Here is a 52,387-nt window from a genome sequence, read left to right on the forward strand (position 1 = left end):
GGACAAAAGATTGTCATTTCGAACGAGGAACGAGGAGAAATCTTAGACGATATGAAATGGCGCTTTGCATCCCGCAGAAGATTTCTCTTTCGCGCCGCGCTATTACCCACGCCTGCTCTATCGAAATGACAACCTTTTATAAATTAGTAAATTAAATCTTCCGAACACACACATAACGGCGGCAAGGATATTTTTTATCTGCACATCTGAAATTTGAAATCTGCACATCTATAACCTGCACATCAAAAATCTAAACCATCAGCACCATCATGGCCTCCAAAACCCTCTCTTCATCCAGCAGTTGTTTGGCTTTCAGGTGTAGTTGCAGCTCGCGGGTTTGATTGTCGCCGATGGTGGCATCCAGCAGGTCTTTTATTTCGGGTAGTTGGGCGTAAGTTTCTACGTCATCATCATCCGGAAAGGCCTCCAGGTTACCCAGCTGACCTAAATTATTACCCGTTAGCACCTTTGAATTACGGATGGCAAACGGCAGGGCATCCACCCCAATTCCTATTTTCATGTTGGGTTTGGCAACTTTAAACAGGTTATCTTCTGTTATACGGCAATACCAATCGCCGCCGAGGCGGGCCACCAGGTCTATCCTGGCCTGGTCTATTTTGCCATCGGCGCCTAAAATATTTTCGTTTATGTGAATGATCTTTATTTCGGCAATAACCAGGTTTCCGGCGCCGGGCGTATCACCCAAACTTATCACCTCATTTATAACACACTCAAACTGTACCGGCGATTCGGCAACACGGGGCGGTTTTACCAGCGTTGATGCAACCGATGTTAAGCCCGATTTAATGAACTCATTTACACCCTTTCCATATTCCACGCTCGACAGCGAAACCTGCTGTACAATATTGTAGTTAACAATATTTATCACGCATTCGGGCACCTCTTTAATGTTTTCCAGCGTGTGTTTGGTGGTATTGTCCCTCACCCTTCGCGATGGCGAAAACACACATATCGGCGGGTTTACGCTAAACACATTAAAAAAACTAAACGGACTAAGGTTCACGTTCCCCTTTCCATCCACGGTCGAAGCCAGACAAATTGGCCTCGGCGCAACAGCGTGGTTAAGGTAATATTGAATTTCTAAGGGCGAAAGATCGGCGATGTTTATTGATGGCATTTGCTTTTTAAAAAAACTTGTCATGCTGAACGTAGTGAAGCATCTATTCTACACGATACATATCGTCTATCAGATCCTTCGTACCTCAGGATGACAAATTTTGAATTTCTATTTATTTCTTTAATCCCAGTATCGAAAAATCACTATCGGCTTTGGTAATAACGTTGCCAAGCATTCCAAGGCCGGTTATCTCCATTTCCACAAGGTCGCCATCCTGCAGCCATTGCGGTTGGTAGTTAGGGTCGTTCAGTAAACCTGTGCCGTTAAGCTCCAGGAAACAGCCGGTACCTACCGTACCAGATCCTATTACATCACCGGGCAGCACATCGCAACCGTAGGCGCAGCGCTCAATGATCTCGGCAAACGTCCAGTCCATATCGGCCATGTTACCTGCCGATACCTGTTTGCCGTTCACCACGCATTTCATTTCCAGGTTGTAGCTGTTGCCTGTATGACCCGGTTTGGCAGCAACCTTATATCGCTCCAGTTCATCGGGCGTAACCAGCCATGGCCCAATCACCGTTGAAAAGTCCTTCCCCTTAGCCGGACCAAGATTCAGCAGCATTTCTTCCATTTGCAGGGTGCGGGCGCTCATATCATTCATGATCATGTAGCCGGCTATAAAGCTATCGGCATCGGCAGCTTTAATGTTGCGGCCTTTTTTGTTGAGCACAATGGCCACCTCCAGCTCAAAATCGAGCTTGTTAAAATGGTCTGGCATACATTCAATTTCGCCGGGACCTTGTATGGCGTTATGGTTGGTAAAATAAAATATAGGGTATTGATCAAATTCGGCAATCATATCAACCTTGCGGTTGCGGCGAGCGGCCGCCACATGTTGCCTGAAAGCGTAACCATCCCGGCATGATGTTGGGTGCGGTACAGGGGCCGTAAGCTCAAAAAACAACTCCTCCTTAGCTTCGAGCTTTCCCGAACTTATCTCGGCGTGTACGCGCCTTGCATGGTGCATCAGTTCATCGCCTCCCCATAAAAACTCGTTCATGTTATCGGGAATAAGTTTATCACAGGAGTTGAGGTTGTAAATGTGGCCGTTTATAAAAACACCAAGGTGCTCACGATCTTCGGTTTTGTAGGATACTAATTTCATGAATAGTATAGTTTGGTTGAATCAAAGCTAATGAATGTAATTTGAAGATTTGAGAATTTGAAGATTTGAAAATGCAGCTCTTTGATATAATGTACTGGATCGTTTAAAAAAATATGGAAATCATTTTCAAATCTTCAAATTCTCAAATCCTCAAATCAAGAATTCTTCAAATTAAAACCCTATCTTCGTATTAACCAATATGAGCATACAAAAGCACTTTTACTTTTTCCTGGGGCTTACCTCAATGAGTGATGCATCATCGTTCAGGGATGCTATGCTTGCAAAAATTGTATTGGCTCAATACTAATTACCCCTTCCTCTTCTTACTTCTGAATATTGTCCGGCATTTTTTAACCTGCCTGGTCAATTTGTTTTAAGGCTTTTTAGAAGCTTTTAAAACTATCCGGATACTTTAAACGTTTTATTTTCAACCAATTAAAACACCATGCCTGTATATCATTCATTAGGAGCTATTCCGCCTAAACGGCATACGCAGTTCCGTAAGCCCGATGGTACATTATATGCCGAAGAACTGGTTTCTACCGAAGGTTTTTCGAGCCTTTATTCGCTGGTTTACCATGCATACCCGCCCACTATTGTAAAAACACTGGGCGAGCCATACAGCGTTGAACCAAAAATTGCCCGCGAAAAACACCTGAAACATACCAGTCTGATAGGTTTTAATGTAGCACCCGAAGATGATTACCTGCAAAGCCGCAAACCGGTACTGGTAAACAGCGATCTGCATATTTCATTAGCCGCGCCACGCAACAGCATGACCGACTATTTTTACAAGAATAGCCAGGCCGATGAAGTGGTGTTTATACATGAAGGCACGGGCACGTTAAAAACAGGCTTCGGCAATATAAAATTCCAGTATGGCGATTACCTGGTGATTCCGAGAGGTACCATTTACCAGATGGAGTTTGATACCACAGCTAACCGGCTGTTCATAATAGAAAGCTTTAGTCCTATCCGTGCGCCAAAACGTTACCGCAACCAATATGGTCAGCTAATGGAACATTCGCCCTATTGCGAGCGCGATATCAAACGTCCGCAAGATTTGGAAACGCATGATGAGCATGGCGATTTTAAGATCCTCATTAAAAAACAGGGCCTTATTTATCCGTACATCTACGGGACACACCCGTTCGATTTTATTGGCTGGGATGGATTCCATTATCCCTGGGCGTTATCCATCCATGATTTTGAGCCCATAACTGGTCGCCTGCACCAACCGCCGCCAGTACACCAAACGTTTGAAGGCAACAATTTTGTGATCTGCTCGTTTGTGCCCCGCAAGTTTGATTATCACCCGCTCTCTATCCCTGCCCCGTACAACCACAGCAATGTAGATAGCGACGAGGTTTTGTACTATGTAGATGGTGATTTCATGAGCCGTAAAAGCGTAGTAAAAGGGCAGATAACGTTACATCCCGGCGGTATCCCGCATGGACCGCACCCCGGTTCGGTAGAAAAATCAATAGGCAAGGAATCAACCGATGAACTGGCGGTGATGATAGACCCCTTCCGCCCGCTGATGCTAACCGAAGATGCTATTAAAATTGAGGACGAAAATTATTATAAAAGCTGGCAGATGTAAGAGGGAGCCTCACCTAAATCCTCTCCAAAGGAGAGGACTTGAAGAAATTAACAGAATAAATCAACGCCAATTCCATTATAACTCCCTCTCCTTTGGAGAGGGCAGGGGTGAGGCTAAATCAAAATTAAAAATGCAAACGCAAACCATAGATAAACCAACAACTGCAACAGATTTTTTGCCCCTTAACGGTACAGATTATGTTGAATTTTATGTGGGTAACGCCAAACAGGCGGCTCATTATTATAAAACCGCTTTCGGCTTTCAAGATCTGGCCTATGCCGGACCCGAAACAGGTGTGCGCGACAGGGCATCGTACGTGTTACAGCAAGGCAAGATCAGAATCGTGCTCACTACTCCCCTGCACTCAGACCATATTATTGCCGAGCACATTAAAAAACATGGCGACGGCGTAAAAATACTGGCCCTTTGGGTTGATGACGCCTACGATGCCTTTGAACAAACGGTTAGTCGCGGTGCCGAGCCTTACCAGCAACCCACCACCCTTACCGACGAGTATGGCGAAGTACGTACCAGCGGCATCAAACTTTATGGCGAAACCGTACACCTTTTTGTGGAGCGCAAAAACTATAAAGGTTTGTTTTTACCCGGCTACCAACAACACCAGAGCAGTTATAACCCAACCAATACCGGGCTGCTTTATGTAGATCATTGCGTAGGCAACGTAGGCTGGCATAAAATGAACCAATGGGTTAATTTTTATGAGGATATTATGGGCTTCAGGAACATTTTAACGTTTGACGATAAAATGATCAGCACCGAGTATTCGGCACTCATGAGTAAGGTGATGAGCAATGGCAATGGCTTTGTTAAATTCCCGATAAATGAACCAGCCGAAGGCAAAAAGAAATCGCAGATTGAAGAATACCTTGAATTTTACGAGGGCGAAGGCGTACAGCACATGGCCCTGGCCACTGCCGATATTGTTGCCACGGTTACCGATCTGCAAAGCCGCGGCGTTGAATTTTTAACCGTGCCTACCTCCTACTACGATGAACTTACCGATCGCGTTGGCCATATTGATGAAGACCTGGAACCCCTGAAAAAACTGGGCATCCTTGTTGACAGGGACGATGAAGGTTACTTATTGCAGATCTTCACCAAACCTGTAGAAGACAGGCCTACCCTTTTCTTCGAGATCATCCAGCGCAAGGGTGCAAAATCATTCGGGGCCGGCAACTTTAAAGCCCTGTTTGAAGCTATTGAGCGTGAACAGGAAATAAGGGGAAACCTGTAAACAGATTTCAGATTTCAGATTTCAGATTTCAGATTTCAGATTTCAGATTTCAGCCGGGCTTCGCCCGGCTTTTTTTGTGCAATAGAGAGAATTTTGTAACTTAAATTACTTATTAATGCCTTTCATATGAAAAAGATCATCCTACTTATCGCATTCATTGCCTGTTGTTTCACTTGCTTTTCCCAGGAACAATCCAAACCCGTTTACGATGCTGCGTTAGCTCAAAAATTAGGTGCTGATAACTACGGCATGAAAAAATATGTAATGGCCTTTTTAAAGGCGGGACCTACGCACCTGAAAGATTCTGCGGCGCGCATGCAATTGCAAATAGCCCATTTAAAAAACATTACCCGCCTGGCCGATGAAGGTAAACTGGTGGTGGCCGGTCCGTTTTTAGATGATCAGCCCATTCGGGGAATATTTATTTTTAATGTGGAGAGCATCGACGAGGCTAAAAAACTTACAGAAACAGATCCTGCTATAAAAGCCGGCACCCTAATAATGGAACTGCATCCTTTTTATTGCTCGGCGGCATTAATGGAGGTTACCAAAATTCACAAGGTGCTGCAAAAAAATAGCATAACAGATTAATCCCCTATGCAAGTTGACGATATTATTGAAGCGTTAAAGCTCCAGGCCAACCCAGCCTATCTTGCGGGTATGAGCCGTTTTGGGATCGATACCACTCACGCCCTCGGTGTTAAAATCCCTGAAATGCGAAAGATTGGCAGGATGATTAAAAAAGACCATCAACTTGCACAACAGCTTTGGGATACCGGCATTCATGAGGCGCGTATACTGGCATCAATAGTAGATGTTGCTGCAATGGTTACCGAACAACAGATAGACAGCTGGACCAGTAATTTTTATTCATGGGATCTGTGCGACCAGGTATGCGGTAACCTTTTCGATCGTACGCCATTTGCCATTAGCAAAGCACTTGAGTTTAGCGCTCGCAGCGAAGAATTTGTGAAACGTACCGGCTTTGTTTTAATGGCCGAATATGCCATTCACAACAAAAAAGCCAACGACCAGATATTTATACAGTTACTGCCCATAATTGAGCGCGAAGCCTGGGATAATCGCAATTTTGTGAAAAAAGCGGTGAACTGGGCATTAAGGCAAATAGGCAAGCGTAATCCTGTACTAAAACAGGAAGCCATAAGCTGTGCAAAAAATATTATCCTGCAGGAACATCGCGCAGCAAAGTGGATTGCCGTAAATGCTTTAAAAGAATTAGATATTTAACCATTTCTGATCAAAACCATCAAAGACGCCTGAAAAATAGGACATTAATGGCACTTATAAACCATTTATCATAGTTTCATATCCAATATCCTTCGCTTTTATTCTATAAGCCGTTTAAAACATTCAAAACCCTATATAATTAGAGCTTTTTATGGTTTAAATGTAAAAATAGTTTAAAAAATAACTTCCAGATAATCTTTATATAACTGCATATCAGGCTGTATACCTAAAAGTTGTGGATAATTATTTTTTGTAATTGTCAGTATCAGAGTAGTTTATATGATATCAAATATTATATTTGATGTCCCGAAATTAATTTTTCGAAGCTAAAGGGCCAGTCAACGCATACAACTAATAGTTGTAAATTTTTATTATTGAAAATAATGGCACATTATTTACGTATAGGCGGGTGTCATTTAAAGATTAAGGTGAAAAGGTTTTTTAACGTATGAGTTTTTCTGAAGGCCACAAATTTTCTGAAGATAGCAAGCAACATCTTGCTCAAATAATTGATAATATAAACGCAGGCATCTGGGAATATAATATCAATACTAAAGAAACCAAGTGGTCGTCTGGCTTTTATAACGTTTTGGGTTATATGTTTGGCGATATAGAATGTTCCAACCATGTATTTTTTGAACACCTGCTTTACCACCAGGATAAGCCCACATTTTTAAGCGCCTTAAATAACAATCAATACAATCCATCAAATTCGGTACAAATAAGGCTGCTTACCAAAACAGCCGGCTACCAATGGTTTGAAAGTACCATTAAACGCTATAATGACGAAAGCGGCCAGGTTATTTACGGCTCCATCATCAGCATCCATCAATACAAACAGGCCGAATTACAGGCGGCCCATAATGATCGTGTTTACAGCGAAGCCATAAGCATTGCCAAATTTGGCAGCTGGGAACTTGATGCACGCAACATGGATCTATGGCTATCAAAACAGCTTTACGATATTTTTGAACTCCAAAACCAGGTTAAGCTGTCACTTGATGAAGCTATCAGCTTTTTTGAACCAAATTATCGTGCTACCATACAGGGCGCTGTAAATAACGCCATTACCTATTGCCAGCCTTACGAGCTTGAATTGAAGTTACGTACCGCCAAAAATAATTTAATATGGGTAAGGGTTAAGGGCATCCCCATTATTGATGATTTCGGAAAGTGTGTTACCGTAAGAGGTATTTTGCAGGATATTGATCATAGCAAACGCAAAACGTTAACGCTGGAATCGTCCCTCAATTTACTGACCGATCAAAACCGGCGGCTGCAGAATTTTGCTTACATCGTATCGCACAACCTGCGGTCGCATACAGGCAATTTGCAGTTTATGGTTAGTTTACATGAACAAACCGAAACACCGGAAGAACGGACAGAGATCTTCGGGCATATAAAATCAATCAGCGACAGCCTTAATGCTACTATTGAGCACCTGAACGAGATTGTTAAAATTCAAACCGAAATTACTAACGAGCGCAAGCTTATTGATATTGAAAAGCTGTTTAACAATATACAATTGGCCCTTAAGAGCAATATAGAAGCCCTTAACGCGCATATTGAACATGACTTTAGCAAGTGCCAGCATATAAACTATATCCCTGCTTACATGGAGAGCATTTTGCAAAACCTGCTAACCAACTCTCTGAAATATGCCCATCCCGACAGGAGCCCCGAGATCAAGTGCTACACCCTGAAAGAAAGAAATCATATTTACATGATTTTTGAAGATAACGGGATTGGAATTGACCTGGAACGCTACGGCGATAAGATTTTTGGAATGTATAAAACCTTTCATCAAAACCCCGATGCCAAGGGTATAGGCCTGTTTATTACCCGTAACCAGATAGAAGCGCTGGGTGGTACTATTAAGGTTGAAAGCACTGTAAATATTGGCACAAAATTTACTATTAAGCTGGTATAATACAATACCAATAAATGATTGTGACGAAAAGTGATGTGAGTGCCTGCATAATTGATGATGACCCAATTTATGTGTACGGCTTTAAAAAACTAATCAAATTAAGGGGGCTCCATAGCCAAATAACCAGTTTCAGCAATGGCAGCCAAGCCATTACCTGGTTAAAAAATCCTTTTAATATACCCAATTTACCCGATGTAATTTTCCTGGATGTTAATATGCCTGGAATGGACGGATGGGAATTTTTGCAGGAATTTGCGGAAATAAAATCGCAGCTGGGTAAAAAAATCTCAATTTATATGCTCAGTTCATCCATCAATTTAAATGATGTGTACCGGGCTAAAAATAATGTTGATGTGGTTGATTATATTTTTAAACCCATAAGCGGGCACCAGTTAACAGAGCTATTGGGGATGATGCAGGAAACTGAAGAAACAAAAATTCAGAAGTATAAATCCTGATTTAAGCAGAATTTATACTTCTGAAATATTTACTGGTTATTCAATAAAGCTTTCCAGAATTTTAAAGCCACCGGCTGTTTCCAGCTCAACTTTATCTATGCTTTTTGGCAACAGGATGCACTCGCCCATTTTAACCGGGTAGGCTTCGCCGTTGTATTTTACGGTATAGGCACCTTCAACACAAACGTGTACCACAAATGAATCAAGCGCCGAGTAGTCTTTTGAGGTACTGTGCGTAAAATCAAGCACGTTGGTGGTAAAGTATGGACAGCTTACCAGTTTAACGGTTTCATCCTTTTTAGGTTGATAGTTGGTTTTATATTCAGGATAGTGTTTATAGTCAATAGCGGCAAGGGCCTCCTCGGTATGCAGTTCGCGTTTGTTGCCTTTATCATCAACCCTATCGAAATCATAAATACGGTAGGTGATATCTGATGTTTGCTGAATTTCGGCAATTAACAGGCCTTTACCAATGGTATGTACACGGCCTGCCGGTAAAAAGAATACGTCGCCGGCGGTAACATCTTCTTTATTCAAAATATCCATGATATGGCCGCTGTTTAAAGCATCCACATATTTTTGCTCGGTCATTTCCTGGTTAAAGCCCGCAATAAGGGTCGATTCCGGGTCGGCTTCAATAACGTACCACATTTCGGTTTTACCGAATGAATTGTGGCGTTTTTTAGCCAGTTCATCATTGGGGTGTACCTGAACGGATAGATCGTCATTGGCATCAATGAATTTTATCAGCAGCGGAAAGATGTTGCCAAAATGATCATACACCTTTTTACCTACCAGTTCATCTTTGTATTGCTCCAGCAAATCGGCCAGCGATTCGCCATTAAGCGCGCCGCCTTCAACTACAGATACATCAGATTTTACGCCTGATATTTCCCAGGTTTCGCCGCAATTTGGTAACGATCCAAAATCTTTATGCAGATAGGTATTGATCTTTTGACCACCCCAGATCTTGTCTTTAAAAATGGTTTTAAATTTTAACGGATATAATGCCGACATGATAGTTTTGTATTAAACCGCTAAGTTAATAAAATATGAAAAGCCATATGCGGTTTTATTAGGCTTAGCTATTTTTTAATAACAAAATACCGGCTTTTTAATGAATCGGTGTATGCTTTACCATTGTAGGTGAATGATGTAAGATCAAAATAGGTGCAGCAATCTTTGCTTACCGGTTTCATTTGTGCATATATGGTAGCATCATCGGCGGCAGCATCAGAAAGATGTAGTTTGGTAGGTGCATCCTCAAAATCCGGCCCAAGCACCAGTTTAATACGGTCGGGGTTACTGGCGTAAGGATAGCCTATGGGCAGCACCAATATTTGGCTACCGTTTAACGCCTTTATTTTAGTGGTATCATAATGGTTGGGGGTAGCCGGGTTCAGCAAATCGCGATCCTGGCTGTCGCGCAGCTCAATTAAAACCGGGCCCTGCGGTGCATCACAAACCTTATCGCTGCACTTTTTGCCGCATGAAAAGGTAAATAAAACACCCAAAACAAACAGACCGAAAATGATTTTGCTGGTAGAAAATTGGTTCATAACGCAGATAAGTTTAATTTAAAAGTAACAAAAAACCCTTGTTTTGCAACAAGGGTTGGTATTTATAAAGTGTTAAATATTTACCGGTATTATTTACCAAGCTTAGCTTTAAGGTTTTCGTCAATAGCTGCTAAAAACTCTTCGGTATATAAATAATCTGTACCGTGTTCAACCTTTGGTTTAATGGTAATGGCCAAATCTTTTGTCATTTTGCCGCTTTCAACGGTTTCAATACAAACTTCTTCTAAAGCTTTACAAAAGTCGATAAGCTCCTGGTTGTTATCCAGGATACCACGAAACTCTAAACCCCTTGTCCATGCAAAAATAGATGCGATTGGATTTGTTGAAGTTGGTTTACCTGCCTGGTGCTCGCGGTAGTGGCGGGTTACTGTACCGTGTGCCGCTTCGGCCTCCATTACAGTACCATCTGGTGTAACCAGGGTTGATGTCATTAAACCTAATGAACCAAAACCTTGGGCTACTGTGTCGCTTTGTACGTCGCCATCGTAGTTTTTACAAGCCCATACAAAGTTACCGTTCCATTTAAGGGCCGATGCAACCATGTCATCAATTAAACGGTGCTCGTAGGTGATGCCTGCTTCGGCAAATTTGGTTTTGTAATCGTTTTGATAGATCTCCTCAAAAATATCTTTAAAACGACCGTCGTATTTTTTCAGGATAGTGTTTTTGGTTGACAGGTATAAAGGCCAGCCTTTCATTAACGCCTGGTTAAAGCAAGCGTGTGCAAATCCTTTAATCGATTCGTCGGTATTGTACATAGCCAGTGCTACGCCATCGCCTTTAAAGTTAAATACCTCAAATGACTGCTCGGCACCCTCATCTTCTGGTGTAAAGGTTATGGTAAGTTTACCTTTGCCTTTAGTTACAAAATCTGTAGCGCGGTACTGATCGCCAAAAGCATGACGGCCGATGCAGATAGGTGCTGTCCAGTTTGGTACTAAACGGGGTACGTTTGCCATTACAATAGGCTCGCGAAACACAGTACCATCCAGTATATTACGGATAGTCCCGTTTGGCGAACGCCACATTTGTTTTAAGCCAAACTCTTCTACACGCTGCTCATCGGGTGTAATGGTGGCACATTTTATACCTACACCATATTTTAAAATAGCATTCGCAGCATCAATAGTAACCTGATCGTTAGTTTCATCGCGATACTCGATACCTAAGTCGTAATATTTAATATCCAGATCCAGATAAGGAATTATCAATTTATCTTTGATGAACTTCCAGATGATCCGGGTCATTTCGTCGCCATCCAGCTCAACTACCGGATTTTCTACTTTAATTTTTGACATGCCTGATGTTGTTTTTATATTTCAATGGCTCCAAATATATTAAAATGACTTTATCAATTCAGCTAAATATTGTACGAAAAAAAATTTGATAAGCCAATGACGCACGATTTATTGAAACACTTTGTTGTTTTTATAAACTTTGATGCTATTTTTATGAAATTTTCGTTTATGACGATAATTACATGCTTTACCAAAGGTTAAAGCCACCTGCTTAATTATGATAAAACGTATAGTAAAAACCATTCTCACCATAATACTTTGTTCAACTGCATTTTTGGCAAAAGCCCAGTTAGGCTATGATTATGCACAGTACGATGTGGGCGTGGCCGTTGGCGCAAGCAGCGGGGTTAGCACGGATGTGGCAAGCGTAAGAAATGCACCATCATTACATTTCAACTTTAACTATAACTCCACACCCTTTGTAAACTACGTTTTTGAAATGCAGGTTGGCCGGCTTAAAGGCGGCGACTCAACCAAAACCGCAGGCGGCGGCCGCGAGTTTGAAAATCACTTCACGGCATTTTTATTCAGGGCGCAGCTACAGGCCGGCGAACTGTTTGATTATTCGCAAGGCGGCGTTGGCAATGCTTTTAAAAACTTTTACGTATCAACTGGTATTGGCTACATTGTGAATCATATTGTGGCCAAAAGTGCTGATATACGTGTTGCGCCCGGCAGCACCATCCCTGGCGACAACAACAGTCAGGTGCCTTTTATTCCGGCCAGAATAGGTTACGAGTTTAAAATATTTAACGATTACAACCAACCGAGTGTAAAAGTTGATATTGGCTATCAATACAATTTTATGTTTGACGATAACCTGGACGGCTATAGCCGTGTAGGGTCCAAAAAAGACGTTATGGGCCAGCTTACCCTGGGCGTAAAATTTGCTATTGGCGGGGTAACATCGTATCGTAAGCAAATCAATTACTAAATAAACTTTTGTTGTAATTTTAATTGCCGGTTTTTATTTTTTGGCAGGGTTTTTACTGTACATTTAATATAAAATACAAAACCCATGAACAATCAAAACATTAACCCTGCTTACGACGATGACGATTCATTAAGTGACAACCCTAATGATAGGGACAGGACATTGAAAGATGAACTGGGCGAAACCATTGATAAAGAAGACCTGAATTATAACGCCGAGGAAGACAGCTTTGAATACGACGTAAAAAGCGACGACCCGGATTATGACCATCCCGATCCCTACAAAACTTCGGTAAAAAATGGCGAAGATATGAACTCCACTTATGACGAGGCCAATCCTTATGATACAGCCGATGGCGAATACTCGGGCAAACGGTCCCTTGAAACAGATGTGGATGATTTAGGAATGCATATTGACGACGGCGACATCATTGAGGTTGACCCCGCAGATGCCGCCCTTGCCCATACCCCCGAGGACGACCGCGACGACCTTGACGAAGAAGGATATCCTAAAAACGATACAGAATTTTTGAAGTAAGATTTTTTATATAACAAAACGCGTTATTGCTTTATACCACGCAATGACGCGTTTTTTGTAAAAGAGTTAGAGAAACGAAAAATACGGCTGGCTCGACTCACCCCGGCTACGCTTCGCTGGCCGACCCTCTCTTCGCCTTTGGCGGAAAGAGGGTGAAGACGTTTTTTTTCTTTTGTTTGTTGTTTTTAGCCCCCGCCCATTTTAATATTATCAAACCTATCCCTCCCTCTTTCCGCCGCAGGCGAAGAGAGGGTGCCCGAGCGTAGCGATGGGCGGGTGAGTAACTCTACGATTAGTTTACAACCCTAAAGAAAAACCCTAATCAAAATCAAGGTTGAACCTGTTTTTCAGGTCCATAAGCTGAGGGTTGCGTGCGGCCATGTGCTGGAATTTTTCAATGGCGGTGTAGGGCTTTCTTACCACTTCCTGCTCATCTACCCTTACATTAACCTCGATATCATAATTGCGTAAGGTGCTGCGTAAAAAGTTAAGCATATTTGGCCGCTCTTCCCTGAAATGGGTTTCCTGTACTTTGTTGCCCACTAATATTTCAAACACGTAAGGCTTGATCATCCTGGGCGCATTCGAAATAAAAATGGTTACCAGGTTCTTTTTACCTTCGGATTTTACACGGGCAGCGAAATCACTCCAGCATCGTAAAAAGTCGTCCATGGTAAAATCTTCGCGGTCGTTACCCTTTAAATAGGGGTCTTCTTCCTCCAGGATCTCCTCTTCGGTTTTACCCGTATCTGTTAGCGATGGTATAGACAATCCCCCTAATCTGGGAGTCGGCAAAAATATTTTTGGTTTTTCGGCCGGAGCTGCCGCAGGTGCGGCTTCCTTTACAGGCCCAGGTTCCACCGCCCGGGCAGCTTGTGCAGGCGCTGCGGCGGGTTGCTGCGGAGGTGTACGGTTATAAGTTAGGGGCGTATCGCTTAAAACACCCGTTTCATTAATGATTTTTGGTGCCGATGCGGGCGCTATTGCTGGGGAATCAGGTTTTTTTTTTAATGACCCGTCGTTATCGGATGTTGCAGCGAGAGGGGTGGTTGCCATATTAAATGCCGATGGCAGGTGGCACATTTTGAGCAGTGCCAGCTCAACCTGCAATCGCTGATTTTTACTTAGCTTGTAACTGATATCGCACTGGTTGGCAATATTCATGGCCGAGAGCAGAAATGATACCGAAGCCGCCTGCGATTGCTGCAGGTACTTGTTTTTAATACCCTCGCTTACTTCCAGCAGTTTCAGGGTTGATTGATCTTTACTCACCAGCAGGTTGCGAAAATGCTCGGTAAGGCCGGCTATAAAGTGCGCGCCATCAAAGCCGCGGGCCAGTATCTCGTCAAAAAACAATAATCCCTTAGCCGTATTTTCGGCCAGCAAACTATCGGTTATATTAAAATAGTAATCGTAATCAAGTATGTTAAGGTTATCAATAACAGAACGATAGGTAACCTTACCGCCCGAAAAGCTAACAATCTGGTCAAACATCGACAGCGCATCCCGCAAACCGCCATCAGCTTTTTGGGCTATAATGTGCAGGCCATCCGGCTCGTAGCTAATATTTTCCTTACCGGCAATAGATGCCAGGTGAGTGGCCATATCATCAACGCGGATGCGGTTAAAATCAAAGATCTGGCAGCGCGAAAGTATAGTAGGCAGTATTTTATGCTTCTCGGTAGTGGCCAGTATAAATATGGCGTAATGAGGCGGTTCTTCCAGCGTTTTCAGGAAAGCGTTAAACGCCGCCTGCGACAGCATGTGCACCTCATCAATAATATAAACCTTGTAACGGGCGGCTTGTGGTGGTATGCGCACCTGCTCAATTAAGCTGCGAATATCATCAACAGAATTGTTTGAGGCCGCATCAAGCTCGTGAACGTTAAACGAATTACCGTTTTCAAAAGCTTTACATGACGGGCACTCGCCGCAGGCCTCGCCATTGGGCTGCAAACTCGTACAGTTTATGGTTTTTGCAAGGATACGCGCGCACGTAGTTTTACCCACACCCCGCGGACCACAGAACAAAAATGCCTGTGCCAACTGGTTATTTTTTATGGCATTTTTGAGCGTATTGGTTATATGTTGCTGACCAACAACGGTTTCAAAAGTAGCCGGGCGATACTTACGGGCCGAAACAATGAAATTATCCACAGCACGAAGTTAACAAGAAAATGCTTTAAGTTAAAGTAGCATTAACACGATTGTTGAAAGATATTCGCCGGCTTTTATTGCAGGTCATCATCGGGCAGGTGATCATCATCTTCCGGGTCGGGTTCGTTTACGTCATCGCCTACCTGTACCTCGTGCAAATCGTCCTCGGCATCAAGGCGGTCGTCAAAATCCTCGTCGTCCTCATCGTTCCAATCGCCTTCAATAGCATCGTCGTCGTCATCTTCTTCTCCAGGGTAAAACGAGGTTACGTTATCAAATTCCAAATCGTGGTATTGCTGATCGTTAAGCTGCATAATCAATGTTTTTTATACGTACAGCCAAGTAAAGCATTTGTTTGAATATACCTGCAGGCATTTTTAAAACTTGCGTGGATATTACATAAACACCGGTTATCTATAATATATCTATGCCGGTTATCTCCTTAACTTTATAGTATCCTTTTGCCTTGGGCAAATAAACTTCAATATCCTGGTAATTAATATCGAGTTTTTTACCGGCGAGTTTTAAAGCGGCACCTTCCATAAATTTATCCGACCCGGGAAATTCTCTCAGCCACAAAAACGATTTCTCGCTGCCGTTTTTATCGGCAATAACTATATAATTAAAGTCTTTGGAATCAATGCGCTTAAACGTTCCGGATAAAGATAAAGCAACGGGAGCGTCTTCATCGTCCTTCGCCATTTTTATAGCAATTTTCATAAAAGCCGGGCATTTATGTACCAGCAGGTTTTTTCCTACAGCAATTCCAAGTTCATGCATTGCGGGTTTATCGGTAAAGTCTACATTTTCTTCCTTTGCAACTTCAATCAGTAGGTCTGAATGCTCAGCAAAGCAATTCATAAATGCATCGTAAGCTGCTTTTTTGGTTTTTATTTTCGACAAATCAATCCTGGTAAGGCCATCACAAAGTGAATCAAGCAGCTTTTGTTGTGCCGGCCCGGGCGTTGTTTGGGCGCTGGCATGGTTACAAATGGTTAAAAAACAAACAGCAATAAGGAGCAGGTATTTTTTCATATTATATATTTGCGCCAAATATAAGTTTTGACCCGGGCATTTACAGTTAAAACAATTTGATTTTCAAGCTAAAAATATTTGATTACTAAAAATAATCTCACTACATTTGCAGCCCCGTAATAGCGGGATAAATAATTAAAAATCAAAGTATAATAATGCAACAGTACGAAATCGTGATCGTTCTAACCCCGTTGTTATCAGAAGAAACAGCTAAAGAAGGCATTGCCAAATTTAGCAAGATCTTAACTGATGGCGGAGCCGAAATTGTCCAGGAGGATAATTGGGGTTTGAGAAAATTAGCGTACCCTATTCAAAAGAAAACTACAGGGTACTATCACTTAACTGAATTTAAGGCTCCGGGTGATTTAATTAACAAATTGGAGATTGAATTAAGGCGCGATGAGCGTGTTTTGCGTTTCCTGACCATTGCTTTGGATAAACATGCCATTGCTTACAATGACAAAAAACGCAGTGGTGCTTTTAACAAAAAACCTAAAGCAACTGAGGAGGCATCAAACTAATGGCAAACGAACAAATTAAATACGTTACCGCTCCAAAAGTGGAGGATAACCGTAAAAAATACTGCCGTTTCAAAAAGAATGGTATTAAGTATATCGATTACAAAGACGCTAACTTTTTATTAAAGTTCATTAACGATCAGGGTAAAGTATTACCACGCCGTTTAACTGGTACTTCATTAAAATTTCAGCGTAAAGTGGCTCAAGCCGTTAAACGTGCGCGCCACATTGGTTTATTACCTTACGTTACAGATTCATTAAAATAATAGGAGATTTAAGAAATGGAAGTTATTTTAAAACAAGATGTAAAAAACCTGGGTGATAAAGACGATGTTGTAAACGTTAAACCAGGTTATGGCCGTAACTACCTTTTACCTAAAGGCTACGCCATATTAGCTACTGTAAGTGCCCGTAAAGTTTTAGCTGAAAACTTGAAACAAGCTCAGTTTAAACAAGAAAAAATACGCAAGGATGCTGACGCGATAGCTGCCCGTTTAGAAGGTGTGAAACTTAACATTGGCGCTAAAGCCGGTGAAAGCGGAAAGATCTTTGGTGCTATCAACACAATTCAAATTGCCGATGCTTTGAAAAAAGAAGGCTTTGAGGTTGACCGTCGCCGTATCACTTTTGATCAGGAGCCTAAGTTTGTTGGTGATTACATCGCAAACGTAAACCTGCATAAAGAAGTTAAGGTACAGGTACCTTTCTCAGTAGTAGCTGAGTAATTATATTTCGAAATACGGGATTTCGATTTCGGATTTTGAGTTTAATTTTAGAATTTTAGAGGGTGTTTTGCTAAAGCAAAGCACCCTTTGTTTTTTATAGATAATTATTAGTTTTCGTGAAGCGAACTCCACCACCCTCCAAAAATTCGAAATCTAAACCCAGAAATCAGCAATCAAAATTTGGTGGCATCCTAAAGCTTGTATTGCGCGTAGTTAAGCTTGCCTTTGTACTTTTTGTGGGCCTAAGCCTGTTTGGGGTGCTCCTGTTCCGTTTTGTGAACCCGCCCTTTACCTGGCTGATGATTGAGCGCGGCTTCCAGCGCAAAGCCGCCGGCAAGGATTGGAAGATTGACAAGCAGTGGAAAAGCTTCGACGAGATCTCAGACAATATGAAACGCGCCGCCGTAGCCGCCGAAGACCAAACTTTTCTTGAACATCATGGGTTCGATTTTCAGGCTATTGAAAAGGCTATAGAAAAAAACAAGCATAGCAAAAAGTTAATTGGCGGCAGCACCATATCACAGCAAACGGCCAAAAACGTTTTCCTTTGGGAAGGACGCTCGCTACTCAGAAAAGGTATAGAAGCTTGGTTTACCACCCTTATTGAGGTTTTTTGGAGCAAGAAACGCATCATGGAAGTTTACCTGAACGAAATTGAAATGGGTGATGGCATATACGGCATCGAAGCCGCATCGCAAGCTTACTTTCACAAATCAGCCGCCGATTTAACCAAGCATGAGGCAGCTGCCATAGCGGTAATATTCCCAAGTCCGCTAAAATGGTCGGCCACCAACCCTACCCGGTATTTAAGGCACAGGCAGTACCTCATTATGAAAAACATGCGCAGGTTAGGGCCGCTGGAGTTTTAATAACTTATATTGCACAAAAAGCCTATGCTTATCAATAACAACTTCGACATCCAAGACGAGTTACAACATGAACTTATTCCCGGCGAAAGATTGCTATGGTCGGGTCGCCCAAAAACTGGCATAATTTTCCATTCATCAGATATCTTTTTGATTCCATTTAGCCTTATGTGGGGCGGCTTTGCTTTATATTGGGAATCAAGCGTAATTGCGAGCGATGCGCCTTTAATTGCCTGTTTTTTGGGTATGCCATTTGTTTTTGCCGGATTATACGTTATCGTAGGCAGGTTTTTTTATGACAAGCAACTAAGAGCCAAAACAATTTATGGCATTACCTCAAACAGAATAATTATTAAATCGGGGGTGATTAAAAAAACAGTTAATGTGCTTAATATAAAAACTTTACCAAATTTAACAATTAGCGAAAAGGCAGATGGAAGCGGAAATATAAAGCTGGCGGTCAACAATAATCCCTTTTCAGGATTTACTGTTTATGGGTGGCCCGGAATTAAAGAAGTACCAGAACTTAGACTAATACCCGATGTAAGAAGCGTGTTTAATTTGATACTGAAACAACAAAACAATAATATAACTTAATCAAACACTCCCCATCTACTTATACTTCCAATGCCTTGATTTACCTTCGGCTATCCATTCTGCGGCTGTTTCCAGGCGTTTTTGGCGGGTGGCCTCGGTTTTGGCTTCTAAAATCCATTCCACATATTCCTTTTTTTGTGAGTAGCTGAACCTGTCGAAATTAAGGTTAGCATTAGGGAACGCGGTTAAAAACCGGATAAAATATTCGGGAACAACCAATTCAGTTTTAGGTGTCGGAACTTTTTTAACAGCTTCGGTCTTTTTTTTGCCGCTTTCATTTAGCGCCATAGCCTGCTTTATAAAACCCTGTAAAATCTCTTTAGCTGGCAGATCTTCAATTTTAGTTATCCGGCCGAAATTACCGGCAGCACCATCTCCAATAATTAAAGCACCATCGGGATTATTCAATAAAGAGGCCTTCCAGAAACCAAACGAACAATGTTCTTTGAAAGCACCCATCTGACAAACCACACCTTTGTAATCAAAAAATGGAAAGCCCCACTTTATGGTTTCTGTTAACAGCGGCGATGTTTCGTGTATGATCTCGCGTAAATATTCAAGAATAGGTTTGGCAAAATCGGGAGCCTTATTAATAAACACATCTACCTTGTTATCGTATTGTTCCATAAACTAATTTAAGTACAAAAATTAGTTTAGCAAACTTTTAAGGTTGGGTGATGTGCAGGAGTTAATAATGAATATAATATTTTCTGGCATCATTCCATTGCAGTCGCTCGGCTCCTGCCCACAGGTGTTGGGAAGACTGAATTTTATAAAAAGTTTGTCATTTCGATAGAGCCCGGGCGGGTAAAAGCGTGGCGCGAAGGAGAAATCTTCTGCGGAATGCAAAGCTCCAATAGCATAGCGCATAAGATTTCTCACTCGTTCCTCGTATCGAAATGACAACATTTTACTCTTCCCAACACCTGTGGGCTCCTGCCGAGCGACTACGGGAAAGCTTATCAAATGGCGTATTTTAAACATCAATCCACCATGACTTAATGACCAATGACCCAATGACTAATGTTTATTGAACAACCAAATCCCTGAACAACTGAATATGCCAGCTATTTTTAAAGGGTACTTCCCATTTGGTTTCCAGTTCGGTTAGGTTTTGTACCATATTATTGTAAACGATGGTATCAGTGGTGATTTTTCCTTGTTTCAACAGATCCTCAAACGCATGGCGCGGTAACGACAAAATTTCTTCCCCATCACGGTAGGCCAGGTTAAACCTATCGAACAGGTTGATATTAAACTGCTGTTCCAGATCTTTCATAAACCTTACCGATTTATCGATAGAGCAGCCGCTTGCGCCCGCCTGGCTTTCGTCAACAATCAATATCAGGAAGCGGTTATAACGCACCTCGCCTTTAGCTTTTAGCTGGTTATTGTGGGCCGTCCATCTGGTGGTAAAATTATTAAGCTCGTGCTGTATGTTTTGCACTTCGGTATCGCTTAATTTTTTGTCGGCCTGGTATATCCAAACTCTTGAGTGTTGAGAAAATTCCATTTGCAAAAATATCAATTTATTAACTTCGGGTTACATTTTGTTGTCATGAAAACATCACTTATGTCGCCAATTAAAAAAACTTTAGTAATTACGGCAATATTAGCCCTAAGCTGTTTAATTTACGGTTTTAAAGCTGGTATAGATGAACTGCAATGGCTTAACTGGAGCAATAAATGCCTGTCGGAATCTTACGCCCCTGTTGTTGACGCCAAGTTAAAAAAGTGGGAGATCAACCTCACCAACGATCATTTTTTACGTTTGAGGAAAACTTATCAACATGGCCGACAGGAGTATTTTTCGTTCAATTTACACCGCCTTAACGACATTGAATACATGGGTAATGACACCACCGGAACTCTTGAATTTACCACCCTGGCCGACGATATTATCGTACAAACCTACGAGGATCCCAAAGGCGATATCGACTCCATGTCGACCGTGCTTGAACTACCGGTAAAAAACATGAGCCAGCCCCGGTTGGATAGTTTGAAAAGCGCGCTGAAATATTTTAAAGAGAAGGAATTATAAACCATTTGCCCTCACGGTGATCTCGGCAATATCCAATACTTGTATCTCCTGCTCTTTATCCTGGTGTTTTACGCCATCAGTAAGCATCGTCATACAAAAAGGACAACCAGCTGCCACTATCTCGGCTTTAGCCTCAATAACATCGCCTATACGCTCCATGTTGATATCTTTTTTACCGGGCTCAGGCTCCTTGAACATCTGGGCACCGCCCGCACCGCAGCATAAGCCGTTTGATTTGCAGCGTTTCATTTCAACCAACTCGGCATCCAGAATTTCCAGTGCGGCGCGTGGCGCTTCGTAAACACCGTTGCCCCTACCCAGGTAACAGGGATCATGAAAGGTGATTTTTTTTCCTTTAAAACTTTCACCACCCTCGGCCTTTAATTTACCTTCATCTATCAATTGCTGAATAAGCTGCGAGTGATGGATCACCTCGTAGTTACCGCCTAAGCCGGGATATTCGTTTTTGATGGTATTGAAACAATGCGGGCAGCCGGTAACTATCTTTTTAACGTTATACCCATCCAACACGGCAATATTGGTCATGGCCATCATCTGGAACAGGAACTCATTACCAGCACGTTTGGCAGGGTCGCCGGTACAACTTTCTTCTGTACCTAAAACCGCGAAGCTGATACCTACATGATCCAGGATCTTACAAATATCACGCGTTATTTTTTGCGCCCGCTCATCAAAACTGCCCGCACAACCAACCCAAAACAATATTTCGGGTTGCTGATCTTGAGCAGCCATTTGAGCCATGGTAGGTATCTGGAGGTTCATTATTTAAGTTTTAGCTTATTTAATCGTTTGATTCGCTGATATCGGCTATAAATTCATCTATACTGCCGTAATTTTTAAACGCAATTGCCGAATTGATGGCCTTTAAACGATTGAGCATATCAAGCGCTACGTTTAGCGCTTCGGCTTCTTTTCCAACCATCTTGGCATCCCAGTTGATACCCGCCAACATTTCATTTTCGGCCATATCAACGCACCAGCTTTCTAAAAACTCAACCAGCGGAATTTCAACCGGCAGGTAACCGCGCCAGTCGTCCTTAGCACATACTTTGGCAAGCGCCCTGTCTGACCAAAATGGAATCACCACCACATCTTCACTATCGGCAGCGTGTGAGTTGGCCCATCCATTTTTTCCCTTCAGCACCCAAACAAGTTTGGATGCTACTGTTTTTTCAATAAATAGCGTGTATTTCCCTTCTATAGCTTCCGTATCTTGTAACATATTATTAGCTGTCATAAATCAATCTTTAATCGTTTTGCGCCCAGTTCAACCTGTCGGCCTGGCTGTATTTCCAGGGGGCACCATTATTCTCTACATTGCCAAACATATTATTAAGACTGGCTGGTGCCTGCGACTCTTCCATCACCACATAACGCCGCATTTCGGTAATGATCTCCAGCGGGTTGATATTCACCGGGCAGGCATCCACACAAGCGTTACAGGTGGTGCAGGCCCATAATTCTTCACGGGTGATGTAGTTATCCAGCAAAGCCTTGCCATCGTCGTGATCCTTACCATGTTTATCTATATTGTTACCCACTTCGGTAAGCCGGTCGCGGGTATCCATCATAATTTTGCGGGGCGATAACAACTTACCCGTAATATTTGCCGGACAAACCGATGTACATCTACCACATTCGGTACAGGTATAGGCTTCCATCAAGTTTTTCCAGGTAAGATCGGTCACATCCTTAACACCAAAGCGCGCGGGCTCGCCAGTATTTTCGGGCACGAAAGAGGAATCAAGCATGGCCTTAACCTCATTTGTAACCGAAGCCATATTGGTAAACTTTCCTTTTTCATTAAGGTTTGAGTAATACACATTTGGAAAAGCCAGCAGGATATGGAAATGCTTGGAATAAGGGAGGTAATTTAAAAACGCCAGGATGCCTATGATATGAAACCACCAGCATCCCCGCTCCAGCATTACCAATGCTCCGGAGCCATTTGGCAGCAAGGGCGCAATAACCGAACTTACCGGGAAGCTGCCCGCCGTAACGTAATGCCCAAAATGTAATAGCTGCAATTTATAGTCGGCCGCGTTCATGGTTAAAAACGCGGTCATGAGCAGTATTTCTATAATGAGGATGTAATTGGCATCAGATTTTGGCCATTCGGTCATCTCAATGCCTGAAAAGCGCTTTAAACGCACAACATTACGCCTGCACAAGAACACAACACATGCCGTGAGCACCAACAATGCCAATACCTCGAAACCACCGATCAACAGGTTATACAAGCCACCCAGCGGGTGCGAGAAGATGCGATGCGAACCAAAAATACCATCAATCATGATCTCCAGCACTTCCAGGTTGATGATGATAAAGCCTACGTAGATAAAGAAGTGCATAACCGCCGCCACCGGTCTTTTTACCATTTTGGTTTGTCCCAGGGCCACTTTAGCCATCACTTTCCAGCGCAGGGCAGGCTGATCAGAACGATCGGCATCCTTCCCCAGCAGTATATTGCGCCTTATTTTACCCGCGTTTTTGGCAAACAGGTAAATAGCCGCCCCTAAAATGATAATAAATATAGCCTGTGCAATCATTATGCGTGCATAGTAATTTTATCAAAGTTACTTGAAATGTTGAAACAGAAAAATGTTTTAGAAGCGAAAAAAAATGAGACAGCTAAGTAATTGATTTGTTGGCAGATTGTTTAAAAACACTGTATCCGCCTTTACAAAGTTGAACTTTTTTTGAAAAATAATTTCCATACTTAAAAAAGAAAGCTACATTTGCACTCCCGAAAAGACGGTATCATAGCTCAGTCGGTAGAGCAAAGGACTGAAAATCCTTGTGTCGCTGGTTCGATCCCAGCTGATACCACACTTTCAAAGCTTCTTAGTTAACGCTAAGAGGCTTTTTTTTATTTAGGTTAGAGACTACCAGCATATTTTCACCGTCTCACGTGAAACAAAATGCAACATAACATGGTGTTTTTTCGGCTGAAAAAGCGTATCTTTAAGTCAAGAATCCATGAAACAACGCCTATTCAATGAGTACAATTACGGGCGCAGGGTAGTTAGCTTGGCTGTCCTTGTTGTCTTTTTGGCGCTGGGTTTTTGTCCGTTGCGGAATACCTTGACGAATCTGGCGCAACCAGCCCCGGCTACCAGGGGGCCAAAAGTCCCAGAATATAGCAAAATCATTGCGCATACTGATTGCAGCTTCGCCCTTGTAGTTAAAACAGGGTCAGCCATAGGGCGTTTATTTACAGTGATGCCGCCATTGGCCGCGGTTATTAACCACGGGAGTTATTTCCTTAACCCGCTGCGAATAGGAAAGCTGCTTTCAAACCATATGCTGCGGCTTCCTTTCCATGCAACTGCTTGTCCCATTTACCTTCGCAACTGTGTCTTACTGATCTGATCTTTGTTCTCTGCCCATAGTAAGAACAATATTTATTTAATCAGAAAAGACGATCATGAAATTCGATTTTTTTGCGTGCGCTGGTAAGGACTACCGGCAGTACGCCCCTATATTTTTACGCTTGGCCATTGGCTTTGGCTTTACTGCCCATAGCTGGGCCAAACTCACCAAAGGCCCCGAACACTTTGCTCAATTACTTGAAACGCTCCATGTACCTTTCCCGCAAATCACTGCCTGGGTATCTATCCTGACCGAATTGCTGGGTGGCATGGCGCTTCTGGCCGGGCTTTTTGTCAGTTTGTGGAGTATCCCGCTCATAGCTACTATGCTGGTGGCGATGTTCACTATTCATATTCATTATGGCTATAGCTCGGTAAAAACTATAGGATTGACACCACACGGGCCCGTTTTCGGTCCGCCCGGCTACGAAATCAACCTATTGTATATCGCAGGCCTAATTTCCTTAATGATCACCGGCGCCGGCAGGTACTCGCTCGATGCGTACATGACCTCTGGCAAACAACACTGATTCACAACCAGGCTGCTGTGGAAATACCACGGCAGTTTTTTTAATATTTTCTATGACCACCATCTTCATTGCTGTGTTTTTCATCAGCTTCGTGGCTACCCTCGTACGCTCGACCTTTGGGTTTGGCGAATCACTCGTGGCTGTTCCTTTGTTTAGCTTTTTTATTCCGATCAGTGTGGCGGTGCCGCTGTCCGTTCTTATCTCTGTGCTCGTCGCCCTGGTGGTGGTGGTACAGGATCATCAGCGGATAGCGTTTCGGAGCGCCAAATGGTTGATATTGTCTGCCGTTCCCGGTATACCACTTGGTGTGCTGCTACTGGCTTATGGCAATCCATTGATCATTAAAACCGTTTTAGGGTTGATCATCGTTGCTTACGCATTATATTCATTGCTGGCGAAAAACACTTTTCGCCTGGAAAAAGATAGCAGGCCATGGCTGCTTATCTGCGGATTCCTGTCTGGCATCTTCGGCGGTGCATGCGGGATCAACGGGCCGCCGCTTGCTGTTTATGGCAACCTGCGCAGTTGGGACGCGGGCACCTTTCGGGCCACGCTGCAGGGTTATTTCCTGCCAGCCAGCTTACTGGGGCTGGTCGGCTACGTATTTAAAGGGTTAATTACCCGGGAGGTAGGGTTGGATTTTTTGGTGTCGCTGCCGGCAGTCGTCCCGGCAATCTTTATCGGACGGTACCTCAACCAGCGGCTCAAAGGTCAGGCATTCGTTCGTTACGTTTATGCCGGGTTGTTAATGATCGGTTTACTGTTGATGTTAACTCCTTAAACCATTTTTATTTAAAATCCAAATCGACGATTAAACGCAAATCAGACAGGAAATAGTTCCAGATTTGTATAGTCGCCAACACAAAAATTTCAAAAAACTCGATCCTAAACCGGAACCTCGTGTTTTTTTTGCAATCGATTGTATTAAATGATAATTTCTTCGTTTTTTTGTTTAATAGCCAATTAATACCTTTTTATTCCATTAATAAATGAGAAACGAATTATGCCGGAACTGCACCAAAATGGTGAACCAGCCTTTTAAGAACCTAATAAATATCAGTGCTACAAAAGTAATCTATAGCGTTTTATCGCTTGTGCTATTCATGACAGGCACTGCCTATTGTCAAAATCTTTCAAATATCAAATTTGATATTTCAAGGGTGCCTTTTAGTCGTTTCGGTTCTTACATGGCATTATCTACGGCCGATCGTGATCATAATGATCCTGGGAAAATACGTTTAAATGATTTGTCTGGTGCAAAATTCTCTGCAAATAATACTGTCCTTACCATAGAGCCCTGGCATGAGCAACAAGCTGTTCCGGTAAAATATGAAGCAACACCTTTACAGGTGCAGGGGAAAACCACGCTGGGTACACTAACCTTCTATTTCGAAAGTCCGGAAAGGTTACATATCATGAGCGACGGGCCTGGGGTGTATTTAAAGGGCAATATCGACGGGAGCAATACACTTAGGGTTCCAGGAAATAAAAACACCTGGAAATTAAGAGATGAGCGGATGGCACTGACCATTAAGGAGGGAGTTGGAGAATTTAAAACTGAAGCAAACAAAACCGGTTTCTGGGTAGAGCCGGAGCAAGGTCATCTTGATATTGTAATAGAACAATATCATAGCGATTGGCTGCCGGTAAAATATAGCACATCCTATGCAGAGAGCATAACGGCACTAAAACAACAGCTTTTACAATGGGAAAATGGTACTGCTTCAGTTCCTGCTGCTTATGAACCCGGCCGGGATTTGGCAGCCTATATCAATTGGTCATGTATAGTAAAACCCAATGGAATTATTACCAGGTATGGTATGCTGATGTCTAAAAATTGGATGTTCAACATCTGGAGCTGGGATAACTGTTTCAATGCCATCAGCCTGAGTTATCATCAGCCCAAACTATCCTGGGATCAATTTATGGTTGTGTTTGACCACCAGGATTCCACCGGTGCCCTGCCCGACTATATAAACCCTCACCATATGGTATGGGAGTTCCGAAAACCTCCTATCCATGGTTGGACGCTGGGACAATTAATGGAACATTTTCAACCTACTCAAAAACAATTGGCCGAAGTTTATCCCAAGCTTGTAAAATGGACCAACTATTGGTTTACCTACCGTGATGGCAATAATAATGGCCTGCCCGAATATTATCATGGGAATGATTCTGGCTGGGATAACGGTTCGGCGCTTGATGTTGAGTTCCCGGTTGAGGGGCCCGATCTTGCTGCATTTTTAATAAAGCAAATGGAAGTACTTGCTAAAGTAGCCACAAAATTGGGAAAGCCGAAGGATGCTGCATACTGGAACAAAAAAGCCGGTGCCACGCTAAATAAAATGATCGCAAATTTCTGGGACGGAGAGAAATTTGTAAGTAAAAACGCTTTAACAGGCAAGGTTAATAAAGATAGTAAGAGCCTGATGGCCTATCTCCCGCTATTGATAGGCGATCGTTTACCAAAGAAGATCAGGGATAAAATGGTTGAAGATTTAAAGAAGCCAGGGAATTTTTTAACGGAACATGGCCTTGCTACTGAAAGCCCTCAAAGCAAACTTTACGGTGCCGATAGTTATTGGCGCGGCCCAATTTGGGCACCACCTACCTTGTTAATTATTGATGGGTTAAACAGATCAGGAGAAAAGGATTTTGCGCATCAACTGGCTGAACGCTTCAGTAATATGTGTGAGGCAGGCGGGTTTGCCGAGAATTTTGATGCCGTAACCGGGCAGCCCCTACGTGACCCAGCCTACACCTGGACATCCAGTACGTTCTTAATTTTAGCACACCAATTACTGGAAAAGTAATTCGGATTTGATATTGGTTGATAAAACACTTTTTAAAGGCTTTTAGTTAATCTAAGAGGCTTTTTTGTGCTTAAAATATATTTTTTAGAACATAAAGTCCGGTTTAACATGATAACATATGGCTATATTTATACTGATTTATTTACCATGCTATGCCACGCCTCCTCAGCGTTTTTTTATCCGCATTAATTTGTTTAACCGGCTGTGCGCCGCACGATCAAAATATTGTTAACGAAAAAAATATTTATCGGGACACAAGTGATCATGGCAATTATAACGTCAGGATAAAAGTATCGAACAGATGGATTGAAAAAATACGCCGGTTTGATTATAGCCGGAATACTAAAGGCTTATTACATGAATTTGAAGGCTTTATAAAGCCAGATACGATGATCAACCCGGGAGGACATCATATTGATGAGGACTACGGCCGGGTGCTTAACCCCATGTTTATTAACCTTGATGGCGAGCCCGGAGAAGAACTGATATGTTTATTAGCCTGGGATGTGGGGTCGCCTTACCTGGGGCTGTTTAAACAACTTAAAGGCCAATGGTATTTGTTATATCTCGAAGATATTTGGATGTTTAATGAAGGGACAGAGCTATCTGTTGCCAATAATTTTTCAAAGAACAAGGTTTTTTATTGCAGGCATCTGTATGGTAGAGGTACGTGCACTTATGCCGATGGTTATGCTTTTTATAAGTTAATCAACAATAAAGTTTACCGCTGCCTTGAACTGGTAAACGAAGCCAATACATGCGGGTGGTCGCCGTTTTTGAATCAGAGTATAAAAATGAATTTCAAGTTTAATGGTGATAACAGCGACGGACTTATGGTTAACTATGTTTATGATTTCTTTTATACACCCAAAGATCAAAGCGCGATGTCCGAGTCTTCTGACATCTCTTTGATAAAGGGAGATGCCAATGTATGGTACGCATGGGATACTAAAACATCGACGTACAAATTAACTATTCCATCTTATAAAAAAAACATAGAAGATTTAACTGCAGAAAAGATCGCCTGCTTTGGAGATTTTAAAAATGATAGCCTGTTTGTATATGCATTTCGCGGACAAATTGACCAGACACTAAAAAAGGGAACAAGCCAACAAAAAAAGATACTAAAGGAAATTTGTACCAGGGCAAAAGACAGAAAAGCATTAAAGGGAGGTGAACATTAGAAAAAAGAAAGTACGTGAAATTCAGCTAAAATCAATTGATTGACTATCGTGATAGTCAGCCAATTGATTCATTTAATAAGCATATCTTGATGGAACCAATTATTCCCACCCATTCTTCAGCACAACAGAACCTCCCGGTTTAAAATCCAAACCAACGAAACCTGTTTCTGATCTGTTTATCACTACATCTTTTTGGGTACCTGCAAGCCATGTTTTAAATGGTAGTTTCAATTTTGTTTTGCCGCCTTTTTCTGATACAATTTTAACCTCGGTAATTTGTCCGTCGGCTTTTTTAACGCTTACCAGGAAAGCGCCTTCTGTACGCAGGTTTTCAAATACTGCGTCTTTCCAATCGGCAGGTATGGCAGGCATTATTTCTATGAAGCCGGCATAACTTTGAATCAGCATTTCCTGCAGGCCCGATGCAAATGCGAAGTTACCCTCCAGCGTAAAGGGGCGGTATTGAAATTTAGAATAGCCGGATTTGGTTTGATCGCCATTTAAATGGAAGCTATTAATGGAGCAGAACGCCTTTGCGAAAATACGGAGGTCTTTTGCTGCACCTTCGCCATCCTTTGCCCTTGTTTTCATATTGGCCAGCCAGGAATAAGAGTATCCGCACCAGTAAGCCGGACCAATACTATCAAGCAAATGAATGGAGTTTTTAATGATGGATTGTGCCCGTGGACCATCTTCCCATTTTATAAGCCCCAGCGGATAGATCCCCATCATATTTGAAAAGTGCCGGTGCGATTGATTATAGGCCATACCCGGCGCAAACATCAGTTCGTTATTGGGCGTTAGCGCAAAATCGCCGTAGCTTGCTGCTATCTTTGCCCAGTGCGTGGCTTCATTTTTCAAACCCAGTTCACCAGCCATTTCTGCAGCTGCCTTAAAGGTAAATTTCATGAGCGACAGGTCGTAATTTGTATTTTGATGAAACCAGGCCGTAATATCGTTATCATTAATTTCGGGACTGGAACTGATAGGCAATTTACGGTGACCGGCACTATCCAAAACGGTAATATGCTCAAGAAACGTTGCCGCATCTTTTACCCAGGGATAAGCGCGCTTCTTCAAAAACTCCTTATCCATACTGTAGCGCCATTGCAAATAATAGTGCTGGCCCAACCAGGATGACACCGTTGGCGACAATGCATATTGGATCCATCCACCCATTTCTGTACCATCAAGCGTGGTTACACCCGGTACTGCCAAGCCATCGGTACCAAAGTACAGCTTGGTATACCGCTTATAATTACTTTTATTGGCATCAAGGTTATCGAGATAGGCCATCCCCTCTTTTAAGTGGTTTGCACTGTAGCTTGGCCAGTAACTTAGCTGTGTATTAAGGTCATGATGAAAATCGCCTTTCCAGGGCGGTAAACGACCGTTATCGGCAGTCCATACCGCTTGCAACGAAATTGGCGGTGCGCCGGGCCTTGATGCCGAGCCAAATTTATATTGCTCCAGGTACCATTGTTTTTCCAGCAAGGTATCAGGCACATGAATGGCAGATTTGGACCAGAAATTCGTCCACCATATTTTGTGCGAAAGGTAATCTTTTGCATAGCCATGCTGTAAAGCATTTTTAGCAACAACAGCCGCAACCACATTTATCTTTTTACCCGCATGCTGCGACGATACGCTCCACACCCCTTCAATAGTAGTTGCATTGGTGTTATGCCAGCTTACATTAATCTGATAGGTAAAACCACCCCAGCCCTTTTGTATATAGGTAATGCTGTTGCCTTGCTGCTTAATAGATCCCTGCTCGTAACCAAGTCTTGAAAGATCATCGCCGCCAACCGGATCGCCGGAGATTTTTACAGCGCCCTGGTATTTTGGGGCGATGAGCTGCGGCAGCATGCCCGTTTTGATATGCTCGAACCGGAACCAGCCCACCGGAGCCGTTGCATGTACAAATGTTTTAAGCGTTACACCATTTGCCCAGTTAACCTGGCACTGCGCATCTGCCAAGTGCAAATTAACCGATGTTACATCGCCCCACCCTTTGGTATCAAACTCCAGCGCTCCACCGGGAATTTTTGATGGTGCAGGCTCATTGTCATAAGGTTCGTCAAAATACTTTTGTACAGGCGAGTAATCCTTTTTATTTACCTGGTTAACTACCCATTGGTAACTGAACTCGGCACGGTGCAGCCCCTTCATCGGGCGCATATCCCAAAGGTCGGCCCTATCCAGCGAAAAGCGTAAATGATCTGCCTTTTGCCATATTAGTGCGCCCACCATACCATTACCAAGGGGTACGGCTTCGTCCCATTGTTTTGCCAATTTTTCAAAGTGCATATCATGTTTACCGGGTTGCGCAAAGGCCGCGGCATAAAACAAAACACAGTAAACGATCAATACATATCTTTTCATGAGCATAATTATTGGGCAACGAATTATAATTTTTTTATCAGCCTTAAACCGGCTGTTTCTCCCGCCAAAAGCAGGATATCTCTTTTAAATCCCTTTAAATGGCTTTATCGAAAAATACAGCTGATAATCCTTGATACGCCCGTTAGCATTATCCTGCCTCGGCAATAGTTTTAACCCACCCACTTTATAGGTTTTACCAAGATCTATCACAATCTGGTGGGGTTGTTTCGGCGAATCATCCTGCCATTCGGTATGCCATACGCTGGTATATTGCAGGTCGAAAACGTTTGCGGCATTTCCGTCGTCGCCGTTAAGTTCTTCGCTATCGGCATAGGCAATTTTCCAGTTTGTTCTTGGAATCTCCTTGCCCTGGGCGTCAAGCAATACAATTTCGGCTACAGAAGTATAGGGCTGACCGCGTTGTTCTGATAAGGCTTCCAGGCAAAAGAACCTTGCATCAACCGGTGCAAACTTTGTGGATTGCCAATTGGCGTTATTTTCAAAAGTGCCTTTGCTGTTGGGCTGCTGGGCACCATCTACCCATTTTTGTCCGGCTTTTTTATGTACCTGCGGTTGTGCTTCGTTTACTTTATCCAATATAGGTTTATCGGTAAAAGTTATGGCTGGCGATGCGGTACCAAAAAGATCAAAAACAACAATCTCATTTTTACCTTTTTTAAGCCAGCTTCCCGGTACCAGCATAGTTTGCGTTGGGCCGATGTTCCAGTAACGGCCAAGGCAGGTTCCGTTTATCCAAACCAGGCCCTTGTTCCATTTGCTCATATCTATATACGTATCAAGCAAGTTGGCAGCGGTAAAAATGCCTTTGTAAAAACCGGCAGTTGGTTTTTGATTCACTATAGGTTGATAACGTACCGGCAGGTTATGTTCGCCGAGTTGGATTGAGTAATTCTTCCAGTTTTTAAGTTCGGTTTTGGTATCGCCGGTAAGCAAGTATACCGGACCATGAATGCCTTTACGGTCATGCATCTGGTAGCCGTAATTAACCCTGCCCACGGCTTCTACCAATATTTTAAGTTTGGCATTCTTTACATGTTTTGGGATCTCTAACGAGAACTTGTTCTTCCGTCTGTCTAAAGTGCCTATCAGGTTATCGTTAATATAGATGAGCGCATAGTCATGAATATCATCAAATTGAAGCGTAGCTTTTCCGCCGGCAGCAAGTGTGGTTTGATATAGCACGCATCCAAAATTCTGGTTAAGATCTTCCATCAGCTTAACCGTATCAGACAAAATTGGCGTTGGCAGGTTTTTATTCAGCGCGGCAAATTCGGTAAACTTAACCGGGGCCAGTTTTTGTATTTTATTTATAGCAGGAATTTCTGGCAGGGTTTCGCCTTGTTGCAAATAGTTGCTGAACAGCTTCCTGATCTCGAAAAATTTTTCGGTTGGGTTACCAGCTTCATCTATCGGCGCATCATAATCATAGCTGGTAGTTTGCGGTAAAAAAGGTGGGGCATTAGCGCCGCTGTAGGTGCCAAACGAAGTACCGCCGTGTACCATATAAATACTGAACGATTCGTTATGATCAAGCATGTACTTTAACTCGCCTACAATTCTTTTGGTATCGCCGCTATGGTGTGGCCTGCCCCAGCTATCAAACCAGCCCGGGTAATACTCACCGCACATGAGGGGGCCTTTGGGCTGTACTTCGCGCAATGCTTCGAAATTCTCCTTCGGATTGCTCCCAAAATTCACCACGGCAAAAAGATCGTCCGGATGATCGCTCTTTAACTGCGACGGACCATCGCAATGGAAAAGCGGCACTTTAAAACCGGCAGCTTCTACATATGATTTGATGGTTTCCATGTACTTTTTATCGTTACCATAGCTGCCATATTCGTTTTCAACCTGCACCATGATGATGTTACCGCCATTGGTAATTTGTAATGGTGCTAACTGACGGCCAACCTCCAGCAAATATTTTTTTGCACGCGCCAAAAAATAAGGGTGCTGGGTACGCAGTTTAATAGTTTTATCTTTTAACAGCCACCACGGAAAACCGCCAAACTCCCACTCGGCGCATGAATACGGACCGGGACGCAATATCACGTATAGACCTTCCTCCTTAGCAATCCTGCAAAATTCTGCGGCATCGCTTTGGCCGGTCCAGGTAAATACGCCTGGTTGTTTTTCGTGCATGTTCCAGAACAGGTAGGCACAAACGGTATTAAGCCCCATTGCTTTAGCCATTTTTAAACGGCTGCGCCATTCCGCCTTGGGGACGCGGGCAAAATGCATCTCGCCGCAACGGATCACATAAGGTTTTCCGTTGAGTTCAAAAGTATCATTGCCAATGCTAAAAGTTTGTGTTTGCTGTGCTGTTGCTGCATAAACAGAAAATATAAAAAGCAGCGTTAAAAGTGTTTTCTTGTATGGTGTCATATATAACTTAGGGATGTTAAATGGTTCATCTAAAATAAAACATCGGGGCTTATAAACTACATTAAAAACCGCGCAAACGTTTGTTACGACCGTTACTGCAATGCTTTTTTTCAAATATGCAGCAAGAAAACTGCCCTCTGAATTAAATACAAAGAACGGCTGAAATTAAAAATGAAGCAATGGCTGTACTATTTAAATATTCCTGCCGGAACAACGCCCGTCCATGATTTTGGAAGGATTTTAACACCGAAAATATGGGCGATAACCAAGGAGGTGTTTTTATTGCTGTTATAAAAATCTTCGCCCATTACAGCCTGCCTGATCTTGGGGCCGGTGATTGCCCAGGGTATTTGCATTTCGGCCATGCTGGTACCTCCGTGGCCGTTGCCAACGCCTCCATGATCGGTAATCAGCATAAAGTAAGTGTTTTTGTAGAGGTCCTTAGCTTTTAACTCTTCCAGGAATTTGCCTATGGCTACATCGGCATCCTCAATGGCAGCAATGTACTCTGGCGATAACCATTTAAAGCTATGCCCCGCATGGTCAACACGTACACTGTAAAGAAATATGAGGGAGGGGTCTTTTTGATTTTTTTCAATAAAATCTAAAGCTTTCCTGTAATTAGCTGTATAGTTATCATTAGTTTCAAAGGAAACCTCGTCAATATATTTTTGATTGATTGAATTGATCAACTCGGCCCAATTGTAGTAAAATGCGGTTTTTACATGTGGCACCTGCTCCTTTAAAACCTTAAAAATAGAGGGTGAATATCCATCGGCGTCTGTTTCAATAGCTTTGAGTTCATGCTTTTGCACGGTCCAGCTGTTGCCGGTAACACCATGTTCCTCGGGTCCCGATCCTGTTAAATGGCTTGTCCAGTTGGGTAAAGTTACCGATGGCATAACCGGTCGGGTGTTTAATGACAATACACCGTCGGCAATCATCTTATCCAAATTTGGATGCTTTGCTATTTTGAAACCTTCGGCACTAAAACCATCAAGACCGAGGATTACTACACGTTGTGCAAATACCTGCGTTTGTGCCACCAGCAACAAAGCAAATGTTATTAAATACAATTTTGGAGATTTCATAGTTAAACAGTGTTTAGCAAAACTAAACATTGTTTAATAAAATAAACCAGCAGTTACATTAATTTTATGTAACATTTATGCTTCCTTATTTTCAAAAAAGTATACCACCAGTATATCGGTAACTGTGGTATCTGAATTTTTTGGCGTATGCGGCAAGCGGCCGTCAAATAATATCGAATCGCCTGTGCTTAAGGAGTATACTTCGCCATTAATAAGGTATTCAACGTTTCCGCTGATAATGTATTTGTACTCAAATGCTTCCGTTTGTACCATTGGCCTGCTGGCACCCGGCTCGAGTTTCAGCAGCACGATATCTACGGTTCCTTTGTTTACAAATTGTGTAAAAATACGTTGATAGTTAAAACCAATGGCATCTTCTTTTTCAATAACCTGGTATTCGGCTGCTCTTTTTATTAATACTAAAGTTTGTTCGGCGCGTGTGGTTATATCTTTAAAAAAAACATTCAGGTCGATATCCAGCGCTTTTATAATGTCAATTAACACCAGCAGCGATGGTATGGTACGGCTGTTTTCAATTTGGGAGATAAGTCCTTTACTTACTTTTACCCGATCGGCAAGCTCCTGTACGGTGATATTTTGTTCGCGCCTTTTTTCTTTAATGCGATTGCTTATTTGTACTAATGTATCTTCTTTCATACTTATTTAAACAAAGTTAAGTATAATTAAACTTTTTATTATGTTTGTCTTAAACGGTCTTAACCCCTGTATTGCCCATATGAAAAGTTTTTTCTGTGCCATTATTTCTTTATGTATGCTGCCTGTTTGTGTATCGGCACAAAAAATCATTATTGCTACTGATGGCGTGGCCATAGCCTACCAGCCAGATGCCGGCAAGCAGTTACAACAGATTTATCTTGGTAAAAAACTATCCGACTCGGCCAGCTACAGGAATATTAACGCTTCTCTTGATCCGGCTTATGCTACGGGCGGCGCCACTTACCTCAATGAGCCTGCACTGCAGGTGAAACATGCCGATGGTAATATGTCGCTGGTGTTAAATTATGTTTCTTACGAAACCAAAAATGAAAGCCCTAATGTGGTGCTTACCGATATTAAGCTGAAAGATCCGGCTTATCCGTTTTACGTTACCCTGCACTACAAGGCTTATAAAACCCAGAATATAATTGAAACGTGGACAACCATTAGCCATACCGAAAAAGCTGATGTGGTACTTAACCGTTATGCCTCGGCGTTTATCAATATCAAATCGCCGCAAAACTACCTGACCCACTTTTACGGCGAATACAATTACGAAATGCAAATGCATAAATTCCAGCTTCCTCCGGGAATTTTCAGCATACAATCAAAACTGGGTGTAAGAACGGCCTGTAATTATAACCCCTCGTTTTTAGTATCGCCCAATAATGATGCTACAGAAACATCGGGCGAGGTATTTGCCGGTTCTCTTGCTTATAGCGGCAATTTTGATATCCAGTTTGAATCGTTACAGCTTAATATAGATATGGGCAATTCGCTGAAGATCATTCCGGGTATCAACGCTTATGCCTCATCGTATTCATTAAAACCCAATGAAAATTTTGATACCCCGCACTTTATCTTCACCTACTCTGTTGCGGGCGAAGGACAGATCAGTCGCAATTTTCATAACTGGGCCATTAACTATGGCATCTGGAACGGACATCAGAAAAGGCAAACGCTGCTTAACAACTGGGAAGCCACCTATTTTAACTTTAACCAGGATACACTGGTAAACCTGTTTGACGGTGCCAAAAAACTTGGGGTAGATATGTTTTTGCTGGACGATGGATGGTTTGCTAATAAATACCCGCGCAATGATTCACGGGCAGGCCTGGGCGATTGGGAAGCCAATAAAAAGAAGCTGCCCGGCGGCATTGGCTACCTGGTAAAGGAAGCTACTGCAAAAGGCTTAAACTTTGGTATTTGGATTGAGCCCGAAATGGTAAACCCCAAAAGCGAGCTATATGAAAAGCATCCCGAATGGATTCTGAAAGCTCCTAACAGGCCCGAGCATTTGTACCGTACCCAACTGGTGCTTGATTTGACCAACCCTGTTGTGCAGGATTACGTTTTTGGCGTTATAGATAATTTAATGAAGGAATCGCCAGCGATATCATACATGAAGTGGGATTGTAACCGCTCCATGGATAACGCGTATAGCCCCTACCTGGGTAAAAACCAGGATGCTATGTACGTACGCTACGCGGCAGGCTATTATAAAGTGCTCGACAGGATCCGTGCCAAATATCCAAAACTGGATATGATGCTATGCGCCAGTGGTGGCGGCCGGGTTGAATATGGCGCGCTCAAATATTTTCAGGAATTTTGGCCAAGCGACAATACCTATCCCGAAGACCGTATAAAGATACAGTGGGGCTACTCCTACTTTTACCCGGCACTTACCGTATGCGCGCACGTTACTGCAGCGGGCAGCGAACCTCTGAAATACAAGCTGGACGTTGCCATGTCATGCAAATTGGGTTTCGACGTAATGGTTAAAAAAATGAGCGAACGTGAAATTGCGCTGAGCCACACCGTAACCGATAATTACAGGCGCTTACAGGATGTAATAAACTATGGTGAGCTATACCGTTTGGTTTCGCCTTATAAAACCAATTTCGCATCGCTGATGTATGTAGATAACGCCAAACGCAAAGCCGTGGTGTTTGCCTATAACCTGGAAAGCCTGGAAGCTGACACCTATCCCGAATTGAAACTAAACGGCCTCGACCCCAATAAAAAATATAAGGTTACCGAGATCAATCTGAATACCGGCGCCAGACCTCAATTCCGCGAAAACGGCCAGGTGTTCAGCGGTGAAACGTTGATGGAACAAGGCTTAAAATGGTACTTAAAAAGCGCAAAAACAAGCTCGGTACTGGAACTGGAAGAAATTTAATAGCCGTTTATTTCCACTGATCAGATTTACTATAGAACGGTAAGCGGTAACCTACCCTGAAAGCTACAAAAGTGATATCGCTACTGGAGTTTTTAACGTCAGAACTTTGGTATTTTACGGCAAAATCAAATTGCTTGTACGCATAACCCACGCCGGTTGCCCAGGCAAAGTAGGTCTTTGTTTCGCTGTTTAAGTAAAAAAGGTTTGATGCGTAAACGGTATTGAAAGCAACGCCTGCCTGAGGTTCCAGGTAAAAGTGGCCCAACATGTAACGGAAGCCGGTATAAATTGGGATGCTCCGGTATTCGGCACTTACGCCTTGCGGCAAAAACTTGTCTTTAACGCCAAAACGATTATAGCCAACTTCTAAAGTTGCCTGTTGCCTTGCGGTACCAAAGCCAAACAGTCCTTTAGCGGAAAAGCCGTAACCAGTTTTTGCCACATCAGAGAGGTCACCGGTGGGTACATCAACCTGCGCCGCTATCTGAAACTGGTTGTTGCCTTTTTGGGCCTTAACTGATGCCGAGAAAATAAGAATTGAAAACAATAGGATTAGTGATTTTTTCATAAGGTTGTTATTAAGTGGTTTTTTAGATGCTTATTAATTGATCTCTCCCTTGTCTTTATCCGGATGATGAAGATAAACATCCTGTTGCGGGAACGGAATTGTAATACCATTAACCCTAAAGGCCGATGTTATAGCAATTATCAGATCGCTTCGGGTAGCGAATGAATCTTTCATGTTTTTAGCCCAGAAATAGATCCTGACATCTATAGAACTATTGTTAAACTGTTCATACTGTACAACAGGGCCCTGACTTTTGCTGATACGGTCGTCCGCATTTAAAATTTCGTTGAGTAATTGCTTGGCTTTTTCGAGGTTGGAATCATAGGCTATGCCTATTACAATGGAAATCCGTTTCCGGTTTCCACCCAACGACCAATTGATGAGGTGCGAATTAAGGAGGTCGCCGTTTGGCATAACCACATCTGCCCCTTCCCAGGTGGCAATTACACTACTGCGGAAACCAATAGATTTCATGGTACCGCCCTGGCCGTCAACATCTACCACATCGCCTACATTAACGGGTTTTTCAAAAGCAATGATCAGCCCGCTCACCAGGTTGTTAACCAGCGTTTGTAAACCAAAGCCTATACCTACCCCCAGTGCGCCCAAAACAATTGTTATCCTGTCCATCGGGATACCAGCAGCCGCAATGGCCAAAAACAAACCGATGCTGAGTATAGAGATCCTCACCAGCAGCAGCCAGCTTCCGATACCCCGCGTGCCGTCTTTGCCATCTTTATCAACACCTAAATGGTTATCTGAAGCAAAATAGGATACTATTTTGGAAATTACGACCGAAACAGCCATGATGGTAATGAACAGCATCAGGTTATTAATGGAAAAAGTATAATCGCCCAGGGTACGTTCCCGGCTGAAAAATTCCCTGAGCGGCTTCGAAACAAATTCAAAACCGGCGTAATTGCGCCCGAACAAAATTAACCAGCCAATAACCAGCAACACGTAAAAGAAAGGAGGGGCTTTTTTTCCTACTTTTTCAAAATTAAGGTAAAATAGCTTTTTATCCTGACGGGTGTACACGTTAAATGCCAGGAACAAACCCTCGTTAATCAGCCTCACCGTCCACAGGAACAAAATGGCGATCACCACGTTCAGATAACCGCTGATGAGCAGGGTTTTTGAAAGATTATACCTGCCGAACATATTAGCCAGCGTTGCCAGCAGCTCCAGCACAGCCATAAACCCTATGGATATCAGGATCCATTTTTCGCGCAGTTCGTTAATACGGCCTTTCCAGATGACAATTACACCTGTAACACTGCCTAAAATAGATATGACAAGCATGATCCATCGCTCTGTTCGGGTGGCTTGCAACAGCAGGTTATCAAAAGCTGCAATGATGAATAGCGCCACCATGATAAGCCACACGTTGATCCAGTATCTGGTAATGAAGTTTTTAAACAATATGGATAGGCAGATACAGTCGATAGTCCAGAAAATAACGCTCAAAATAAATGGTGGCGAAAAGAAAATGAACTGGAACAGGTTAAGTACAATAAGTATTGCCGAAAGCAGCGGATGTTTTAAAACCAGCTGACCCTCAAAATCATTTTCCAGCAGTTTCTTCTCTACATAAATGTTTTTTAGCGACTGCAGGTAAGCAAACGAAGTAAGTATAAGTAACAGCAGAATGATAAGTTTGCCGCTATTATTTTGTACATAGAAAAGCAGGGTAAGCAGGCCTTTGGCCTTCGCCTGCGCCAGGATCTCGCCAAACGGCCGGTAATAACCTACGGCCCCCCAAATATTGTCAAACTCCCGGTTTAAGGTGTTCTCAGCCATATCCTTTTGATACAGCTCTATTTCTTCCAGGCCGTTCTGTAATTTAAAGGCCTCTGTATTAACCTTATTAAGCAGCGTCTGCACATTTTTGCTGGCTTGTTTCAGTGAGCTATCTACCGGGTCAATTTCACGGGCAACAACAATAATTTGCTGAAGATATTTGGATAGCGTTGCCGAATCGGCAGGGAATTTAAAAAGTGCAGGCACGCTTAACAACGAATCGAACCGGTACCTAAAGGTGTTCAATTCCTGCTGATGAAAGTCGAGCTTTGTTTTTCGAGCCTCCATTTTATTATACAATTCTGCTATGATCTTGGAGGTGGCCGTCAAATTCCGGAAGGTTTGCGCCGTACCCTTTTTGGTAAGCACACCATCTCCTGCAATAACAAGTTCCTTTTCAATTTCTGCCAATTGTACCTTTGTACCTACCGTATCAACACCAGATTTTAGGTAGATGCGGGCTTTTTGCATCGTTTTTTTGATTTCCTCAAAAATTCGGTTTTGAGCCAGCGTTGCCTTATCGGCCATAAACTCATCTGAACTTTTTTTGGCCGATGCTTTTGCAAACCGCTGCATCTTTGTCACAAAATCTATTTTGATACTGTCCGAAGCTGATTTCTTGGGTACAGAATCTGTTTTTTGCGCGTACAAAGGTATGCCGGCCAGCAGACAATAAAAGAGTACGAGCAAGTAACGTGTGGTTTTTATCATAGGAATAGATTACTGCTCTTTTGCGGATTTTATAAAAATAGCAGATATTAAAATTAATTCAAACAAAATATTGTTTAACACGTAAAATACTCAACAATAACATTAATTTTAATCTTATAGCCAAGCCTTATGAAAAAAATCAGTCTGTTTATCATTACCTGCTTACTTTCCTTTAATATTTTAGCGCAAACAAAAACTGCAGTTAAACAAGATGTAGTTATTAAAGCTAACGGAGAGGAAATGAAAGGAAAGGTTACCAAAATAACCGACACAGATATCACCTTTATATACACTGGCGAAACAGCAGAGTATGTGATAAAAAAAGCTGATGTTGTTAAGATCATTCATTCAAGCGGCCGCGTTGAAATCATAAGCCAGGAACCTTTACCGGCGCAGGAGCGGCAAAAAGATGAGGTGTCCATGTCGGCTAGCCCGGTTGACCACCATAATAAAATAGCGATACTTCCTTTTACTTATTTGATAGATAACCAGCCTGGAGCCGATGAAATTGGCTATAAAGCGCAGGAAGACACTTATGCCATGCTATCTCAACATTCTGCCGGTTATACCATTTTAGATACCCGGACCACCAACGCATTGCTTGTTAAAGGTGGCGTTACAAAAGATAAAATGATGGGATTTACCATGAAGGAGATCTGCGACATACTGGGTGTAGAGTATGTTGTTGATGGTACAGTAACACAATCAAAAGGTTACCAAACCAGCTCTTCGGGTGGCTCGGCCGACGCTAAGGTAAAAAGGGATGGAAATGAAAAGGTTAAAGGCGTATCATCATCAAGTTCTACTTACAGCAATTCGGTACAGCGCTACGCCATATCGGTAAGCCTGCGGATTTATATGGATACCAATGCCAATATTTACAGCCAAAGCCACAAAGCATTTTGGACAACCACAGACCTATCTTACAGCAGCCCCTTAGAGTACCTGCTTAAAAGGTGCCCGCTATACCGGAAGTAGTGAGCGGGTATATAAAGTTTAAGTATATTCGTCCATCTGATTTAACTGATGGCTAAGAAATTGGCCAATAGATTTAAGCATAAATAACTGCTGGCTGAGCAAGTAATATTAAGGTCAATCTTTCGTTATCTTTATCGATTCAAAGACTTCATTTATCGATACTTATATGCACTTTGGGTACCGTTGTTTATTTTTAAACGCTGTCCTTTGTATCATCCTTTTCGAAATGAAGATTTTATAAAAAATCATGAAAAAAACTGAACCATCTCTTTTTAAGCTGCAAGTAGTTATTTGTTTGCTGTCTGCATTATTTTTATATGCCTGTAAAAAGGATAGTACAACGCCATCGGTTAAAGCAGTTGTTAATGCTACGCCGTTTACACTTGGCTTGTATGAGTATGCCAACGGATCAAACAAGCGGATATTTATACCCATTACCCAAATTGGCACACAAACGGTTAATTACGGGGCCATATTTGATACTGGCTCGCCCGGTATGACTATGGATGCTACTGACATCCTCCCGGCAACAATGATAACTGCCGCTGGCATTCAGTTTACCGGCGATTCAACTATTGTAAACGGCATTACCGTAACCTCAAAAACTGCTACCATCAGTTATGGCGATGCAACCGGTACAACTAAAGAATATGGTAATTTGGCTTACGCCAACGTCACCATAGGTAATTCATTAGGTAACACAATTTTAAAACGCGTTCCGTTCTTTTTGTACTATAAAATTATCGACAATGATGGCAAGCAACTTCCTGCCCACTCGGCAGATGTTTTTGGCGTAAGCCCTGGCACAAGTAATACCAGGAGCGAAATTTTAAGTCCGCTACGGTTTTATGATTTTGGCACCGGGCTTACTAACGGTTTTAAACTTGCTACTTTAAGCACCGGGAGTTTCAATTCAACAGCCACCTATGTTTCTAACCTGCTTACCATTGGGCTTACCTCAACAGATCTTTCCTCTGCCGGTTTTATTATGCACCCGCTTACCAATTATACAAACGGCGGATACTCACCAAATATACCTGGTACCATTACTTATGGCAGCACTACTATTGCAGCCCAGTTCCTTTTTGATACAGGTACCCCGTCAATTACGGTTATTGAAAACAAGCTTGCCACCACTGCTCTTGGCCAGCTTCCTGCAAATACGCAGGTTACGCTTACCACCGATAAAGGTTTTACTTATACTTATAGCACCACCAGTACAGGAAACCTTACCGAAATTCAAAACCCCAACAATACACAGGATTTCCGCACTGTTTTAAGTATCGACTTTTTTCTAAAAAACGAATACTTAACTGATTATGGTAACCACCAGATAGGATTGAAAAATAATTAAGTAAGATTTATTGGCCTGATGTATCACTGAAAAAACATGATATGAACAACAAAAGCCTTTCAGTTAACGCTGAAAGGCTTTTTGCTTAAAACAAATCGATGTTTAATTTATCAGATCGCCATCTTTAATATCATCACTGGCTTTCAGGACAATTTGATCATTTGCCGATAAGCTGCCGAAAACTTCGGTGGAATCTTTTCCTGTTAAGCCTTCTTTTATATCAACTAATTTTGCTTTTTTATCTTTTACAATAACAATATATTCCCGTTCGGTAGAACGAACAATGGCGGCATTCGGCACCAATAATGATTTTGCACCTGATAGCATCGGTATTTTTACCTCGCCATACATCCCGGGTTTTAACTGCCCGTCTTTATTCAGTACATCTATCTCAATAGCTTCGGAGCGCATATTACCCAATGCATTGGCCGAACGGCTGATCCTGGCGCTATGTGCTGTACCGGGGATTGCATTAAACGTAAAAGTTACGGCTTGTTTAAGATCTACCTTGTCAACATAATTCTCTGGAATTGCCACTTCTAAACGTAGTTTGCGGGTATCCTGTAAAACCAGCATCGGTTGGTCGGTAGCTTTGCCGGGAGCCACTAAAGCACCGGGCGATACGTTCCGCTGTACAATCATCCCGTCAAAAGGTGCGTATATCCGTAAGTACCCCTGCATTGTTCTTACCGATTGTACATTAGATTTTTCGGAATTGGCGATAGCCATATCAGATTTCATCCGGGATATGGCATTGTCTAAATCAAGCGGCGAAACCGAGCCAGGTTCGGCTGCTGCTTCCTTTAAGCGGTTATATTTTTCTTTACTGGCATTGGCCGTTTCCTGCGCCTGCAAATAGCGTGAATTGGCTGCCTGCAGCTGCGATTCCATTTCGGGTGCTTCAAGCGTAAGCAATAACTGACCCTTGCTTACCTGCGAACCCCTGTCAACATAGATCTGTTTTACAAAGCCATTTACTTTAGGAAACAGGTTTACCTCATTAAATGGATTTAACTGCCCGGGCAAACGCGCATAGCTTGACAAGGCCTTTTCGGTGATGCTGCCAATCTCGTATTTTTTTATAGCGGCACCTTTAGTTTCGGTTAGGTCTACCGGTTTTTGATTGCCTGAGCAGGCTGCTAAAAAGCATATTGCCGGGGCTATTATGATGAATTTTGTTTTCATGTTTTTATATAGTTGAGGTTTTAATAGGTGTTGTTTCTTCGGGCATTAAGGATGGTGACTCGTAAGTGGTTTTATCTTGTACCCAGGCAAACACCAGGGGCAGGATAAACAGGGCAGCCAATGTAGATGCGAATAAACCCCCAATTACGGCGCGGCCCAATGGTGCGGTTTGTTCGCCGGCCTCTCCCATACCCGAAGCCATGGGTATCATGCCCGCCATCATGGCAAAACTGGTCATGAGTATTGGCCGCAGGCGGATAGCCGCGCTGGTGATGGATGCACGGGTAGCATCCCTAAACTCTAATCTTAACTTTTCGGCATTGGTTACTATCAGGATGGCGTTGGCCACAGATACACCTGTAGACATGATCATCCCCATATAAGATTGCAGGTTAAGTGTAGAACCGGTTAACAGCAATGCAGTAAGCGAACCCAGTATAACTGCCGGAACTGTAGATAGTACGGTAAGTGATAGCTTGAATGATTGGTAATTGGCGGCCAGTAACAGGAATATCACCAGTACCGCAAAGCCTAAACCGCTTTGTAAACTACTCATCGTTTCTGTAAGTAAGCTGGTCATACCTTTTAACTCGGCTACCAGGCCTTTTGGCGGAGTACCTATCTCCTTCATAGCTTTCTGTACATCGGCGGTAGCCGTACCCAAATCCTTTTTATAAATATTGGCGCTCACCGTTAAAAAACGGCGCGGACCGGTGCGGTCATATTCACCTGGTGCGTAGGTGATCTTAAAATCAGCCACATCTGCCAGCGTCGGTGTGCTTTGGCCTTTCAGCAGCGGAATTTCCTTTAGCTCATCCATCGTATTCATCACATACTCGGGTACCTGTACCTGCACCTGGTAGGTGTACTGCTTATCTTCATCAAGCCATTGATTTTTCTCCGTAAAACGGCTTGATGATGTACTGGCTGTAACCGAGCGGGCTATATCGGTCACATTTAATCCAAACTGCGATATCTTTTGGCGATCAAGCGTAATGGCTACTACCGGTATTTTTAGCGGTTGTACAATTTGCACATCGCGCAGGTACGGGATCTGTTTTAATTTAGCCACTGCCTTGTTCGCGTAGCTTTCAATCTGCGCCATATCCTTCCCGGCAACGCGTAATTCAATAGGTGTGGCTGCCCCCTGGCTCATGATCTTTTCGGTCATATCTATGGGTTCAAAAGTGATACGCAGATCGGGCATGGCATGGCCTATGTTTTTACGCAAAGCATCTTTCAGTTCATCCATATTTACTTTGTAGCTTTCATCCAGCTTTACCTGCAATACAGCTTCGTGTGTACCTGTATTAAATATGTACAGGTTACTGCTGCCATAACTGCTGGGTACAATACCTACATAGCCAGAACTGATCTCGATATGATGATCAACAGTTTTATCAATAATGCTCAGTACCTGCTTAAATTTATCTTCGGTGCGTTCCAGCCGCGTTCCATCCGGTGCTTTAATACGGATGAGGAATTGACCGTTATTGAGTTTTGGCATCATATCCTTACCAATAATTACAAAGCCAACCCCGGCTAACACAATAACCGCTACCAGGTAAATTGGAACAATCAGTTTTTTTGCAGGCATCCAACGGGTAATGATCTGCATGAATTTCATTTTCACCCGTTCAAAAAAGTCGTTATTTTCCGGATGTTGCTGCTCTGCTCTCAGGTGTTTGTTTACCTGTGATTCTTCTTTATAATCCAGGGCTTCGCCCGCATGGGCATGTAATTCACCGTGATGATAATGCTGATAACGTTCGGCTTTTATCATCCAGTTACTTAATATAGGCACCAGTGTTTGCGCCAGGATATAAGATACGATCATGGTTAAACCGATGGACAGGGATAGCGGCAGGAACATGGCCTTTGGTACGCCATTCATCAGGAACGACGGGGCAAATACCGCCAGGATACAAAGCAGGATCAAAAGCAGCGGAAACGCTATTTCCTCGCAGGCATCATAAATGGCCAGTTTTTTTGATTTACCCATTTCCAGGTGCTGGTGAATATTCTCTATCGTTACCGTTGCCTGGTCTACAAGAATACCGATGGCTAATGCCAGCCCGCTTAAAGTCATGATATTGATAGTTTGCCCAAAGGCCCCTAAAAGCATCACCCCTAAAAGAATAGAAACCGGAATGGTGATCACCACAATTAAACTGCTGCGCCAATCACGCAGAAATAACAGCACCATTAAGCCGGTGAGCAAAGCGCCTAAACCACCTTCAGTAATTAAACTTTTCACGGCGTTTACCACAAATACCGATTGATCAAACTCGTATGATACTTTTATATCATCGGGCAATAAACTTTGCATTTCGGGCAGTTTAGCCTTCAAGCCCTGTACTACCGACCATGTTGATGCATCGGCCGTTTTTACTATCGGGATATAAACCGACCGTTTGCCATTGATCAGCGCATAATCTACCGTAATATCTGATGCATCGGCCACACGGGCTACATCTTTAACCAGCACCGATACACCATTCTTTGTTTTGATGGGGATATCGCCAAACTCTTCCGCTTTTTTTACCAGGGAGTTAATAGTGGTAATAAACATGGTATTATCAATACGCAGATTGCCCGATGGCGACATGGCATTGAATTTGGCCAATGCTTCTACCACCTGATCGGGGGTGAGATCATAACTGCGTAATTTGGCCGGATCAACGCTTACGGTAATAGAGCGTGAATTGGCACCAAAAGGCGGCGGTGCCGATAATCCCGGTACAGAAGCAAACATGGGCCTGATGCGGGTGGCCGCCATGTCATAAATTTCCTTGAGGCTACGCCCGGGTGCGGAAAGCACCAGCTGCCCTACCGGCAACGAAGACGCATCATAACGAACCACCTGGGGCGGCAAAGCACCGGGTGGGAAAAACTTCATGGCGCGGTTAACCTGTAAGGCTACCTGCGCCTGGGCTTCGGCCATGTTGGTACTTTCGTAAAAGCTGATCTTGAGCATGGTAAGGCCCTGAATATTTTTAGTAGAGATATTTTTAATACCGTTCACATACAGGAACTGATCCTGCAAACGGGTACTAAAAAAACCTTCCATTTGCTGCGGCGACATACCGCCGTAAGATTCTATCACATAAATGGTAGGCAGGTTGAGCTGCGGAAAAATATCTATGGGTATATTAATTGCGCTAAGCACGGCAAATATCAAAAGGCTCATGGTAATAACTACCACGGTAAGAGGCCGTTTGAGTGCGGAGGTGACCATTGACATAATAATTAATTTAAAAGATTTAAAACGGAACTAACCTGGTTGCCGGTAACCGCCTTTTGGAACAAAGCACTGGTGTAAGCGAACCGGGCCTGGGCATAATCGGTTTCTGCCCGGTATAAAATATTGAGGGCTGCATTAAGTTCAATAATATCGGTTAAGCCGCTTTTGTATAGGGAAAGTTTTTGCCGGTAGCCGGCAGTAGCTGCTTTTAACTGGTTTGGTATTTCTGCCAAACGTTGTTTAGCGGTGTTCAGTTCTATATTGGCCTGGCTAACCCCTAAAGCCAGCAGCGATTTTTGCTCGTCGAGTTTTCTGAGTGCATAATCAGTGGCGGCTTTTTGCGTGCGCAGTTTGAGTTGTTTACGACGCAGATCAAACAGGTTATAAGAAATGCCAACGCCTACCAGGTAATTATTCCGGTCGAAACCCCAGCCGCTTGATAGGTTGTTAAACTTATCATTAGCATCTACACTGGCGCCCCGCCCCCAGGCGGCAGCTTCCAGCAGTATCTTGGGGTTATATTGTTTCTTAACCAGCTCCTCTTTCTGGAGGCTGTTTTTAACCACCGATCTGTAATAATTAATAATAGGATGATTAGCCGTATCGGCAACTATCAGCCCGGGGATATTGGTTTGTGAAATGAGCCTTGTTTCTGCCAGGGTATCGGGCACAATGCTTTGGTATGGCAGCCCGCTGATTGTGGCTAATTGCAATTGTATTTGTTTAAGCTGATTATCCAGTTCAATATAAGTAAGCCGCGCCTTTGATAATTCGGCCTCGGCTATACTGGTATCCACACCCGGCCTTATGCCGCTTTTGGCCAATGACTGGATAGACCGCCTGATCTGCTGGTTACGTTCAATATTACGCGACTGGATAGCCAGGTAATCCTGCAGGCGTAATAGTTGCAAGTAGTTACCAATGGTATAAGCCTGCAACTTGTATTTAGATTGTTGAAATTGGTTTTGTTCTACCGTAATATCAGAACCTGCTACTTTATTTTGAGCCGCATAGGCACCAAAATTGTAAACCTCCCAATCCAGCGCGGCTATGCCCAGGTTAGTTAAAACCGCCGAGGTATTGTTTTCGGTACGTACCCCCCGCGAATTGGATGGAATAATGCCAAAGCCAAAATACGGACCAGCCGTGTTATTGTTGGTGCCAACATCAGCCTGGTAATTCAATTTTAAGTTGGGCAGCCAATTGCTGCGTGTTTCTGTGGCTTGCGCCTGTTTAATGGCGATAGAAGCCGAGTCGGCTATTAATTCGGGGGCATTCTGATCAACTTTGTTTAGCAAGTCTTTCAGGGTAACCCGTTGTTGGGCATGGCCAGTTATCGCCAATAATAGCAATAATGCCGCGCACCCGTATCGTTTAAGATGGTGCATCTTGAGGATGTATTAAGAAATTTGAGAAATAGAAAATTGGCAATGTTTACCGTTGGGCAACAATTGCATCAGCATACCAGATTGGATGCTTTTAAGAGCAGAAATATCAAATGATCAATTTTCCGGAAAGCAGGTAACGATGGAGCGGCGGAAATAAACTTAAACGGAGATCTGATAAGATGCCAGCCGTAACATTCTTAGCTTTTCTAAATATGGAAGGGAATAAAGTATTTAAAAGAAACGAAAACAGAACCGTAAGCTCCAAAAGTGGGTTAGCCAGTTGCTTTTGTATGGTTGTAATATCAAAAACACTGTCCTCCACATATTCCTGTTTACGCTTGGTGAAAGACTTCACGAGTATTTCAGGGGCTTTACCACTCTCAATTTGCTTGATAGCATGAAACCCCACGAATGGTTTCGCAGCCAACATCAATACAGCAAGAAATAGGAAGTAATGGAACTTTAACGCCTGCATAATACCTACTAACGCAATTTTTGCTCAAAGTTGATAAGAATTATGCAGGCATAGTTAATGTAACAGGAAAGTTGCGCATATTAATGAAAAACGTATGTTTTTGAATACGCACTAACCTAAGCTTCTTCCTTAAAATAAACTTTATAAAAATTCATGGAACGACCATCGTCAAAACCTTTTTCAATCAGTTCCTTGTCACCATGGATATAAATGTGGAAGTTTTTATCCAGCTTTAGTACGCTTTTATAGTCGCGGGCTTGCTTTTTTACGGCGTTGCCGGATATTTCAAAAGTGTTGCCGATGGGACTGTCAAACTCTTGCTCATACTGGCTTTTAAAGTTTTTGAATGATTCAATGGCTTCGGGGTTTACGATTACTTCGCCCGCAAACTCATCCATATCAAAGGTTTCCTTTTCTTTGAAATACTTCATGGAGCGGTTAAGGAGATCTATCTTATCGGCCTTGCTCATTTCAAACTGATCGTCGAGTTTTTGGGTAACAAAATTTTTGTAAATGCCCAGCGTATTGTTGGTTTGGTTAAAGCTGTCGTTACGGATCTTCAATTGCAGAAAATCATCCTTCCAGTACACAGCCGCATCCTGGCCGCCATTGGTTTTATCAACCACTACTACTTTATAGCCGTTCTCTTTTTCAATATTGAAGATCAAAACACCCTTATCCAGCTTATTAATGTTAATGGCATCCTGTTCATAATCAACCTGAAAACCGCCTTTGTCCGGGTATACCTTCAGGTAGGTTTCCTTGTTCTCTGATTTAAATATGCCGATGGCATCCAGCGGGTTGCCTTCAATTTGCACCTTGTTAAAGTATACCACGTACAGTTCGCCCCCCTTGATGTTGGGGTGGGTGGTTACCTTATACAGGTGTTTGGCAATCTGTTCTGATGCTTCGTGAAATTTCTCCTTATCATCAAACACCTTTGTGGCAAAGTTATGCAGCTCATTGAGGGCAAGGTCGCCACTGCTGTGCATAAGGTGATAAACTTCGTTGGCCTTTTCAAAAGGTTTCAAAAAATACTGCATCAGCAGGTTGGGGATAATATCGTCCTTCAGTTCCAGGGGATTATCAGACAGGGAATACATCTCGCTTTGCGACTGATTACCAACATGATGTACCGAAATAGTATCGAGCGAAGCTTCAAAAAAAGTTACCATAATTGCCAAATGTAAAGTTTTTTAGTCATTGGGTCATTTGTATACACGTCATTAAGTCATTGAAAAGTAGTTCGTACGTGGTGGGTTATAGTTGATGGTATTTTGTTTTACTTTTACATTTAGTTACGAGGCTATGCAAAACGCCAAATGACTTAATGACTAAATGACGCAATGACTGATAATAACGATGAAACAATAGTTGCCCTTGCCACCCCAAACGGAATTGGCGCTATAGCGGTGATCCGCCTGTCTGGCCGGGATGCCATCACTATAGCCAACAGTGTTTGGAAAGGAAAGGATCTGACCCAACAGGCCTCGCATACCATCCACTTTGGCCATATTGTTGACGGCGACCTGATTCTTGATGAGGTGCTGGCATCGTTGTTTGTTGCCCCCCGCTCCTATACCCGGGAGAACGTGGTCGAGATTTCCTGCCATGCCTCGGGTTATATTATTGAGAGTATCATTAAACTGTTCATGAAAAAAGGCGCCCGCAGCGCCAAACCCGGCGAGTTTACACTAAGGGCTTTCCTGAACGGTCAGTTAGATTTGTCGCAAGCCGAAGCCGTTGCCGATCTCATCGCGTCTAACTCCAAGGCATCGCAACAGGTAGCATTGCAGCAGCTACGCGGCGGCTTTAGCACCCAGCTGCAAACCCTGCGCGAGCAACTGGTAAATTTTGCTTCCCTTATTGAACTGGAACTTGATTTTGCCGAAGAAGATGTTGAATTTGCCAACCGCGACCAGCTAAAACAACTTATTCATGATATTACCCGCATAGTGGGTCGGCTCATTCAATCATTTGAGTTGGGCAATGCCATTAAGCAAGGTGTGAACACCGTTATAGCCGGTCGGCCAAATGCAGGTAAATCTACCCTACTAAATGCCCTGCTGAATGAGGAGCGCGCCATAGTGAGCCACATTCCCGGTACCACCCGCGATACCATTGAAGAAGTGCTGAATATCCAGGGGATTAATTTCAGGCTGATAGATACCGCCGGCATCCGCGAGGCTACAGATGCCATTGAGCAGATAGGTGTACAACGCACCATGGAAAAGATCAGCCAGTCGGCACTTTTAATTTACGTTTTTGATGCCGAGCTGATAACGCTTAACGAACTACGGACGGATCTTGACAGCCTACTGACGCCCGGTGTGGCTATGCTGATGGTAGCTAACAAAATGGATCTGCTAACCGGCGAAGCAGCAAAAATGGAAAGTATCGACCAGTTTTTCCGCACTTCGGGACTACCGGATTACCAAACCACCTTCATATCCGCCAAAGAAAAACTCCATATAGACGATCTTAAAAACAAGATATACAGCACCGCCATAAAAGACCAACTAACTGGTGATGAAACACTTGTAACCAACATCCGCCATCTGGAAGCTCTCCAGAAAACCGAGGAAGCCCTCCTACGCGTATTAGGCGGTATAGACGGCTCCATCACCTCCGATTTCCTGTCGATGGATATCAAACAAGCCCTCCACTACCTCGGCGAAATAACCGGCGCCGTTACCACGGATGACCTGCTGGAGAATATATTTAGTAAGTTTTGTATCGGAAAGTAATAAACGATAAATATCAACAAATAACAAGTACAAAACTCTACTAAAACCCTCATAATTAATCATTATGAGGGTTTTTTGTTTCCTTTATATTTTTTGATGTTTTTGTACCTTTCGTGGAAGTTCCGGGCATATGTTACACCCTATTCCGTGGCAAAATTGACCACCTCTTTGCTGGCATAGAAGTGCAGCAAATGCTAAGAAAGCATAAC

The 52,387-nt window shown here is 42.9% G+C and carries 47 protein-coding genes and 1 tRNA gene; 24 read left to right on the plus strand and 24 right to left on the minus strand.

Annotated elements, in window-relative coordinates; all coding sequences use genetic code 11:
* Positions 1-250: 250 nt before the first annotated feature.
* A complete protein-coding gene (locus tag BLS59_RS24415; RefSeq protein ID WP_091153922.1) occupies positions 251-1,138 on the minus strand; it encodes a flavin reductase family protein in 888 nt (295 codons plus the stop codon).
* A gap of 112 nt (positions 1,139-1,250) precedes the next feature.
* Positions 1,251-2,246 (minus strand): fumarylacetoacetate hydrolase family protein, encoded by a 996-nt coding sequence (locus BLS59_RS24420; RefSeq protein ID WP_091153763.1) that lies wholly within the window; start codon positions 2,244-2,246, stop codon positions 1,251-1,253.
* A gap of 445 nt (positions 2,247-2,691) precedes the next feature.
* Between BLS59_RS24420 and BLS59_RS24425 the strand changes: the two genes are divergently transcribed.
* The 6 genes from BLS59_RS24425 to BLS59_RS24450 all read left to right on the plus strand — a co-directional run bounded on the left by BLS59_RS24425 (position 2,692) and on the right by BLS59_RS24450 (position 8,740).
* Positions 2,692-3,849 carry a homogentisate 1,2-dioxygenase gene (locus tag BLS59_RS24425; protein ID WP_091153766.1) on the plus strand — a complete coding sequence of 386 codons (1,158 nt, stop codon included), beginning with the start codon at positions 2,692-2,694 and terminating at the stop codon, positions 3,847-3,849.
* Between the two features lie 130 nt (positions 3,850-3,979).
* A complete protein-coding gene (gene hppD / locus BLS59_RS24430; RefSeq protein ID WP_091153770.1) occupies positions 3,980-5,104 on the plus strand; it encodes a 4-hydroxyphenylpyruvate dioxygenase in 1,125 nt (374 codons plus the stop codon).
* A 126-nt stretch (positions 5,105-5,230) separates the two neighbouring features.
* Positions 5,231-5,695: a YciI family protein gene (locus BLS59_RS24435; RefSeq protein WP_091153771.1), complete on the plus strand. Its 465-nt coding sequence runs from the start codon at positions 5,231-5,233 to the stop codon at positions 5,693-5,695.
* Positions 5,696-5,701: 6 nt separating this feature from the next.
* Positions 5,702-6,352: a DNA alkylation repair protein gene (locus BLS59_RS24440; RefSeq protein ID WP_091153774.1), complete on the plus strand. Its 651-nt coding sequence runs from the start codon at positions 5,702-5,704 to the stop codon at positions 6,350-6,352.
* A gap of 448 nt (positions 6,353-6,800) precedes the next feature.
* Positions 6,801-8,282: a PAS domain-containing sensor histidine kinase gene (locus BLS59_RS24445; RefSeq protein ID WP_091153777.1), complete on the plus strand. Its 1,482-nt coding sequence runs from the start codon at positions 6,801-6,803 to the stop codon at positions 8,280-8,282.
* A gap of 14 nt (positions 8,283-8,296) precedes the next feature.
* A complete protein-coding gene (locus BLS59_RS24450) occupies positions 8,297-8,740 on the plus strand; it encodes a response regulator (RefSeq protein WP_091153779.1) in 444 nt (147 codons plus the stop codon).
* A gap of 36 nt (positions 8,741-8,776) precedes the next feature.
* Here the strand turns inward: BLS59_RS24450 and BLS59_RS24455 are convergent, their stop codons facing one another.
* The 3 genes from BLS59_RS24455 to BLS59_RS24465 all read right to left on the minus strand — a co-directional run bounded on the left by BLS59_RS24455 (position 8,777) and on the right by BLS59_RS24465 (position 11,618).
* Positions 8,777-9,757 carry a type I phosphomannose isomerase catalytic subunit gene (locus BLS59_RS24455; RefSeq protein WP_091153784.1) on the minus strand — a complete coding sequence of 327 codons (981 nt, stop codon included), beginning with the start codon at positions 9,755-9,757 and terminating at the stop codon, positions 8,777-8,779.
* 68 nt (positions 9,758-9,825) lie between these two features.
* Positions 9,826-10,299, minus strand: coding sequence for a hypothetical protein (locus tag BLS59_RS24460; protein ID WP_091153788.1), 474 nt, complete (start codon positions 10,297-10,299; stop codon positions 9,826-9,828).
* Positions 10,300-10,388: 89 nt separating this feature from the next.
* Positions 10,389-11,618, minus strand: coding sequence for an NADP-dependent isocitrate dehydrogenase (locus tag BLS59_RS24465; RefSeq protein ID WP_091153792.1), 1,230 nt, complete (start codon positions 11,616-11,618; stop codon positions 10,389-10,391).
* A 217-nt stretch (positions 11,619-11,835) separates the two neighbouring features.
* Here BLS59_RS24465 and BLS59_RS24470 point away from each other — a divergent pair, with 217 nt between their 5' ends.
* Entirely contained in the window at positions 11,836-12,552 is a 717-nt protein-coding gene (locus BLS59_RS24470) for a hypothetical protein (protein WP_091153795.1), read from the plus strand.
* Between the two features lie 84 nt (positions 12,553-12,636).
* A complete protein-coding gene (locus BLS59_RS24475) occupies positions 12,637-13,089 on the plus strand; it encodes a hypothetical protein (protein WP_091153799.1) in 453 nt (150 codons plus the stop codon).
* Positions 13,090-13,407: 318 nt separating this feature from the next.
* On the opposite strand, the gene BLS59_RS24480 is transcribed toward BLS59_RS24475, so the two are convergent.
* The 3 genes from BLS59_RS24480 to BLS59_RS24490 form a co-directional block, all read right to left on the minus strand.
* Complete coding sequence (locus tag BLS59_RS24480) at positions 13,408-15,246, minus strand: DNA polymerase III subunit gamma/tau (protein WP_091153803.1); 1,839 nt, start codon at positions 15,244-15,246, stop codon at positions 13,408-13,410.
* 74 nt (positions 15,247-15,320) lie between these two features.
* Positions 15,321-15,560, minus strand: coding sequence for a hypothetical protein (locus BLS59_RS24485; protein ID WP_091153806.1), 240 nt, complete (start codon positions 15,558-15,560; stop codon positions 15,321-15,323).
* 100 nt (positions 15,561-15,660) lie between these two features.
* On the minus strand, positions 15,661-16,281 hold the full coding sequence (locus tag BLS59_RS24490) for a hypothetical protein (protein WP_091153810.1): 621 nt from the start codon (positions 16,279-16,281) through the stop codon (positions 15,661-15,663).
* A 155-nt stretch (positions 16,282-16,436) separates the two neighbouring features.
* On the opposite strand from BLS59_RS24490, the gene rpsF reads away from it, so the two are divergent.
* The 5 genes from rpsF (at position 16,437) to BLS59_RS31815 (ending at position 18,987) form a co-directional block, all read left to right on the plus strand.
* Positions 16,437-16,802 (plus strand): 30S ribosomal protein S6, encoded by a 366-nt coding sequence (rpsF, locus tag BLS59_RS24495; protein WP_091153813.1) that lies wholly within the window; start codon positions 16,437-16,439, stop codon positions 16,800-16,802.
* Positions 16,802-17,065 (plus strand): 30S ribosomal protein S18, encoded by a 264-nt coding sequence (rpsR, locus tag BLS59_RS24500; protein WP_022833472.1) that lies wholly within the window; start codon positions 16,802-16,804, stop codon positions 17,063-17,065. The genes rpsF and rpsR overlap by 1 nt, the downstream gene beginning before the upstream one ends.
* 15 nt (positions 17,066-17,080) lie before the next feature.
* Positions 17,081-17,524, plus strand: coding sequence for a 50S ribosomal protein L9 (gene rplI, locus BLS59_RS24505; RefSeq protein WP_076377921.1), 444 nt, complete (start codon positions 17,081-17,083; stop codon positions 17,522-17,524).
* Positions 17,525-17,727: 203 nt separating this feature from the next.
* Positions 17,728-18,393, plus strand: a complete 666-nt coding sequence (gene mtgA, locus BLS59_RS24510) for a monofunctional biosynthetic peptidoglycan transglycosylase (RefSeq protein WP_240315329.1) — start codon at positions 17,728-17,730, stop codon at positions 18,391-18,393.
* A gap of 243 nt (positions 18,394-18,636) precedes the next feature.
* On the plus strand, positions 18,637-18,987 hold the full coding sequence (locus BLS59_RS31815; RefSeq protein WP_162842767.1) for a PH domain-containing protein: 351 nt from the start codon (positions 18,637-18,639) through the stop codon (positions 18,985-18,987).
* A 15-nt stretch (positions 18,988-19,002) separates the two neighbouring features.
* On the opposite strand, the gene BLS59_RS24520 is transcribed toward BLS59_RS31815, so the two are convergent.
* On the minus strand, positions 19,003-19,614 hold the full coding sequence (locus tag BLS59_RS24520; protein WP_091153819.1) for a YdeI/OmpD-associated family protein: 612 nt from the start codon (positions 19,612-19,614) through the stop codon (positions 19,003-19,005).
* Between the two features lie 400 nt (positions 19,615-20,014).
* Complete coding sequence (locus BLS59_RS24525) at positions 20,015-20,500, minus strand: ABC transporter ATPase (protein WP_091153824.1); 486 nt, start codon at positions 20,498-20,500, stop codon at positions 20,015-20,017.
* 45 nt (positions 20,501-20,545) lie between these two features.
* Here BLS59_RS24525 and BLS59_RS24530 point away from each other — a divergent pair, with 45 nt between their 5' ends.
* Complete coding sequence (locus BLS59_RS24530; RefSeq protein WP_091153828.1) at positions 20,546-21,028, plus strand: hypothetical protein; 483 nt, start codon at positions 20,546-20,548, stop codon at positions 21,026-21,028.
* On the opposite strand, the gene BLS59_RS24535 is transcribed toward BLS59_RS24530, so the two are convergent.
* The 3 genes from BLS59_RS24535 to BLS59_RS24545 are packed head-to-tail and all read right to left on the minus strand — an operon-like array spanning position 21,023 to position 23,598.
* Positions 21,023-21,811 carry a (Fe-S)-binding protein gene (locus BLS59_RS24535; protein ID WP_091153831.1) on the minus strand — a complete coding sequence of 263 codons (789 nt, stop codon included), beginning with the start codon at positions 21,809-21,811 and terminating at the stop codon, positions 21,023-21,025. The genes BLS59_RS24530 and BLS59_RS24535 overlap by 6 nt on opposite strands.
* A gap of 19 nt (positions 21,812-21,830) precedes the next feature.
* Positions 21,831-22,286 carry a DUF2750 domain-containing protein gene (locus BLS59_RS24540; protein WP_091153833.1) on the minus strand — a complete coding sequence of 152 codons (456 nt, stop codon included), beginning with the start codon at positions 22,284-22,286 and terminating at the stop codon, positions 21,831-21,833.
* 10 nt (positions 22,287-22,296) lie between these two features.
* Positions 22,297-23,598: a 4Fe-4S dicluster domain-containing protein gene (locus tag BLS59_RS24545; protein ID WP_091153836.1), complete on the minus strand. Its 1,302-nt coding sequence runs from the start codon at positions 23,596-23,598 to the stop codon at positions 22,297-22,299.
* Positions 23,599-23,805: 207 nt separating this feature from the next.
* On the opposite strand from BLS59_RS24545, the gene BLS59_RS24550 reads away from it, so the two are divergent.
* The 6 genes from BLS59_RS24550 to BLS59_RS24570 all read left to right on the plus strand — a co-directional run bounded on the left by BLS59_RS24550 (position 23,806) and on the right by BLS59_RS24570 (position 28,947).
* A tRNA-Phe gene (locus BLS59_RS24550) sits at positions 23,806-23,878 on the plus strand.
* Positions 23,879-24,028: 150 nt separating this feature from the next.
* Positions 24,029-24,421 carry a hypothetical protein gene (locus BLS59_RS31350; protein WP_143014234.1) on the plus strand — a complete coding sequence of 131 codons (393 nt, stop codon included), beginning with the start codon at positions 24,029-24,031 and terminating at the stop codon, positions 24,419-24,421.
* A gap of 55 nt (positions 24,422-24,476) precedes the next feature.
* On the plus strand, positions 24,477-24,950 hold the full coding sequence (locus tag BLS59_RS24555) for a DoxX family protein (RefSeq protein ID WP_091153839.1): 474 nt from the start codon (positions 24,477-24,479) through the stop codon (positions 24,948-24,950).
* Positions 24,951-25,002: 52 nt separating this feature from the next.
* Positions 25,003-25,731: a sulfite exporter TauE/SafE family protein gene (locus BLS59_RS24560; protein WP_091153842.1), complete on the plus strand. Its 729-nt coding sequence runs from the start codon at positions 25,003-25,005 to the stop codon at positions 25,729-25,731.
* A 208-nt stretch (positions 25,732-25,939) separates the two neighbouring features.
* Positions 25,940-27,763, plus strand: coding sequence for an amylo-alpha-1,6-glucosidase (locus BLS59_RS24565; protein ID WP_091153845.1), 1,824 nt, complete (start codon positions 25,940-25,942; stop codon positions 27,761-27,763).
* Positions 27,764-27,915: 152 nt separating this feature from the next.
* Complete coding sequence (locus BLS59_RS24570; protein WP_091153849.1) at positions 27,916-28,947, plus strand: hypothetical protein; 1,032 nt, start codon at positions 27,916-27,918, stop codon at positions 28,945-28,947.
* A gap of 99 nt (positions 28,948-29,046) precedes the next feature.
* Here BLS59_RS24570 and BLS59_RS24575 read toward each other — a convergent pair whose 3' ends face one another.
* The 4 genes from BLS59_RS24575 to BLS59_RS24590 form a co-directional block, all read right to left on the minus strand.
* Positions 29,047-31,332: a glycosyl hydrolase family 95 catalytic domain-containing protein gene (locus BLS59_RS24575; RefSeq protein ID WP_091153853.1), complete on the minus strand. Its 2,286-nt coding sequence runs from the start codon at positions 31,330-31,332 to the stop codon at positions 29,047-29,049.
* Positions 31,333-31,416: 84 nt separating this feature from the next.
* On the minus strand, positions 31,417-33,738 hold the full coding sequence (locus BLS59_RS24580) for a beta-galactosidase (protein WP_143014235.1): 2,322 nt from the start codon (positions 33,736-33,738) through the stop codon (positions 31,417-31,419).
* Between the two features lie 188 nt (positions 33,739-33,926).
* Positions 33,927-34,829 (minus strand): alkaline phosphatase family protein, encoded by a 903-nt coding sequence (locus tag BLS59_RS24585; protein ID WP_091153860.1) that lies wholly within the window; start codon positions 34,827-34,829, stop codon positions 33,927-33,929.
* 75 nt (positions 34,830-34,904) lie between these two features.
* A complete protein-coding gene (locus tag BLS59_RS24590) occupies positions 34,905-35,486 on the minus strand; it encodes a helix-turn-helix domain-containing protein (protein WP_091153862.1) in 582 nt (193 codons plus the stop codon).
* Positions 35,487-35,565: 79 nt separating this feature from the next.
* Between BLS59_RS24590 and BLS59_RS24595 the strand changes: the two genes are divergently transcribed.
* On the plus strand, positions 35,566-37,728 hold the full coding sequence (locus BLS59_RS24595; protein ID WP_091153865.1) for an alpha-galactosidase: 2,163 nt from the start codon (positions 35,566-35,568) through the stop codon (positions 37,726-37,728).
* Between the two features lie 7 nt (positions 37,729-37,735).
* Here the strand turns inward: BLS59_RS24595 and BLS59_RS24600 are convergent, their stop codons facing one another.
* Both BLS59_RS24600 and BLS59_RS24605 read right to left on the minus strand, forming a co-directional pair.
* Complete coding sequence (locus BLS59_RS24600) at positions 37,736-38,296, minus strand: hypothetical protein (protein ID WP_091153869.1); 561 nt, start codon at positions 38,294-38,296, stop codon at positions 37,736-37,738.
* 33 nt (positions 38,297-38,329) lie between these two features.
* Entirely contained in the window at positions 38,330-40,807 is a 2,478-nt protein-coding gene (locus BLS59_RS24605; protein WP_091153872.1) for a mechanosensitive ion channel family protein, read from the minus strand.
* A gap of 129 nt (positions 40,808-40,936) precedes the next feature.
* Between BLS59_RS24605 and BLS59_RS24610 the strand changes: the two genes are divergently transcribed.
* Both BLS59_RS24610 and BLS59_RS24615 read left to right on the plus strand, forming a co-directional pair.
* A complete protein-coding gene (locus tag BLS59_RS24610) occupies positions 40,937-41,785 on the plus strand; it encodes a FlgO family outer membrane protein (protein WP_091153876.1) in 849 nt (282 codons plus the stop codon).
* 247 nt (positions 41,786-42,032) lie between these two features.
* Complete coding sequence (locus BLS59_RS24615) at positions 42,033-43,139, plus strand: pepsin/retropepsin-like aspartic protease family protein (RefSeq protein ID WP_091153880.1); 1,107 nt, start codon at positions 42,033-42,035, stop codon at positions 43,137-43,139.
* A gap of 102 nt (positions 43,140-43,241) precedes the next feature.
* Here BLS59_RS24615 and BLS59_RS24620 read toward each other — a convergent pair whose 3' ends face one another.
* From BLS59_RS24620 to BLS59_RS24640, 5 genes are all read right to left on the minus strand, one after another.
* Positions 43,242-44,324 (minus strand): efflux RND transporter periplasmic adaptor subunit, encoded by a 1,083-nt coding sequence (locus BLS59_RS24620; protein WP_091153883.1) that lies wholly within the window; start codon positions 44,322-44,324, stop codon positions 43,242-43,244.
* Positions 44,325-44,328: 4 nt separating this feature from the next.
* The gene (locus tag BLS59_RS24625; protein ID WP_091153886.1) at positions 44,329-47,568 is read right to left on the minus strand and encodes an efflux RND transporter permease subunit; all 3,240 of its coding nucleotides are present in this window, start codon (positions 47,566-47,568) and stop codon (positions 44,329-44,331) included.
* A 5-nt stretch (positions 47,569-47,573) separates the two neighbouring features.
* Positions 47,574-48,956: a TolC family protein gene (locus tag BLS59_RS24630; RefSeq protein WP_091153889.1), complete on the minus strand. Its 1,383-nt coding sequence runs from the start codon at positions 48,954-48,956 to the stop codon at positions 47,574-47,576.
* Between the two features lie 106 nt (positions 48,957-49,062).
* Positions 49,063-49,431 carry a hypothetical protein gene (locus tag BLS59_RS24635; protein WP_091153891.1) on the minus strand — a complete coding sequence of 123 codons (369 nt, stop codon included), beginning with the start codon at positions 49,429-49,431 and terminating at the stop codon, positions 49,063-49,065.
* Positions 49,432-49,547: 116 nt separating this feature from the next.
* Complete coding sequence (locus tag BLS59_RS24640; protein ID WP_091153894.1) at positions 49,548-50,606, minus strand: nucleoid-associated protein; 1,059 nt, start codon at positions 50,604-50,606, stop codon at positions 49,548-49,550.
* A gap of 171 nt (positions 50,607-50,777) precedes the next feature.
* Here BLS59_RS24640 and mnmE point away from each other — a divergent pair, with 171 nt between their 5' ends.
* Positions 50,778-52,178 (plus strand): tRNA uridine-5-carboxymethylaminomethyl(34) synthesis GTPase MnmE, encoded by a 1,401-nt coding sequence (gene mnmE, locus BLS59_RS24645; protein WP_091153898.1) that lies wholly within the window; start codon positions 50,778-50,780, stop codon positions 52,176-52,178.
* Positions 52,179-52,387: the final 209 nt, after the last annotated feature.

Origin of the sequence: Mucilaginibacter pineti (assembly GCF_900101875.1) — a bacterium.
Classification (GTDB): domain Bacteria; phylum Bacteroidota; class Bacteroidia; order Sphingobacteriales; family Sphingobacteriaceae; genus Mucilaginibacter; species Mucilaginibacter pineti.

Excerpts from the sequence above, each read along its gene's own strand:
- BLS59_RS24620 (WP_091153883.1), bottom strand. The coding sequence starts at position 44,324 with ATGAAAACAAAATTCATCATAATAGCCCCGGCAATATGCTTTTTAGCA.
- BLS59_RS24545 (WP_091153836.1), bottom strand. The coding sequence starts at position 23,598 with ATGATTGCACAGGCTATATTTATTATCATTTTAGGGGCGGCTATTTAC.
- BLS59_RS24560 (WP_091153842.1), top strand. The coding sequence starts at position 25,003 with ATGACCACCATCTTCATTGCTGTGTTTTTCATCAGCTTCGTGGCTACC.
- BLS59_RS24485 (WP_091153806.1), bottom strand. The coding sequence starts at position 15,560 with ATGCAGCTTAACGATCAGCAATACCACGATTTGGAATTTGATAACGTA.
- BLS59_RS24525 (WP_091153824.1), bottom strand. The coding sequence starts at position 20,500 with ATGGAATTTTCTCAACACTCAAGAGTTTGGATATACCAGGCCGACAAA.
- rpsF (WP_091153813.1), top strand. The coding sequence starts at position 16,437 with ATGCAACAGTACGAAATCGTGATCGTTCTAACCCCGTTGTTATCAGAA.
- BLS59_RS24590 (WP_091153862.1), bottom strand. The coding sequence starts at position 35,486 with ATGAAAGAAGATACATTAGTACAAATAAGCAATCGCATTAAAGAAAAA.
- BLS59_RS24580 (WP_143014235.1), bottom strand. The coding sequence starts at position 33,738 with ATGACACCATACAAGAAAACACTTTTAACGCTGCTTTTTATATTTTCT.
- BLS59_RS24585 (WP_091153860.1), bottom strand. The coding sequence starts at position 34,829 with ATGAAATCTCCAAAATTGTATTTAATAACATTTGCTTTGTTGCTGGTG.
- BLS59_RS24600 (WP_091153869.1), bottom strand. The coding sequence starts at position 38,296 with ATGAAAAAATCACTAATCCTATTGTTTTCAATTCTTATTTTCTCGGCA.
- BLS59_RS24610 (WP_091153876.1), top strand. The coding sequence starts at position 40,937 with ATGAAAAAAATCAGTCTGTTTATCATTACCTGCTTACTTTCCTTTAAT.
- mnmE (WP_091153898.1), top strand. The coding sequence starts at position 50,778 with ATGACTGATAATAACGATGAAACAATAGTTGCCCTTGCCACCCCAAAC.
- BLS59_RS24465 (WP_091153792.1), bottom strand. The coding sequence starts at position 11,618 with ATGTCAAAAATTAAAGTAGAAAATCCGGTAGTTGAGCTGGATGGCGAC.
- hppD (WP_091153770.1), top strand. The coding sequence starts at position 3,980 with ATGCAAACGCAAACCATAGATAAACCAACAACTGCAACAGATTTTTTG.
- BLS59_RS24445 (WP_091153777.1), top strand. The coding sequence starts at position 6,801 with ATGAGTTTTTCTGAAGGCCACAAATTTTCTGAAGATAGCAAGCAACAT.
- BLS59_RS24420 (WP_091153763.1), bottom strand. The coding sequence starts at position 2,246 with ATGAAATTAGTATCCTACAAAACCGAAGATCGTGAGCACCTTGGTGTT.
- BLS59_RS24530 (WP_091153828.1), top strand. The coding sequence starts at position 20,546 with ATGAAAACATCACTTATGTCGCCAATTAAAAAAACTTTAGTAATTACG.
- rpsR (WP_022833472.1), top strand. The coding sequence starts at position 16,802 with ATGGCAAACGAACAAATTAAATACGTTACCGCTCCAAAAGTGGAGGAT.
- BLS59_RS24490 (WP_091153810.1), bottom strand. The coding sequence starts at position 16,281 with ATGAAAAAATACCTGCTCCTTATTGCTGTTTGTTTTTTAACCATTTGT.
- BLS59_RS24475 (WP_091153799.1), top strand. The coding sequence starts at position 12,637 with ATGAACAATCAAAACATTAACCCTGCTTACGACGATGACGATTCATTA.
- BLS59_RS24540 (WP_091153833.1), bottom strand. The coding sequence starts at position 22,286 with ATGACAGCTAATAATATGTTACAAGATACGGAAGCTATAGAAGGGAAA.
- BLS59_RS24575 (WP_091153853.1), bottom strand. The coding sequence starts at position 31,332 with ATGAAAAGATATGTATTGATCGTTTACTGTGTTTTGTTTTATGCCGCG.
- BLS59_RS24425 (WP_091153766.1), top strand. The coding sequence starts at position 2,692 with ATGCCTGTATATCATTCATTAGGAGCTATTCCGCCTAAACGGCATACG.
- BLS59_RS24435 (WP_091153771.1), top strand. The coding sequence starts at position 5,231 with ATGAAAAAGATCATCCTACTTATCGCATTCATTGCCTGTTGTTTCACT.
- BLS59_RS24460 (WP_091153788.1), bottom strand. The coding sequence starts at position 10,299 with ATGAACCAATTTTCTACCAGCAAAATCATTTTCGGTCTGTTTGTTTTG.
- rplI (WP_076377921.1), top strand. The coding sequence starts at position 17,081 with ATGGAAGTTATTTTAAAACAAGATGTAAAAAACCTGGGTGATAAAGAC.
- BLS59_RS24520 (WP_091153819.1), bottom strand. The coding sequence starts at position 19,614 with ATGGAACAATACGATAACAAGGTAGATGTGTTTATTAATAAGGCTCCC.
- BLS59_RS24595 (WP_091153865.1), top strand. The coding sequence starts at position 35,566 with ATGAAAAGTTTTTTCTGTGCCATTATTTCTTTATGTATGCTGCCTGTT.
- BLS59_RS24635 (WP_091153891.1), bottom strand. The coding sequence starts at position 49,431 with ATGCAGGCGTTAAAGTTCCATTACTTCCTATTTCTTGCTGTATTGATG.
- BLS59_RS31350 (WP_143014234.1), top strand. The coding sequence starts at position 24,029 with ATGAAACAACGCCTATTCAATGAGTACAATTACGGGCGCAGGGTAGTT.
- BLS59_RS24470 (WP_091153795.1), top strand. The coding sequence starts at position 11,836 with ATGATAAAACGTATAGTAAAAACCATTCTCACCATAATACTTTGTTCA.
- BLS59_RS24640 (WP_091153894.1), bottom strand. The coding sequence starts at position 50,606 with ATGGTAACTTTTTTTGAAGCTTCGCTCGATACTATTTCGGTACATCAT.
- BLS59_RS24625 (WP_091153886.1), bottom strand. The coding sequence starts at position 47,568 with ATGTCAATGGTCACCTCCGCACTCAAACGGCCTCTTACCGTGGTAGTT.
- BLS59_RS24440 (WP_091153774.1), top strand. The coding sequence starts at position 5,702 with ATGCAAGTTGACGATATTATTGAAGCGTTAAAGCTCCAGGCCAACCCA.
- BLS59_RS24455 (WP_091153784.1), bottom strand. The coding sequence starts at position 9,757 with ATGTCGGCATTATATCCGTTAAAATTTAAAACCATTTTTAAAGACAAG.
- BLS59_RS24615 (WP_091153880.1), top strand. The coding sequence starts at position 42,033 with ATGAAAAAAACTGAACCATCTCTTTTTAAGCTGCAAGTAGTTATTTGT.
- BLS59_RS24535 (WP_091153831.1), bottom strand. The coding sequence starts at position 21,811 with ATGAACCTCCAGATACCTACCATGGCTCAAATGGCTGCTCAAGATCAG.
- BLS59_RS31815 (WP_162842767.1), top strand. The coding sequence starts at position 18,637 with ATGCCATTTGTTTTTGCCGGATTATACGTTATCGTAGGCAGGTTTTTT.
- BLS59_RS24630 (WP_091153889.1), bottom strand. The coding sequence starts at position 48,956 with ATGCACCATCTTAAACGATACGGGTGCGCGGCATTATTGCTATTATTG.
- BLS59_RS24570 (WP_091153849.1), top strand. The coding sequence starts at position 27,916 with ATGCCACGCCTCCTCAGCGTTTTTTTATCCGCATTAATTTGTTTAACC.
- BLS59_RS24605 (WP_091153872.1), bottom strand. The coding sequence starts at position 40,807 with ATGATAAAAACCACACGTTACTTGCTCGTACTCTTTTATTGTCTGCTG.
- BLS59_RS24565 (WP_091153845.1), top strand. The coding sequence starts at position 25,940 with ATGAGAAACGAATTATGCCGGAACTGCACCAAAATGGTGAACCAGCCT.
- BLS59_RS24450 (WP_091153779.1), top strand. The coding sequence starts at position 8,297 with ATGATTGTGACGAAAAGTGATGTGAGTGCCTGCATAATTGATGATGAC.
- BLS59_RS24555 (WP_091153839.1), top strand. The coding sequence starts at position 24,477 with ATGAAATTCGATTTTTTTGCGTGCGCTGGTAAGGACTACCGGCAGTAC.
- BLS59_RS24415 (WP_091153922.1), bottom strand. The coding sequence starts at position 1,138 with ATGCCATCAATAAACATCGCCGATCTTTCGCCCTTAGAAATTCAATAT.